This is a genomic window from Actinoplanes aureus (assembly GCF_015704865.1).
Taxonomy (GTDB): Bacteria; Actinomycetota; Actinomycetes; order Mycobacteriales; family Micromonosporaceae; genus Actinoplanes; species Actinoplanes aureus.
Window position 1 is genome coordinate 226,059 of the sequence record NZ_JADQTO010000005.1, and the last position, 57,671, is coordinate 283,729.

The 57,671-nt window shown below is 71.4% G+C and carries 50 protein-coding genes (2 of these 50 cut by a window edge); 26 read left to right on the top strand and 24 right to left on the bottom strand.

Going from position 1 to position 57,671, the window contains the following annotated elements:
- The 8 genes from I4J89_RS12560 to I4J89_RS12595 form a co-directional block, all read left to right on the top strand.
- Positions 1-565, top strand: the 3' portion of a protein-coding gene (locus I4J89_RS12560; protein ID WP_196414090.1) for an efflux RND transporter periplasmic adaptor subunit. 629 nt of this gene lie to the left of the window's left edge; only the last 565 of its 1,194 coding nucleotides appear in the window; its start codon lies off the left edge, out of view; the stop codon is at positions 563-565.
- A gap of 33 nt (positions 566-598) precedes the next feature.
- Positions 599-1,342, top strand: a complete 744-nt coding sequence (locus tag I4J89_RS12565; RefSeq protein ID WP_196414091.1) for a response regulator transcription factor — start codon at positions 599-601, stop codon at positions 1,340-1,342.
- A complete protein-coding gene (locus tag I4J89_RS12570; protein ID WP_196414092.1) occupies positions 1,339-2,817 on the top strand; it encodes a sensor histidine kinase in 1,479 nt (492 codons plus the stop codon). The genes I4J89_RS12565 and I4J89_RS12570 overlap by 4 nt, the downstream gene beginning before the upstream one ends.
- A 65-nt stretch (positions 2,818-2,882) precedes the next feature.
- The gene (locus tag I4J89_RS12575) at positions 2,883-4,058 is read left to right on the top strand and encodes an efflux RND transporter periplasmic adaptor subunit (protein ID WP_196414093.1); all 1,176 of its coding nucleotides are present in this window, start codon (positions 2,883-2,885) and stop codon (positions 4,056-4,058) included.
- Positions 4,055-4,756, top strand: coding sequence for an ABC transporter ATP-binding protein (locus I4J89_RS12580; protein WP_196414094.1), 702 nt, complete (start codon positions 4,055-4,057; stop codon positions 4,754-4,756). The genes I4J89_RS12575 and I4J89_RS12580 overlap by 4 nt, the downstream gene beginning before the upstream one ends.
- Positions 4,753-5,943 (top strand): ABC transporter permease, encoded by a 1,191-nt coding sequence (locus tag I4J89_RS12585; RefSeq protein WP_196414095.1) that lies wholly within the window; start codon positions 4,753-4,755, stop codon positions 5,941-5,943. The genes I4J89_RS12580 and I4J89_RS12585 overlap by 4 nt, the downstream gene beginning before the upstream one ends.
- A gap of 10 nt (positions 5,944-5,953) precedes the next feature.
- Entirely contained in the window at positions 5,954-6,418 is a 465-nt protein-coding gene (locus I4J89_RS12590; protein ID WP_196414096.1) for a hypothetical protein, read from the top strand.
- 194 nt (positions 6,419-6,612) lie between these two features.
- Positions 6,613-6,840 carry a hypothetical protein gene (locus I4J89_RS12595; protein ID WP_196414097.1) on the top strand — a complete coding sequence of 76 codons (228 nt, stop codon included), beginning with the start codon at positions 6,613-6,615 and terminating at the stop codon, positions 6,838-6,840.
- Positions 6,841-6,888: 48 nt separating this feature from the next.
- Here I4J89_RS12595 and I4J89_RS12600 read toward each other — a convergent pair whose 3' ends face one another.
- Together I4J89_RS12600 and I4J89_RS12605 are read right to left on the bottom strand one after the other, a co-directional pair.
- Complete coding sequence (locus I4J89_RS12600; protein WP_196414098.1) at positions 6,889-7,896, bottom strand: TerC family protein; 1,008 nt, start codon at positions 7,894-7,896, stop codon at positions 6,889-6,891.
- Positions 7,897-8,046: 150 nt separating this feature from the next.
- Complete coding sequence (locus I4J89_RS12605) at positions 8,047-8,808, bottom strand: dioxygenase family protein (protein WP_196414359.1); 762 nt, start codon at positions 8,806-8,808, stop codon at positions 8,047-8,049.
- Positions 8,809-9,240: 432 nt separating this feature from the next.
- Here I4J89_RS12605 and I4J89_RS12610 point away from each other — a divergent pair, with 432 nt between their 5' ends.
- The 4 genes from I4J89_RS12610 (at position 9,241) to iolB (ending at position 13,306) form a co-directional block, all read left to right on the top strand.
- On the top strand, positions 9,241-9,891 hold the full coding sequence (locus I4J89_RS12610) for a GOLPH3/VPS74 family protein (RefSeq protein ID WP_196414099.1): 651 nt from the start codon (positions 9,241-9,243) through the stop codon (positions 9,889-9,891).
- Positions 9,892-9,933: 42 nt separating this feature from the next.
- Positions 9,934-11,442 carry an APC family permease gene (locus I4J89_RS12615; RefSeq protein WP_196414100.1) on the top strand — a complete coding sequence of 503 codons (1,509 nt, stop codon included), beginning with the start codon at positions 9,934-9,936 and terminating at the stop codon, positions 11,440-11,442.
- Complete coding sequence (locus I4J89_RS12620) at positions 11,439-12,038, top strand: GNAT family N-acetyltransferase (RefSeq protein WP_196414101.1); 600 nt, start codon at positions 11,439-11,441, stop codon at positions 12,036-12,038. The genes I4J89_RS12615 and I4J89_RS12620 overlap by 4 nt, the downstream gene beginning before the upstream one ends.
- Before the next feature lie 332 nt (positions 12,039-12,370).
- Positions 12,371-13,306 carry a 5-deoxy-glucuronate isomerase gene (gene iolB, locus I4J89_RS12625; RefSeq protein ID WP_230858825.1) on the top strand — a complete coding sequence of 312 codons (936 nt, stop codon included), beginning with the start codon at positions 12,371-12,373 and terminating at the stop codon, positions 13,304-13,306.
- Positions 13,307-13,328: 22 nt separating this feature from the next.
- Here the strand turns inward: iolB and I4J89_RS12630 are convergent, their stop codons facing one another.
- Entirely contained in the window at positions 13,329-13,916 is a 588-nt protein-coding gene (locus I4J89_RS12630) for a TetR/AcrR family transcriptional regulator (RefSeq protein WP_196414102.1), read from the bottom strand.
- Between the two features lie 79 nt (positions 13,917-13,995).
- Here I4J89_RS12630 and paaN point away from each other — a divergent pair, with 79 nt between their 5' ends.
- The 6 genes from paaN (at position 13,996) to paaE (ending at position 19,535) form a co-directional block, all read left to right on the top strand.
- Positions 13,996-15,684 (top strand): phenylacetic acid degradation protein PaaN, encoded by a 1,689-nt coding sequence (gene paaN, locus I4J89_RS12635; RefSeq protein ID WP_196414103.1) that lies wholly within the window; start codon positions 13,996-13,998, stop codon positions 15,682-15,684.
- Entirely contained in the window at positions 15,681-16,610 is a 930-nt protein-coding gene (gene paaA / locus I4J89_RS12640) for a 1,2-phenylacetyl-CoA epoxidase subunit PaaA (RefSeq protein ID WP_196414104.1), read from the top strand. Before paaN ends, paaA begins: the two co-directional genes overlap by 4 nt.
- Positions 16,607-16,903 (top strand): 1,2-phenylacetyl-CoA epoxidase subunit PaaB, encoded by a 297-nt coding sequence (gene paaB / locus I4J89_RS12645; protein WP_196414105.1) that lies wholly within the window; start codon positions 16,607-16,609, stop codon positions 16,901-16,903. Before paaA ends, paaB begins: the two co-directional genes overlap by 4 nt.
- 10 nt (positions 16,904-16,913) lie before the next feature.
- Positions 16,914-17,855 carry a 1,2-phenylacetyl-CoA epoxidase subunit PaaC gene (gene paaC / locus I4J89_RS12650; protein ID WP_196414361.1) on the top strand — a complete coding sequence of 314 codons (942 nt, stop codon included), beginning with the start codon at positions 16,914-16,916 and terminating at the stop codon, positions 17,853-17,855.
- A 128-nt stretch (positions 17,856-17,983) separates the two neighbouring features.
- Complete coding sequence (paaD, locus tag I4J89_RS12655; RefSeq protein ID WP_373688129.1) at positions 17,984-18,475, top strand: 1,2-phenylacetyl-CoA epoxidase subunit PaaD; 492 nt, start codon at positions 17,984-17,986, stop codon at positions 18,473-18,475.
- Position 18,476: 1 nt separating this feature from the next.
- Positions 18,477-19,535, top strand: coding sequence for a 1,2-phenylacetyl-CoA epoxidase subunit PaaE (paaE, locus tag I4J89_RS12660; RefSeq protein ID WP_196414107.1), 1,059 nt, complete (start codon positions 18,477-18,479; stop codon positions 19,533-19,535).
- Here the strand turns inward: paaE and I4J89_RS12665 are convergent.
- From I4J89_RS12665 to I4J89_RS12685, 5 genes are all read right to left on the bottom strand, one after another.
- Positions 19,503-20,465 carry an alpha/beta fold hydrolase gene (locus I4J89_RS12665; RefSeq protein ID WP_196414108.1) on the bottom strand — a complete coding sequence of 321 codons (963 nt, stop codon included), beginning with the start codon at positions 20,463-20,465 and terminating at the stop codon, positions 19,503-19,505. The genes paaE and I4J89_RS12665 overlap by 33 nt on opposite strands.
- Before the next feature lie 54 nt (positions 20,466-20,519).
- The gene (locus tag I4J89_RS12670) at positions 20,520-21,224 is read right to left on the bottom strand and encodes a TIGR03089 family protein (protein WP_196414109.1); all 705 of its coding nucleotides are present in this window, start codon (positions 21,222-21,224) and stop codon (positions 20,520-20,522) included.
- 57 nt (positions 21,225-21,281) lie between these two features.
- Complete coding sequence (locus tag I4J89_RS12675) at positions 21,282-21,563, bottom strand: peptidoglycan-binding protein (protein WP_196414110.1); 282 nt, start codon at positions 21,561-21,563, stop codon at positions 21,282-21,284.
- 345 nt (positions 21,564-21,908) lie between these two features.
- Positions 21,909-22,379, bottom strand: a complete 471-nt coding sequence (locus I4J89_RS12680; RefSeq protein WP_196414111.1) for a DUF732 domain-containing protein — start codon at positions 22,377-22,379, stop codon at positions 21,909-21,911.
- Between the two features lie 5 nt (positions 22,380-22,384).
- Positions 22,385-22,579, bottom strand: a complete 195-nt coding sequence (locus I4J89_RS12685) for a hypothetical protein (RefSeq protein WP_196414112.1) — start codon at positions 22,577-22,579, stop codon at positions 22,385-22,387.
- Between the two features lie 221 nt (positions 22,580-22,800).
- Between I4J89_RS12685 and I4J89_RS12690 the strand changes: the two genes are divergently transcribed.
- Positions 22,801-23,685, top strand: coding sequence for a S1C family serine protease (locus I4J89_RS12690; RefSeq protein WP_230858826.1), 885 nt, complete (start codon positions 22,801-22,803; stop codon positions 23,683-23,685).
- A 52-nt stretch (positions 23,686-23,737) separates the two neighbouring features.
- Here I4J89_RS12690 and I4J89_RS12695 read toward each other — a convergent pair whose 3' ends face one another.
- From I4J89_RS12695 to I4J89_RS12710, 4 genes are all read right to left on the bottom strand, one after another.
- Positions 23,738-27,229: an ABC transporter ATP-binding protein gene (locus I4J89_RS12695; RefSeq protein WP_196414113.1), complete on the bottom strand. Its 3,492-nt coding sequence runs from the start codon at positions 27,227-27,229 to the stop codon at positions 23,738-23,740.
- Between the two features lie 1,364 nt (positions 27,230-28,593).
- The gene (locus I4J89_RS12700) at positions 28,594-29,775 is read right to left on the bottom strand and encodes a metallophosphoesterase (protein ID WP_196414114.1); all 1,182 of its coding nucleotides are present in this window, start codon (positions 29,773-29,775) and stop codon (positions 28,594-28,596) included.
- Positions 29,776-29,822: 47 nt separating this feature from the next.
- Positions 29,823-30,374 (bottom strand): hypothetical protein, encoded by a 552-nt coding sequence (locus I4J89_RS12705; RefSeq protein ID WP_196414115.1) that lies wholly within the window; start codon positions 30,372-30,374, stop codon positions 29,823-29,825.
- A complete protein-coding gene (locus tag I4J89_RS12710; RefSeq protein WP_230858827.1) occupies positions 30,371-31,030 on the bottom strand; it encodes a nucleoside/nucleotide kinase family protein in 660 nt (219 codons plus the stop codon). Before I4J89_RS12710 ends, I4J89_RS12705 begins: the two co-directional genes overlap by 4 nt.
- Positions 31,031-31,163: 133 nt before the next feature.
- Between I4J89_RS12710 and I4J89_RS12715 the strand changes: the two genes are divergently transcribed.
- Positions 31,164-32,192 carry a ScyD/ScyE family protein gene (locus tag I4J89_RS12715; protein ID WP_196414117.1) on the top strand — a complete coding sequence of 343 codons (1,029 nt, stop codon included), beginning with the start codon at positions 31,164-31,166 and terminating at the stop codon, positions 32,190-32,192.
- 1 nt (position 32,193) lies between these two features.
- On the opposite strand, the gene I4J89_RS12720 is transcribed toward I4J89_RS12715, so the two are convergent.
- The gene (locus I4J89_RS12720; RefSeq protein ID WP_196414118.1) at positions 32,194-32,856 is read right to left on the bottom strand and encodes a hypothetical protein; all 663 of its coding nucleotides are present in this window, start codon (positions 32,854-32,856) and stop codon (positions 32,194-32,196) included.
- Positions 32,857-33,126: 270 nt separating this feature from the next.
- Here I4J89_RS12720 and I4J89_RS12725 point away from each other — a divergent pair, with 270 nt between their 5' ends.
- Together I4J89_RS12725 and I4J89_RS12730 are read left to right on the top strand one after the other, a co-directional pair.
- Positions 33,127-33,945, top strand: coding sequence for a polysaccharide deacetylase family protein (locus I4J89_RS12725; protein ID WP_196414119.1), 819 nt, complete (start codon positions 33,127-33,129; stop codon positions 33,943-33,945).
- The gene (locus tag I4J89_RS12730; protein WP_196414120.1) at positions 33,942-35,009 is read left to right on the top strand and encodes a glycoside hydrolase family 26 protein; all 1,068 of its coding nucleotides are present in this window, start codon (positions 33,942-33,944) and stop codon (positions 35,007-35,009) included. Before I4J89_RS12725 ends, I4J89_RS12730 begins: the two co-directional genes overlap by 4 nt.
- A gap of 24 nt (positions 35,010-35,033) precedes the next feature.
- Here the strand turns inward: I4J89_RS12730 and I4J89_RS12735 are convergent, their stop codons facing one another.
- The 6 genes from I4J89_RS12735 to I4J89_RS49475 all read right to left on the bottom strand — a co-directional run bounded on the left by I4J89_RS12735 (position 35,034) and on the right by I4J89_RS49475 (position 45,280).
- Positions 35,034-36,311 (bottom strand): glycoside hydrolase family 26 protein, encoded by a 1,278-nt coding sequence (locus tag I4J89_RS12735; RefSeq protein WP_196414121.1) that lies wholly within the window; start codon positions 36,309-36,311, stop codon positions 35,034-35,036.
- 82 nt (positions 36,312-36,393) lie between these two features.
- Positions 36,394-37,212, bottom strand: coding sequence for a DUF1616 domain-containing protein (locus tag I4J89_RS12740; protein WP_196414122.1), 819 nt, complete (start codon positions 37,210-37,212; stop codon positions 36,394-36,396).
- Positions 37,209-39,521 carry a putative glycosyltransferase family protein gene (locus tag I4J89_RS12745; protein ID WP_196414123.1) on the bottom strand — a complete coding sequence of 771 codons (2,313 nt, stop codon included), beginning with the start codon at positions 39,519-39,521 and terminating at the stop codon, positions 37,209-37,211. The genes I4J89_RS12740 and I4J89_RS12745 overlap by 4 nt, the downstream gene beginning before the upstream one ends.
- 2,145 nt (positions 39,522-41,666) lie before the next feature.
- A complete protein-coding gene (locus tag I4J89_RS12750) occupies positions 41,667-43,010 on the bottom strand; it encodes a glycosyltransferase family 2 protein (RefSeq protein WP_309238285.1) in 1,344 nt (447 codons plus the stop codon).
- Positions 43,007-43,975 (bottom strand): glycosyltransferase family 2 protein, encoded by a 969-nt coding sequence (locus I4J89_RS12755; RefSeq protein WP_196414124.1) that lies wholly within the window; start codon positions 43,973-43,975, stop codon positions 43,007-43,009. The genes I4J89_RS12750 and I4J89_RS12755 overlap by 4 nt, the downstream gene beginning before the upstream one ends.
- A 96-nt stretch (positions 43,976-44,071) precedes the next feature.
- Positions 44,072-45,280 carry a glycosyltransferase family 2 protein gene (locus I4J89_RS49475; protein ID WP_230858828.1) on the bottom strand — a complete coding sequence of 403 codons (1,209 nt, stop codon included), beginning with the start codon at positions 45,278-45,280 and terminating at the stop codon, positions 44,072-44,074.
- Between the two features lie 756 nt (positions 45,281-46,036).
- On the opposite strand from I4J89_RS49475, the gene I4J89_RS12765 reads away from it, so the two are divergent.
- The 3 genes from I4J89_RS12765 to I4J89_RS12775 all read left to right on the top strand — a co-directional run bounded on the left by I4J89_RS12765 (position 46,037) and on the right by I4J89_RS12775 (position 49,578).
- Positions 46,037-46,972, top strand: a complete 936-nt coding sequence (locus I4J89_RS12765; protein ID WP_196414125.1) for a sulfotransferase family protein — start codon at positions 46,037-46,039, stop codon at positions 46,970-46,972.
- A gap of 65 nt (positions 46,973-47,037) precedes the next feature.
- On the top strand, positions 47,038-47,949 hold the full coding sequence (locus I4J89_RS12770; protein WP_196414126.1) for a glycoside hydrolase family protein: 912 nt from the start codon (positions 47,038-47,040) through the stop codon (positions 47,947-47,949).
- 663 nt (positions 47,950-48,612) lie between these two features.
- Complete coding sequence (locus I4J89_RS12775) at positions 48,613-49,578, top strand: serine/threonine-protein kinase (protein WP_196414127.1); 966 nt, start codon at positions 48,613-48,615, stop codon at positions 49,576-49,578.
- 373 nt (positions 49,579-49,951) lie between these two features.
- Here the strand turns inward: I4J89_RS12775 and I4J89_RS12780 are convergent, their stop codons facing one another.
- Together I4J89_RS12780 and I4J89_RS12785 are read right to left on the bottom strand one after the other, a co-directional pair.
- Positions 49,952-50,830, bottom strand: a complete 879-nt coding sequence (locus tag I4J89_RS12780) for a universal stress protein (RefSeq protein WP_196414128.1) — start codon at positions 50,828-50,830, stop codon at positions 49,952-49,954.
- A complete protein-coding gene (locus I4J89_RS12785) occupies positions 50,827-52,422 on the bottom strand; it encodes an amino acid permease (RefSeq protein WP_230858829.1) in 1,596 nt (531 codons plus the stop codon). Before I4J89_RS12785 ends, I4J89_RS12780 begins: the two co-directional genes overlap by 4 nt.
- Before the next feature lie 220 nt (positions 52,423-52,642).
- Between I4J89_RS12785 and I4J89_RS12790 the strand changes: the two genes are divergently transcribed.
- The gene (locus tag I4J89_RS12790; RefSeq protein ID WP_309238286.1) at positions 52,643-53,032 is read left to right on the top strand and encodes an STAS domain-containing protein; all 390 of its coding nucleotides are present in this window, start codon (positions 52,643-52,645) and stop codon (positions 53,030-53,032) included.
- A gap of 25 nt (positions 53,033-53,057) precedes the next feature.
- Here the strand turns inward: I4J89_RS12790 and I4J89_RS12795 are convergent, their stop codons facing one another.
- The 3 genes from I4J89_RS12795 to I4J89_RS12805 all read right to left on the bottom strand — a co-directional run.
- Positions 53,058-54,320 (bottom strand): cytochrome P450, encoded by a 1,263-nt coding sequence (locus I4J89_RS12795; protein ID WP_196414130.1) that lies wholly within the window; start codon positions 54,318-54,320, stop codon positions 53,058-53,060.
- A 19-nt stretch (positions 54,321-54,339) separates the two neighbouring features.
- Positions 54,340-56,517: a glycoside hydrolase family 9 protein gene (locus I4J89_RS12800; protein ID WP_230858830.1), complete on the bottom strand. Its 2,178-nt coding sequence runs from the start codon at positions 56,515-56,517 to the stop codon at positions 54,340-54,342.
- A 65-nt stretch (positions 56,518-56,582) separates the two neighbouring features.
- Positions 56,583-57,671: the 3' portion of an ATP-grasp domain-containing protein gene (locus tag I4J89_RS12805; protein WP_196414132.1), read on the bottom strand. Its footprint extends 150 nt past the window's final position; the window shows 1,089 of its 1,239 coding nt (coding positions 151-1,239); its start codon lies beyond the right edge, outside the window — the gene reads right to left on this strand; its stop codon occupies positions 56,583-56,585.

Genomic DNA, 57,671 nt, shown 5'->3' on the forward strand with positions numbered 1-57,671 from the left:
CCAGGCGCGGCTGACCCTGGAGAAGGCCGAGGAGGCCCTCGACGGCGCCACCATCACCGCGCCGATCGCCGGGAAGATCCTCACCGTCGGTGGCAAGGTCGGCAGCAAGGTGAGCTCCGGGGCGGCGTTCATCACCGTGGCCGACGTGTACGACATGCAGATCAGCGCCGACTTCCCGGAGGCCGACGCCGACCACCTCGCGGTGAGCCAGCCGGCCGTGGTCACGCTTGCCGACCGGCCGGGGGAGACGTTCCTCGCCACCGTGGTGCAGGTCGACCCGGTCGGCACCAGCGACGGCACGCTCACCCGGTTCGGTGTGGTGCTCGCGTTCGACGAGGCGCCCGCGGAGCTGCTGGTCGGGCAGAGCGCGTCGGTCCGGGTCACCACCGGGAGCAAGGACGACGTGGTACGCGTACCGAGCACCGCCGTACACGACCTCTCCGGCGCCACCGGGACCGTGCGGAAAGGCGGTACGCCCACCGAGGTGCGGATCGGCCTCCGCGGCGACCAGTACACCGAGATCACGTCCGGGCTGACCGAGGGAGACGTCGTGTCCCGTTCATAGGTTCTTCAAAGGTCGGCTTGGTAAGTCTTTGCGGTGCTCACCGAAAACCGTGGTTCTGTAGCCGTCACCGACCCCGCGGCGCGTCCCACCCGCGTCCTCGTCGTCGACGACGAGCCGAACATCTCCGCGCTGCTCAGCGCGACGCTCCGGCTGGTCGCCTTCGACGTGCGGGTCGCCGAGTCCGGCCACGCCGCCCTCGTAGCGGTGCGGGACTTCGAGCCGGACCTGATCGTCCTGGACGTGATGCTGCCGGACGTGGACGGTTTCGAGGTGGCCCGGCGGCTGCGTACCGCCGGGCACCGGGTTCCGGTCCTGTTCCTCACCGCTCGCGACGCGGTGCGGGACCGGATCTGCGGGCTGTCGGCCGGCGGCGACGACTACGTCACCAAGCCGTTCAGTCTCGAGGAGGTGGTGTTACGGATCCGCGCGATCCTGCGGCGCAGCCAGCCGGACGAGCCGCAACCGGAGACCGGCGTGCTGCGCTACGCGGACCTGGAGCTGAACGAGCACGCCCACGAGGTGCGGCGGGCGGGCCGGCTGATCGAGCTGTCCCCGACGGAATTCAACCTGCTCCGCTACCTGATGATCAACGCGGGCCGGGTGGTCAGCAAGGCGCAGATCCTGGACCGGGTGTGGAAGTACGACTTCGGCGGGGACGGACGGATCGTCGAGTCGTACGTCTACTACCTGCGCCGCAAGATCGATCGATCCGAGCCGCCGCTGATCCACACCGTGCGCGGCGTCGGGTACGCCCTGAGACTCCCACGCGAAGAATGACGCCGCGCTGGCGGCACTGGACGCTGCGTTCCCGGCTGGTCCTGGTCGTCGGCGTCCTCACCGCGGTCGCCCTGGTGGTGGCGAACGTGGCCGGACTCGTGCTGATCCGCACCTACCTGCAGGACCGGATCGACGAGCAGCTGATCGGGATCAGCCGGCCGATGGCGGACCTGAACCCGCCGCAGAGCGGCTTCATCCCGCGTGGCGGCCGCTTCCGGATCGGCCCCGACCAGGTCATGTACGTCTACCTGCCGGACGGCTCGCTGGATCCGGTGCGCAGTTCCTCGGCGGACGCGACCCGCCCGGCGGTGACCCCGTTCGCCGAGGTGGTGGAGCGCGCGGCCACCCCGCGGCCGTTCACGGTCTCCAGCACGGACGGCTCCGACTGGCGGATGATCGCGGTGCCGTTCGGCCTGACCGGGGGATACGCGCTGATCGGCTCCTCACTGGACGAGGTGGAACAGACCACCGAACGTCTGCTGCTGATCGACGCCGGCGTGCTGGTGCTGATCCTGGGCCTGCTCGGAGTGGGCGCGGCGTTCGTGGTCCGGCTCGGGTTGCGCCCGCTCACCGAGATGGAGCACGTGGCCGCCGACATCTCGGCCGGCAACCTCTCCGGCCGGGTCCCGGAACCCGATCCGCACACCGAACCGGGCCGGCTGGGCCTGGCCCTGAACGCCATGCTGTCGCGCATCGAGAACGAGGTCGACGCGCGTACCGCCTCGGAGCAGCGGCTGCGCCAGTTCGTCGCGGACGCCTCGCACGAGCTGCGCACCCCGCTCACCTCGATCCGCGGGTTCGCCGAGCTGTATCGCCGCGGCGGGACGCCGCCCGGCCCGGCCCTCGACGAGACGATGGCCCGGATCGAGGGCGAGGCCGGCCGGATGGGCGTGCTGGTCGAGGACCTGCTCATGCTGGCCCGGCTGGACCGGCAGCGCGCCCTCGACCTGCGCCCGGTCGACCTGCTGGAGATCGCCGCGGACACCATCCGGGACGCGCACGCCCGCGCGCCGGGCCGGACGGTACGCCTCTCCGACGACTTCGAGCCGGCCACCGTCCTCGGTGACGACCACGGTCTGCGGCAGGTCGCCACGAACCTGGTGGCCAACGCGCAGAACCACACCCCGCCGGGGACGGTCGTGACCGTACGGGTCGGTCACGCTGACCACGCCCCACCGGACGAGACGGCCACCTGTTCCGGCCCGGTGACCCTGAGCGCCGGGCGGCGGGTGGTGATCCTGGAGGTCAGCGACGACGGCCCGGGCGTGCCGGCCGAGCACGCGGCCCGGATCTTCGAGCGGCTCTACCGCGCCGATTCCAGTCGTTCCCGCCTGACGGGCGGTGGTTCCGGGCTGGGGCTGGCGATCGTGGCGGCCATCGTGCACGGGCACGGCGGCTGGGTCGAGTTGCACTCATCGCCCGGCGGCGGCGCGACGTTCCGGGTCGTGCTCCCGGCCGTCCGTGACGGCGCGTAGTTTTCCGAGGTTGTTCCCAGCTTTCCCCGAAGCTCCTCATAGCCCGCGGCTCCAGAGTGTCCGGCATGAAGTTGCTGAGCCTCCCGAGCCGCCACCCGTCGCTGGTGGTGAACGCCGTGATAGGCGTCGCGCTCCTCGCCGGTGCCTTCACCGTGTACCGGACGTTCGCCGGTTCCGAGGACGGGACCGCCGCCGTGGCCTCCGAACGTACGGTCACGGTCCAGCAGGGGACGGTCACCAGGACCGCCACCGCGGACGGGACCCTGGAGAGCGCGAGCACCGCCAGCGCCAGCTTCGAGACCAGCGGCACGGTCACCGAGATCAAGGTGACGGTCGGCGACAAGGTCAAGAAGGGTCAGGTCCTGGCCAAGGTGGACCCGGCCGCCGCGAACCGCGATCTCGGCGCGGCCGAGGCCGACCTGGACGCCGCGCGGGACGCCCTGGACCGGGCCGAGGACGCCGGCTCGGACACCTCGGACGCGGAGAACCAGGTGACCGAGGCCGAGCTCAAGGTCGACGAAGCCGAGGCGGCGGTCGACGGCACGGTCCTCAAGGCCCCGATGACCGGCACGGTGACCGCGGTCAACGGCACGCTCGGCAGCTCGTCGGGTTCCTCCGGCTCGTCCGGTGGGTCGTCCCAGGGCGGCCAGGAGGGCACCACCGGCACGAGCACCGGCTTCGTGGAGATCGCCGACCTGACCAGGATGCAGGTCGCCGCTGCCTTTGCCGAGGCCGACGCGACAAGCCTCAAGGAGAAGCAGGCCGCCACCGTGACGTGGAACGCGCTCGGCGGTGTCCAGCAGAGCGCCCGGGTGGCCGCCGTCGACCCGTCGGCGACCACCACCAACAGCGTGGTCACGTACGGTGTGACGCTGACCCTGGACAAGGTGCCCACCGGTGCCAAGGTGGGCCAGACCGTCTCGGTGTCGGTCACCACCGGCTCGGTGCCGGACGTCGTCCTGGTGAACGCGGCCGCCCTCACCACGGTCGGCAACCGGCACACCGTCACGGTGATCACGAACGGCGTGCCGGAGACCCGCTCGGTGGAGATCGGGCTGGAGGGCGACTCGGCCACCGAGATCAAATCCGGTCTGACCGTGGGCGAGCAGGTCGTCGTGAAGACCACCTCGATCAGCGGCGGCTCTCAGCAGGGCGGGTTCCCGGCCGGTGGCGGCGGTTTCCCCGGCGGCGGGATGCCGGCCGGCGGGGGCATGCCCGGCGGCGGCAGGGGCGGCCAGTGAGCCGGCCGGTCCTGGAGGTCCGTGACCTCAAGAAGATCTACGGCACCGGCGAGACGACCGTGCACGCGCTGCGCGGGGTGTCCCTGACCGTCGAGCGTGGCGACTACGCGGCGATCATGGGCTCGTCCGGCTCCGGCAAGTCGACCCTGATGAACATCCTGGGCGCGCTGGACGTCCCGAGCTCCGGAAGCTATTTGCTGGACGGGGTGGACGTGAGCCGGCTCTCGGACGGTCAGCTGGCACTGGCCCGGAACCGGTTGATCGGCTTCATCTTCCAGGCGTTCAACCTGATTCCGCGTACCACCGCGGTGGCGAACGTCGAGCTGCCGCTGGCGTACGCCGGAGTGAAGCCGAAGGAGCGCCGCCGGCGCGCCATGCAGGCCCTGGACGTCGTCGGCCTCGCGGATCGGGCCGGCCACGAGCCGAACCAGCTCTCCGGCGGTCAGCAGCAGCGGGTCGCGGTGGCCCGCGCGCTGGTCACCGAGCCGTCGTTGCTGCTCGCCGACGAGCCGACCGGCAACCTGGACAGCAAGTCCACCGCCGACGTGCTCCAGGTCTTCGACGACCTGAGCGCGGCCGGCCGGACGATCGTGATCATCACGCACGAGGACGAGGTGAGTGCCCGGGCCAAGCGGCTGATCCGTCTGGTCGACGGCGCGATCGTGACCGACGTACGGCAGAAGCGGCGCCACGCATGAGCCTTCTCGAAGTCGTCCGGTTCGCCCTGCGCGGCCTGAGCGCCAACAAGCTGCGCTCGTCACTGACCATGCTCGGCATCCTGATCGGTGTCGCGGCGGTGATCCTGCTGGTCGCGGTCGGCAACGGCTCGGCCAAGGCGGTGAGCGACCGGATCGAGGCACTCGGCACCAACACCATCACCGTGATGAGCACCGGCCGGAGCAGCGCCGGCCTCACCACCGGGATCGCGAAGGCCCTTGACGACCCAGTGCTCGCCCCCGACATCAGGTCGATCTCGCCGGTGGTCAGTGCCTCCACGACTCTCACCTATGAGGGCGCGGAGCACGAGGTGAGTACGTTCGTCGGCACCACCCCGGCCTGGTTCAACGCTTCCAGCACCCCGGTCGGCGCGGGTTCCGCGTTCACCCAGGACGACGTGGACCAGGGCCGGCGGGTGGTGGTGATCGGGCAGACCGTCGCCGAGGAACTGTTCCCCGGGACCGACCCGATCGACGAGCAGGTCACCGTCGGCGGGGCGCTGTTCACCATCATCGGCGTCCTGGACCAGAAGAGCTCCACCGGCTTCCAGGACTCGAACGACACCGCGGTCGCCCCGCTCACCGCGGTCCAGCAGGTACTCACCGGGTACGGAGCACTCACCTCGATCATCGTGGAGGCGGCCGCACCGGACCGGGTCGACGCGGTGCAGGGCCAGGTGTCGACGATCCTCGACCAGAAGCTGGACGTGAGCTCGTCGTCGAGCAGCACGCCGTACCGGATCCAGAACGCGTCGTCGCTGCTGGAGACGCAGACCGAGACCGCCGAGACGTTCACCACGCTGCTCGGCGCGGTGGCCGCGATCAGCCTGCTCGTCGGCGGCATCGGGATCACCAACATCATGCTGGTGACGGTCACCGAGCGGACCCGGGAGATCGGCATCCGCAAGGCCCTGGGCGCGCCGCGCCGGGTCGTCCTGACCCAGTTCCTGATCGAGGCCACGCTGCTCAGCGTGATCGGCGGGGCCTTGGGGGTGGCCGCCGCGCTGATCGGCAGCCGGTTCGAGATCGTCGGGGTGAAGCCGGTGATCATGCCCAGCTCCATTGGGCTCGCCGTGGGCGTCTCGATCGCCATCGGCCTGTTCTTCGGCGGGTTGCCCGCCGCCCGCGCCGCCCGGTTGCGGCCCATCGACGCGCTGCGCTACGAGTGAGGACTTCGCTGTGAACGACGAAACCGGTCTCTCCGCGGAACTGGCCGCCGCGGCGCCGAAGCGCTGGTGGAACAAGGGCACCGTCGCTCTGGGCGTGGCCGCCCTGCTGATGGGTGGTTTCCTCGGCGGCGTGCAGGCGCAGAAGCAGTGGGGCACGCCGGAGACCAACGCCGTGAGCGGCTTCCCCGGCGGCGGGATGCGAGGGAGCGGCGGCTTCCCCGGGCCGGCTCAGACCACGACGACGGCGGCGGCCGGTCCGACCACCGGCAAGGTCAAGCTCGTCAACGGCAAGACCATCTACGTGGAGACCGGGGACGGCACCGTCGTCACCATCAAGACCGGCAGCGACACCACGGTGGCGACCGCCGAGAAGGGCAAGCTGAGCGACGTGAAGGCCGGCGACTCGGTCACCGTCCAGGGCACGGCCGGCGACGACGGCACGGTGACCGCGACCTTGGTCACGACCACGAAATGAGTTCGGCGTCACGCTGTGACGCTGACCTGCTACTACACCACGGAGAGTGATCTGGGTTACGGCAAAGCGGTGGCGCCGGTCACCCTCGTAGCGAGAGTTTTACCTGGTTGACTTGGGGATGAGAGACGAACGGTGGATTGTTGCAGAAGGAAGCGACGAAGCTTTCTCCGTCACTATCCGTCAAGGAGTGCGCAATGCAGATCATCCGTAACGTCCGTGCCGCTCTGGCCGACCGCCGGGCCGCGCATAACGCCCACCGCCGTCTGAGCGAGGAGCTCGCCGCGTTCCGTACCGCGGCCGAGCGCACCGAGCTCGACCTGATGATCGGCCGTCACAGCGCCGACGAGACCCACGAGATCCAGGCGATCCTGAACCGGCAGGACGCTGAGCGCCGTTACCAGCACGCCATGCACATGAGCTGACACCTCGGTCCGCTCCCGGCGCCCGCGGGGCGCCGGGAGCGGGACGTGTCAGTGCTCGGGCTGCTGCTGCTTCTCCTTGCGGGCGTGCAGGCTGCCGGCGTGCGCCTTGAGCGACGGGTCCTTGCCCGACTTGATCAGGCTGGCCACCGTGGTGATCACCAGGATGCCGATGATCACGCCGAGTGAGACCGGTGTGCTGACCTCGGGCACGCTCTCGCTGATGTCCTTGTGCGCCCAGTGCAGCACCAGCTTGATCCCGATGAAGGCCAGGATGATCGCCAAGCCGGTGGAGAGGTAGACCAGGCGGTCCAGCAGGCCCTTCACCAGGAAGAACAGGGCGCGCAGGCCGAGCAGGGCGAAGGCGTTGGCGACGAAGACGATGTACGCCTCCTCGGTCACGCCGAACACCGCCGGGATGGAGTCGAGCGCGAACAGCAGGTCGGTCCCGCCGATCGCCAGCAGCACCAGGAACAACGGCGTGAACATCTTCCGCCCGTCGACCCGGGTGATCATCTTGCCCTCGACGTAGTCGTCGGTCACCGGCAGGAACCGCCGCCCGGCCCTGACCAGGGCGTTGTCCTGCACGTCCGGATCCTCGTCCCGGTGCCGGAACAGCTGCACCGCGGTGTAGAGCAGGATCAGGCCGAAGATCAGGAACATGAACGAGAACATGTTGAGCAGCGCGGCACCGAGCGCGATGAAGATCACCCGCAGCACCAGCGCGATGATGATGCCGAAGGTCAGCACCTCCTGCTGATACCGCTCCGGCACCGCGAAGGTGCTCATGATGATCACGAAGACGAAGAGGTTGTCGACCGACAAGCTCTTCTCGACGATGTAGCCGGCGAAGTACTCGGTGCCGTACCCCCAGCCGGAGATGCTCGCGAAGACTATGCCGAACGCGATCGCGACGGCGATGTAGAAGATTGACCAGGCGGCGGCCTCGCGGAAGCCGACGACATGCGGACGGAGCACCCCGAGAGTCAAATCGAGGGCGAGCAGGGCGACGATGACACCGATGGTCACGGTCCACCCGAGCGCGGAGACCTCAAGCATGCTTCACAGGATCTCGGAAGAAGCTGCAAGCCTGCTGAGTAACCCCGGTTTCCGCACACCCTTTTCCGGTACGCGCGACGAACGGTCCCACCCGTCGCGGCGGGCCGGCCGGGTGCCACTCCAGGCCGCACCCGGCCGCCGGCTCATGCGTCAGGCGGTCTGGAAGGAACGCTTGGCCAGGCCCATCCAGAAGCCGTCGATCGGCTGCTCGGGTGCCGCCTCCGGGTCGCCGGAGGCGCCGAGGGTGAGAAACATCGGGGCGAAGTGCTCGATCGTCGGATGCGCGTACGGCATGCCGGGCGCGCGGTCGCGGAAGTCGGCGAGCTCGTCGATCGCGCCACGGGCCAGCGCCTCGGCGGTCCAGGCGTCGAACTCGCTGGACCAGCCCGGAGCGGCCGCCTCCGGCCGCCAGTCGCGCAGGAACGGCAGCCCGTGTGTGGTGAAGCCGGACCCGATGATCAGCACGCCCTCGTCCCGCAGCGGGGCGAGCCGGGCGCCGAGATCGAGCAGCCGGTCCGGCTCCAGAGTCGGCAGCGACATCTGCAGGACCGGGATGTCGGCCTCCGGGAACATCACGGTGAGTGGCACGTACGCACCGTGATCGAGACCGCGGCTGGTGCGGGCGACGGCCTGGCCGTCCGGCATCAGCGCCGCCACCCGGTCGGCCAGCTCAGGTGCGCCGGGCGCACGGTACTGCACCTGGTAGTAGTGCGGCGCGAAGCCGCCGAAGTCGTAGACCAGCGGGACCGTCTCGGTGGCACCGAGCATGAGCGGCGCCGACTCCCAGTGCGCTGAGGCGACCAGGATCGCCCGCGGCCGGGGGAGTGGGGCGGCGAGATCGCGCAGCTGGGCGACCCAGGTGGGGTCGTCGACCAGCGGCGGGGCGCCGTGGCTGAGAAAGAGAGCGGGCATCCGCACGATGGCCTCCGTTGAAACTTCAACTTTCATGGACGACGCTACGCGGATTTGCTTGATTACGCAACTATCCTCACGCGTAATTACTAAGCGTATAAGATCGTCCAAATTAGTGACGCTCCGCGATCGGCAGTGGATCAAGCGAAACGAACCGTCGATGATTCGAGATCATTAAATATTGACGAAATAGCATGAGCTTGGTCGTTTTATTGATCGACGCTCAAATTTCCTGATGGGTTCTGTGATCAACAACGCCTACTGTGGAATCAACTTTTGTCGCACTTGGACGTTGCGCCGGGCGTCGGGACCTGGCAGGCTACTGCCGGTCGCGCTGGGGGGAGCGCAACGTAATTGCTTCGTGGAACCTCACCATAACTACGTTCGGTGAACTCGCGGGCAACTTCCCCGGCGTCGAGAGGAGAACCTGCAGTGGCGTCGCCGCCGCAGCTACCGCCCGCGGACGATCTGTACCTCACTGCTCACGACACGATCCGCGGCAAATCGCTGCTGTCACCGGCCACCCTCGGTCTCGGTCTCGGCGCGGCACTCCTCGGTGAGCTCGTGTTGTGGCGGCGCGTCGACCTCGTCGAGAACCAGCTCGTGATCATCGACGAACGGCCGACCGGCGACGCCGCGACCACGGCTGTCCTGGAGCAGCTGCGACGCGAGGCCGGTCAGCACGGCGTGCGTAACTGGCTCGCGTACCTCTCCACCGGCATTGCCACCGACCTGGTCGAGCGCCGCCTCGCCCGGGCCGGGCTGATCAAGCGGGTGGAGAAGCGCGGACTGCTCGGCACGAAGGTCTCCTTCGTGCCGGCCGACTCGATGACGGCCGGCTGGCCGGCCACCCGTATCCGTACCCGGGTCTCCCGCGACGAACCCCTCGACGTGGCCGACCTGCTGCTCGCCGGTCTGATCCTCGCGACGGGGCTGGACCAGCACGTGCTGGCCACCCTCAACGCCCGCGACCGGGCCGGCATGTTCGACCAGTTCCGCAGGCTCTTCCCAGCCATGTTGCAGCAGCTCGTGGCGCAGGCCGAGGCCTCTGTCGGTGACGCCGTCATGGCCCGGCGCGCCTGAGCTGACAAATACCCACCCCCCTTGAATACGCCTGGAGTCCGCGTGTCCTCGACCGCAACCAAACCCCCCGGAAGTCAGCTCTCCGACGCGTTGGCCCGTGACCGGCTCGGTGTGGCCTCGATCGTCTTCTTCATGATGTCGGCGGCCGCCCCGCTGACCGTGGTCGCCGGCGTCGTCCCGACCGGCCTCGCGGTGACCGGCCTGACCGGCATCGCGATCGCCTTCCTCGCGGTCGCCCTGGTGCTGGCGATCTTCTCGGTCGGCTACGTCGCGATGGCCCGGCACATCGCCAACGCCGGCGCCTTCTACGCGTACGTCTCGCAGGGCCTCGGCCGGCCGGTCGGCGTCGGCGCGTCCTGGGTGGCGCTGCTGTCCTACAACATGTTCCAGGTCGCCTCGTACGGCGGCCTCGGCGCGATCGCGCAGCCACTGTTCGCGGACTGGTTCGGGGTGGACGCGCCGTGGTGGGCGTTCGCGCTGGCCGCCTGGGCGCTGGTCGCCGTCCTCGGCGTCCGTGACGTGGCGGTCAACGGCAAGGTCCTCGCCACCCTGCTGGTCGCCGAGATCGCACTGACCATGATCTTCAGCTTCGCCGAGATCGGCGCGGACACCTTCACCGCCTCGACCGCGGCTCTCGACCCGGGCAACCTGGTCGGGGCCGGTGCCGGCGCGCTGCTGGTCATGGCGGTCACCGGCTTCGTCGGGTTCGAACAGTCGGTGGTGTTCAGCGAGGAGTCCCGCGAGCCGCGCCGGACCGTGCCGCGGGCCACCTACATCGCCATCGCGCTGATCGCCGTGGTGTACGCCTTCGCGTCCTGGGCGATGATCTCCGCCGCCGGTCCCACCGTGGTGGAGCGCGCCGGCGCCGAGGGCCCGGAGCTCTTCTTCAACCTCGCCTCCGACCAGCTGGGCAGCACCGCCCTGCACCTCGGGCACATCCTGTTCCTGACGTCGCTGATCGCCGCGGCGATTTCGTTCCACAACATCATCGCCCGGTACATGTTCTCGCTCGGCCGCGAAGGCGTGCTGCCCCGCACGTTCGGGCGCACCGTGCCGGGCACCGGCGCGCCGAAGAACGGTTCGCTCGCCCAGTCCGCGCTCGCCCTGATCGTGATCGTGGCCTACGCGGTCTTCGACTGGGACCCGCTGGTGCAGCTCTTCTTCTGGGGCGGCAGCGGTGGCGGCCTCGGCGTGCTGCTGCTGGTCACGATCACCTCGTTCGCGGTGATCGGCTACTTCGCCCGGCACCCCGAGGGCGAGGACGTGATGCACCGGGTGATCGCCCCGGTGATCGGCTCGGTGCTGCTGCTCGTCATGACGTACCTGGCGATCGACAACATCGCCGGCCTGCTCGGTGTCGAGCCGGGCAGCACACCCGCGCTGGTCGTACCGCTCTCCTTCGCCGTACTCGCGGTGGCCGGCATCCTCTGGGGCCTGATCCTGCGCAGCACCCGGCCGCAGACCTACGCCGGTATCGGCCTCGGCGCCCGCAGCGCCACCACGACCGGCGGATTCGCCGCCGCGCTGAACGAGACGGAGTACCCCCGATGACCGCTTCCGTGATCCGTGCCGCGCGCGAGGACGAGATCCCCGCGATCGGCGCTCACATCTCGCACGCCTTCGACGACCTGGCCGCGGACGCCTACCTGGTGCCGGTGCCGGCGGACCGGGAGCGGGTGATGGCCGACTTCTTCACCCTGGAGACGGAGAACGCCTTCCGGCACGGCAAGGTCGAGGTCATCGACCACCCGGACGGTGGCTACGCGGCCGTCGCGGTGTGGTTCGACCGGGTCAACGACCTGCCCGAACCGGCGGACTACATGGACCGGCTCACCGCGCTGGCCGGTCCGCACCTGGAGCGGTTCGGTGCGCTGGGTGAGCTCTTCGAGAAGAACCACCCCGCCGAGCCGCACTGGCACCTGGCGTTTCTCGCGGTCCGCCCGTCCGAGCAGGGTCACGGCCTGGGTGGCGCGCTGATGAAGCGGACCCACGACGAGCTCACCGCGGCCGGCGTGGCGGCCTACCTCGAGGCCACGAACGAGAACAACGTGCGGCTCTACCGCCGGTACGGCTACGAGCCGATGGACCCGTTCGAGATCTACCTGCCGGACGGAACGCCCTTCTACCGCATGTGGCGGGCCGTCTGAGCTGGACCGTTTAAGCCGGGGTGCGGGCGGGTGCCCGTACCCCGGCTTTCTTTTCCGCCGCGCCGGGCGGGTATTGACGCGGCGGCGAGTCCCGTAATTACATCGGAACCAGGTCCGAACCCAGCGTCGCCGGTTTGTTACCGCTGGGTGACAACGGCGGAGGGAGCGGATCGGTGTGAACCTCCACCCCGGACGAATCAGGCGCGAAAGCGCCGCCGCTCCGCACAGCCCGCCCGCCGGATGGACCCTCGGGGCGGCGATGAGCTTCGTCAACGGCGCCGAAGCCGTCGCCGCCTCGCGGCAGCCCGCCGGCCGGCGGGCGGAGGCGGCAGATGCGTAAGCGGACTCAGTGGCCGACCCGTGACCAGCCGCGGATGAACACTCCGCGGGTCAACCCGCTGGTGCGCCGCGGCAGCTCCGCCGAGCGGCCCTACGACGTGATGGTCTCCCCGGAGAACGCCGGCTGGGAGTTCAGCGGCCTGCGGGTGGTGCACCTGCCGGTCGGCGGGCGGGTCCGGTTCGTCACCGGCGGTGACGAGATGCTGGTCCTGCCGCTCTCCGGCGGCTGTGACGTGGCGTGCGACGACGAGCGCCTCACGCTGACGGGCCGGCGGTCGGTCTTCTCCCGGGTGACCGATTTCGCCTATCTGCCCCGGGACACCGCGGTGACCCTGCGCGCGCCGAACGGCGGACGGTTCGCGCTGCCCGCCGCCCGCGCCAGCCGGAAGCTGCCGTTCCGGTACGGGCCGGCCGAGGACGTGCCGGTGGAGCTGCGCGGCGCCGGGCAGGCCAGCCGGCAGGTGAACAATTTCTGTACGCCGGAGAGCTTCGAGGCCGACCGGCTGATCGCCTGCGAGGTGCTGACCCCGGGCGGGAACTGGTCGTCCTACCCGCCGCACAAGCACGACGAGGAGGGCGTGGGGGAGAGCAACCTCGAGGAGATTTACTACTACGAGGTGTCGACCTCGCCCGGCGGTGGACCGGGCTGCGGCTTCCAGCGGGTGTACGGGCACCCCGACCGGCCGATCGACGTCTGCACCGAGGTCCGCAGCGGTGACGTCGTGCTGATCCCGTACGGCTGGCACGGCCCGTCAATGGCCGCACCCGGCTACGACCTCTACTACCTGAACGTGATGGCCGGTCCCGGCGACCGGCAATGGCTGGTCCAGGACGACCCGGCACACGGCTGGGTCCGCGGCCGCTGGGTGGGCCAGGAGATCGACTCGCGGCTGCCGCTCACGTCGACCCGGGAGAAGCGCCGGGCGTGAGCGGTCGGACTTTCGGCGTGTTTCAGCGGGTGCGCAAACCTTCGAACGCCAGTGTCGCCACGGTGGTCGCGATCGCCTCCGGGTCGCCGCGGTCCGGCCGGTACCACTCGACGAGCGAGTTGACCATGCCGAAGAGCAGGCGGGCGGCGGTCGCCGGGTCGACGTCGGCGCGGATACCGCCCTCGGTCTGAGCCTGCTTCACCAGGTCGGTGACGATCCGGTCGAAGTCGCGGCGGCGGGCCAGGGCGTGCAGCTCCACCTCGGTGTTGCCGTGTACGCGCAGCAGCAGGGTGACGAACTCGAGGCGTTCGGCGAGGACCAGGACGCTGCGGCGGATCAGCTGCTCGAGGCGGTCGGTGGCGGGGGCGGTGGTGGCGCGTACCTCCTCGGCGGCCTCCTCCAGCCCGCCGAGTGCCCGGTCCACCGCCATCTCCAGCAGCTGCTCCTTGCTGCTGACGTGGTGGTAGAGGGTCGACTTGGTGATGCTGAGCGACTCGGCGACGTCGAACATGCTGGTGGCGTCGTAGCCGTGCGCGTTGAACAGGCGCACCGCGGCGGCGAGGACCGCGTCCTGGTCGTGGCCGGGACGCCCGCGGCGGCGTGGCTGCATGGTCACCGAATCTACTGCCTCATGCCATCCTCCCCGCCGGGGGTTGATTTACCGACCGCTCGGACGGTAAATAAGAAGCATGACTCAGCCTGCCGAGCTCTACCAGACCCATCGCGAGCTGCTCGCGCGTGCGATCGAGGCGGCCGCCGCCCGGGACTACTGGTCGGCGTTCCCCGAGTCGCCCAGCAAGTCGGTCTACGGAGAGGATGCCGCGCCCGCCGGTGAACGTGCTTTCACCGCCCTGCTCGGCAAGCCCTTCCCGATCGAGGTGCCGGGCGCCGTGGGCACGGTCTCCACCGAGCGCTCGCCGTACGGTCTGGAGTTGGGCGTCAGCTATCCCAAGGCCGACGCCCTCGCCCTGATCGCCGCCGCCCGGGCGGCCACCCCCGCCTGGCGCGCCGCCGGCCCGGAGGGCCGCGCCGGCGTCGCCGCCGAGATCCTGCGCCGGATCAACGCGCACAGCTTCGAGATGGCGCACGCCGTGCAGCACACCACCGGCCAGGCCTTCGTGATGGCCTTCCAGGCCGGGGGTGCGCATGCGCAGGACCGCGGCCTCGAGGCGGTGGCGTGCGCGCTGGCCGCGTCCACGCGGACTCCCGCCACCGCGACCTGGGCCAAGCCGCAACGCGGTGCCGACCCGCTGCACCTGGAGAAGACCGCGACCGTCGTCGGCCGGGGCGTCTCCGTGGTGATCGGCTGCACCACCTTCCCCACCTGGAACAGCTATCCCGGCCTGTTCGCCAGCCTGGTCGCCGGCAACCCGGTGATCGTCAAGCCGCACCCGGGCGCCGTGCTGCCGCTGGCCATCACCGTCCGGATCTGCCGGGAGGTGCTCGCCGAGGCGGGGCTGAACCCCGACGTGGTCACCCTCGCCGCCGAGGAGCCGGGCGACGGCATCGCGGCCACCCTGGCCACCCATCCCGACGTGCGCGTCGTCGACTTCACCGGCTCCAGCGACTTCGGTGACTGGCTCGAGGCCAACGCCCGCCAGGCCGTCGTCTACACCGAGAAGTCCGGCCTCAACACCGTGATCGTCGACTCCACCGACGACTACAAGGGCCTGCTGCGCAACCTGGCGTTCTCGCTGTCGCTCTACAGCGGACAGATGTGCACCACCCCGCAGAACATCCTGGTGCCCCGGGACGGCCTCGACACCGACGCCGGGCACCGCAGCCCCGACGAGTTCGGCGCCGACCTCGCCGCCGCCCTGGACAAGCTGCTCGGCGACCCGCGCCGGGCCGCCGGCACGCTCGGCGCGATCGTCAACGACGGCGTGCTGGGCCGGCTCACCGAGGCCGCCGCCGCTCCCGGCGTGATCCACCCGTCCACCGAGGTCGCCGACGAGCAGTACCCGGGGGCCGTCATGCGGACCCCGCTGGTGACCCGGCTCGACGCCGCCGACGAGAAGGTCTACACCCGCGAGTGGTTCGGCCCGGTCTCGTTCCTGATCACCACCGACTCGACCGAGCACAGCCTGCGAGTCTTCACCGAGACGGTCCGCGCCCACGGCGCCCTCAGCGCCCTGGTGCACTCCACGTCGCCGCAGGTGCTGGCGGCGGCCCGGGAGGCCGCCCTGGACGCCGGCATCCACCTGTCGGAAAACCTCACCGGCGGCGTCTTCGTCAACCAGACCGCGGCCTTCAGCGACCTGCACGGCACCGGTGCCAACCCGGCCGCCACCGCCGCGCTCACCGACGACTGGTTCGTCACCGGCCGCTTCTTCACCCTGCAGTCGCGCCGCCACATCCCCGTCCCGGAGCAGTCGTGACCACCGGTGAGGCCGTCTTCACGGAGACCATTGAGCGCGATCAGCGGGTCGAGCCGGCGGACTGGATGCCGGACGGCTACCGGCGCACGATGATCCGCCAGATCGCGCAGCACGCCCACTCGGAGATCATCGGCATGCAGCCGGAAGGCGAGTGGATCACCCGGGCGCCGACGCTGCGCCGCAAGGCCATCCTGCTCGCCAAGGTGCAGGACGAGGCCGGCCACGGTCTCTACCTTTATTCGGCCGCCGAGACCCTCGGTGCCGACCGGGGCGACCTGACCCGGCGGCTCATCGAGGGCCGGCAGAAGTATTCGTCGATCTTCAACTACCCGACCCACTCGTTCGCCGACGTCGGCGTGATCGGCTGGCTGGTCGACGGCGCCGCGATCTGCAACCAGGTTCCGCTCTGCCGCAGCTCCTTCGGGCCCTACGCGCGGGCGATGATCCGCATCTGCAAGGAGGAGTCGTTCCACCAGCGGCAGGGCTACGAGCTGTTGCTCAACATGATGAGCGGCACCCCGGCCCAGCGCGACATGGTGCAGGACTCGGTGAACCGGTGGTGGTGGCCGTCGCTGATGATGTTCGGCCCGCCGGACGCCGACTCGCCGAACACGGCGCAGTCGATGGCCTGGAAGATCAAGCGCCACACCAACGACGAGCTGCGCCAGCGCTTCGTCGACATGACCGTGCCGCAGGCCGAGGCGCTCGGCGTCACCCTGCCCGATCCGGCGCTGCGGTGGAACGCCGAGCGCGAGCACTACGACTTCGGCCAGCCGGACTGGGACGAGCTGCGCCGGGTCATCTCCGGCGACGGGCCGCTCAACCGGCAGCGGCTGGCCCGGCGCCGGCAGGCGGACGAGGACGGCGCCTGGGTACGGGAAGCGGCCGCCGCGCACGCGGCCAGACGATCGGGGGTCCCGGCATGAGCGGCGAGATCAGGCACGAGTGGCCGCTGTTCGAGGTGTTCGTGCGGGCCAAGCGCGGCCTCAACCACGTGCACGTCGGGTCGCTGCGCGCGGCCGATCACGAGATGGCCGTGCACCACGCCCGCGATCTGTACACCCGGCGCAACGAGGGCGTCAGCATCTGGGTGGTGCGGTCGGACCACATCGCCGCGAGCGATCCGGGGGAGAAGGCGGCGTTCTTCGAGCCGAGCGGCGACAAGGTGTACAGGCATCCCACGCACTACACGATCCCCGACTCGATTCCGCACATCTGAGGCCGTGACGATGGCATTCGACGACGCCTACCGGGCGCTCACCGACCACGACGACGATGCCCGCTGGGCGTACGGGACGGGTTTCGCCGATCCGTTCGCCGGGGTGCCGACCGAGCTACCCGCCGGTGTGGATCCGGCCGACCTGGCCGCGTACTGCTTGATGCTCGGCGACGACGCGCTGATCATGTCGCATCGGTTGCAGGAGTGGGTCACCCGCGCGCCCGAGCTCGAGGACGAGCTGGCCCTGGCCAACATCGCGCTCGACCTGCTCGGACAGGCCCGGTTGCTGCTCACCCGGGCCGGCCAGGCCGAGGGTTCCGGCCGTGACGAGGACACCATGGCGTTCCGCCGGGAGGCGGCCGAGTTCCGCCACGTGTGCCTGGCCGAGCGGGCCGACGCGGACTTCGCGCATCTGGTGGCCCGGTTGCTGGTCCTCTCGACGTGGCGGCTCGCGGCGTTCGACCGGCTCACCGCCTCGCGTGATCCCATGCTGGCCGCGGTCGCCGCGAAGGGCATCAAGGAGATCACCTACCACCGCGACTACGCGGCTCAGTGGGTGGTGCGCCTGGGCGACGGCACCGAGCTGTCGCACGCCAGGATGGCCGCCGCGGCCGAGGCGATCGCCGCGCCGGCCGGCGAGCTGTTCCGCCCGCACGAGGTGGAGATCCGCCTGGCCGCGGCCGGGGTGGCCGTTGACCCGAGCACGCTGCGGGCTGAGTTCGACGCGGTGCTCGGCCAGGTGCTAACCGCCGCCACCCTGGACCCGCACATCTTCGACACGGAGATGTACGCCCCGGCCGACTGCGGCGCGGCCGCCACCATGCCACCCGGTCCCGGAGCGCCGGGAGGCCGCCCGCCATCCGGCCGCGACGGCGAACACACCGCGGCGCTGCACGACATCCTCACCGAGATGCAGAGCCTGGCCCGAGCCGTCCCAGGCGGTGCCTGGTGAACGCCGCCCTGCGTAATTCGTCTCCGGGCGCGCCCGCAGACTCGGCCCCGGCTGTGCCTGCGGCCATGCTGCGTAGCTCTTCTCCCGGCGCGGCTGCGGACCCCACCGCGGCCACGCCGGGCGGTGTTCTGCCGGACGCGGCGGGCGTGGTGGGGGCGGTGGTCGATCCGGAACTGCCGATGCTCACCTTGACCGAGCTCGGCGTGGTGCGCGACGTGCGGCAGGACGGCGACGAGGTCGTGGTGACCATCACCCCGACCTACTCGGGCTGTCCGGCCATGGACAGCATCCGTGCTGACATCCGGGCCGCTCTGCTCCAGGCCGGGTATGAGCAGGTGGACGTGCGTACCGTGCTGGCACCGGCCTGGACCACCGACTGGATCAGCGAATCCGGCAAGCGCAAGCTTGCCGCCGCGGGCATCGTCCCACCGGGTCCCGCGCCGCGCCGGGCCGCCGGGCCGGTGCCGCTGACCCTCACCGCCCGGGCGACGCCGGCCGACTGTCCCCGGTGCGGGCACGCCGACACTGAGGTGCTGGCCGCGTTCGGGGCCACCGCCTGCCGGGAGTTGCGCCGCTGCCGGGCCTGCCGGGAGCCGTTCGAACGGGTGAAGGAGATCTGAGGTGGTGGTCCGCGAATTCCACCCGTTGCGAGTCGCGGCGGTCGACCGGCTGTGCGCCGACGCCGTCGCCGTCACGTTCGCCGTGCCGCCCGAGTTGGCCGGGCAGTATGCCTTCCGGCCCGGGCAGTCACTGACCGTCCGCCGTCTCACCGACGGCACGGACGAGCGCCGTACCTATTCGATCTGCGCGCCCGCCGGGTCGGCACCGCGCATCGGCGTCCGTGAGGTCCCGGGCGGGCACATCTCCGGATGGCTTGTCCGGGATCTGCGTCCCGGTGACACCGTCGAGGTCGCACCGCCCTCGGGCACGTTCACCCCCGAGCTGGCGGCCGGCGGCCGGCATGTGCTGATCGCCGCCGGCTCGGGCATCACGCCGGTGCTCTCCATCGCCGCATCACTGCTGGCCGGTTCCGGTGCTCAGGTCAGCCTGCTCTACGGCAACCGGCGCGCTGACACGGTGATGTTCGCCGAGGAACTGGCGGACCTCAAGGACATGTACCCCGACCGGCTCGAACTGGTGCACGTGCTGTCCCGGGAAGCGCGCGAGACGGAACTGTTCAGCGGGCGCCTCGACGCTGAGCGCCTGCGCACGCTGCTGCCGCTGCTGATCGACGTGCCGGCCGTGGACCACTGGTGGCTGTGCGGCCCGTTCGGGATGGTCACCGCCGCGACCGACGTGCTCGCCGTGGCCGGTGTCGCGCCCGAGCGGATTCACCGCGAACTGTTCTGGGTGGACGAGGCGCCTCCCGAGCCGGTCCGCCCGGAGCCCGGGCCGCGCGGCCCGAGCAGCGAGGTCACCGTGGTTCTGGACGGGCGTTCCACCACGGTGACCGTCGAGGAGGGTACGGCGTTGCTCGACGGCGCGCAGCGCTCCCGTCCCGATCTGCCGTTCGCCTGCAAGGGCGGCGTGTGCGGCACCTGTCGGGCACGGCTGGTCGACGGCGAGGCGACGATGCGCCGCAACTTCGCACTGGAACCGGCGGAGCTGGCCGCCGGGTTCATCCTGACCTGCCAGGCCACCGCCACCTCACCGAAGGTGGTGATCGATTTCGACCAGTAAGCCGTCGACGGCCCGCCGGAACTCCGTCGGCTGCTCCACCCACGGGTAGTGGCCACAACGCTCGATGATCTCGACACGGCCGGCCGGGAAGATGTCGGCGAGCGCGACGACCGGTGCGAGCCCGGTGAGGCAGTCCACCTCGCCCGCGACGACCAGCACGGGAGCGGTGACCCGGGCGAGCCGGGCGGCGAAGTCGCCCGGCGGTTCGACACTGAAGTACGCGCGAACCGCCGGCAACGACCACCGGCCGGCGGCCGCGTGCGCCTGCTCCACTGTGCCCCAGCGGGCGTAACCGAGAGGAGCGCACCGCCGGGCCCAGTCGTTGAATCGCTCCTCGTCGCTCAGGTCGGGGCCGCTCTTCGCGGCGGCTGCGGCGGCCGCGAAGACCGGATCGGTGAGCCGGCGGGCGATCAGTTCGTCGGCGTCCGGCGGGGTCGCCACCAGGTGGGTAGCGGGCGGCGTGATCAGAATCAGGCAGGCGAGCCGTTCCGGAAAGCGTGCGACGTAGGCGGTGGCGAGGCGGGTGCCGGCGGAGTGCCCGGCCAGCGCGATCCGTTCGAGGCCGAGGTGTTCCCGCAGCCGCTCGATGTCCTCGGTCTGCCGCCAGTACGAGCCGATGCCGTCACCTGGCGATGCTTCCTGCCGCGACGCTTCCTCCTGCGGCGCTTCGCCCGGCGGCGCTTCGCCCGGCGGCGCTTCGCCCGGCGGCGCTTCGTCCACCTGTGGGACCGGCGCGGCGGACGACTTGCCGACGCCCCGCAGATGGGGGATGACCAGCCGATACCGGCTGCTGAGCCCGGCCAGGTCGCCCAGATAGTCCGGGTGCCGGGCCGCGCCGCCGGCAAGCACGATCAAGGGTGGAACGCCACCACCGGGCCGGGTGTCGTCGTAGTGAAGTGGCGTCCCGTCGGAGCCAATGTAGATCGGCACGCGCCAACCCTAAGCGACCACCAGCCCGCGACCGGCGACCACCATGGGCCGCCGTCACCAGACATGGGTGACGGCCTCCGCCGAGATCCGCTGGTCGAGCCGGGATCGGTCCAGGTTCGCGCACAGCACGATCGAAGCGCCGGCCGTCAGGGGCGCCATCAGCCAGAGCAGCGGCTCCTCGTACGCAGCGGTGTCGATCAGCACCCGGTCACCAGCGGCGAGCCCACGGGAACGGCCCACCTCGGCGGCCACCGCGCCGTACTCGCCGAAGGTCGTGCCATCCACAGTGGCCGCCTCACCAACCCCGACTCCGCCGACCGGTGGCGCCGCGCCCAGGTGCGGCCGCGCGGCCTGCGGGAAATCGCGATAGCCGTCCGGAACGTCGGGTGTCGGTGCACCCGCCGGGGCGAGACCGAGCACGAACTGGTGCCGGGCCGCCGGCACGTCCTCCAGCCAGCTGCCCACCCGGCGCCGCTCCACGAACGTGGCGTCCAGAGCGGGACCGGTGTCCGGCCCGAGACCGGCGCTGGACCAGCCGCGGAACGACACCTCGATCCCGGCCGCCCACGCCCCGAGCAGCACTGCCGCGGTCTGCCAGTGCGGCGGCAGCAGCACACCCGCCCGGCTGCCGCGCGGCAGGCCGCACTCGGCGGACAGCAGCTGGGCCGTGGCCGCCGCCCAGACACCGAGGTCGGTCGCGGTGAGCCTGACCCGCTCACCGGTGGCGTCGTCGTAGAAGGTGACCAGTTCAGCACTCATCGCGACACCACGATAACGGCGGCCCGACTGGGCGGGGAATCACCCGACAGGCGACGCTCAGGCCGCTTCGAACCGGGTCAATTCGCGCGCTTCGGACGCGTACCGGGCAAGGAGATGGACCGTCTGTGGCCCCGCCTGCCCATCGGCCGTCAGGCCGGTCCGGCGCTGGAAGTAACGCACCGCCTCCGCCAGTTCGGCCTCGCCCGGCCCGACCCGGACACCCAGATCGGCGAAGAGCGCGCGCAGCACCGCAGGCTCGGCCGGCGGCGCCGGCTCCGACCACCCGATCAGGCCACCGACCGCGGAGCCGACCACGCTGAGCATTCCTCGTGCGGACATCGAGACCTCCCGTTGCGAGCTGATGAATCCAGCATCGCGAGCGGCGTTGTGCACGACATCTGACGGAGGTCTCCACCTGCTGTGCCTCCCTGCGACTTTCGGCCGACCCCGGCAGGCACCGAGCTCCGACTCGACGCGCAGGCCCGGCATCGCAGCCGGGCAACACGCAGCGGGGCCGCACCCCGCCGGGCCGCACGCCGGCGCATCTACTGCGCCGGTGCGCCGAGCCGCGACGCGGGCCTCGCAGCAGCGGCGTTGGGCCGCCGGCAGCGCGCCGGCCTGGCACCAGACCGATGCGCCGCCCCTTCGCCCGAGGCGGCTGGTCAGCAGCCCGGCAACGCGGAATCAGGTCCGGCAGAGGAAGGCACGCGCAAGAATCACCAGCTCACGCGCGTCAGCGTTGCTCACGCCGTACCCGATGAGGTCTGCCGCCGCAGAGGCGCGGCGCTGGCCGGCGGCCAGGGACGTGCAGGCCGCGTCGCCGATCTCGGTGATCTCCTCAGGCCGCCGATCCACCGCGACCTCCGGCAGCTGCCCGCGCACCGCGGCAAGAAAGCGCTCACCCGAAACCGCTTCCCCGGGGGCGCTGCTCGCAACGGTGGCGGCCACGTCCGGCTCCGGCGTCGCGGCCGGCGCCTCGGCCGGGCTCGGTGCCGCGGCGCCGGCCTGCCGGTTCGGCGCCGGCACGCTGCCGGTCGCGCTGGGTGCCGCCGGCGCCGGCTGACCTTGCTTCCATTCCGGTACGCCCGCAGGCGCGCCGCACGCAGCGATCATCGGTACGGTCGCCGCCGCCACCAGCAGCCCGAACCGCCTCATGCCGTTCAACCTTCGGATGCTCCGTCCTGTCCGGGCTCGGGCACAGCCGGCCGGAGCACGACGGGCTCGATCGGTCCGAGGCCCGCCGAGGTACGCAGCGCGTCGGCCGGTTCGGCGATGGTCGGGCCGAACGGGCGGCGTTCGACCGAGGTTTGCGGACGGCCGATGCCGTCGCGCGGTGTGACATTGGTGGGGGACACGCGGCAGACCCTAAACGCCGCCGTCCGCCTTTCCCGTTGCCGCGCCGGACCCACCCGGAAGGGGGACCGGCAGGGCAGTTCGGTCCAGCCGATCGGCTGGACCGGGCGGACCGGGTGAACGCGCCACCACCCGGATCGGGCGATCCGCCGGCGGAGTGCACACAGCGAAGTCACAGAGCGCTCACCGCTCCGGAACAATCTCCGGGGGCACTGTCGATGACATGACCGATCTGATGACCCGCCCCGCCCTGGACGACCGGACCGCCGACGCCGGCGGTGAGCGCGTCGCCGCCGACCTGCCGCCGGTCCCGCCGACCCACATCGCGCTGGAGATGGTGCAGCCGCCCCGGGATCCGCGCTGGAAGCGCCGGGTGGCCGGCGGCGCCGCGGTCCTCGTACTGATCGCCGGCGGCGGCAGTACCGGCGCCTACCTCACCGACCAGTACCTGGAGAGCCGCCCCGCGGCGGCCTCGGCCGGCGTGACCACGCTGACCGAGGGCAGCGACCTCGCCCCGATCGTGGCCAGGGTGCAGCCGAGCATCGTCACCGTGCTGGTGGACAGCGCCCGCTCGTCGTCGCTCGGTTCGGGTGTGGTGCTGACCTCGGACGGGCTGATCCTCACCAACAACCACGTGGTCGCGGCGGACGGCACGGTGAGCGTACGGCTGTCGACGGGTCAGACGGCCCCGGCCCGGGTGGTCGCCACCGACGCCTCTCACGACCTCGCGCTGGTGCAGGCCAGCGGGCTGTCCGGGCTGACTCCGGTCACGTTCGCCGGCGACGACAGCGTCGCGGTCGGTGACACCGTCCTGGCGTTCGGCGCGCCGCTCGGCCTGGAGGGCACCGTCACCTCGGGCATCGTCTCCGCCCTCGACCGCAGCCTGGACACCGGCGATGAGAAGCTCACCGGCCTGCTCCAGACCGATGCCGCGATCAACCAGGGCAACTCCGGCGGCGCACTGGTCGACATGTCCGGCCGGGTGATCGGCATCAACGTCGCGATCGCCACCGCCGGCGACAGCACCGGCAGCGTCGGTCTCGGCTTCGCGATCCCCGCCGGCACCGTGACAAGCGTCGTCAGCCAGCTACAAGCGAAGGTCCGCTGACGGCTGTCCGGTGTTCCGGGTGGCCGCGCCCGGTGAGGCGCGGCCACCCGGATCAACCGGCCAGGTGTCCCCAGCGGTCCGCGAGTTCGTCCCAGGTGCCCTGGTCCTCGGCCTGGCCGCCGATCAGCACGACCACCTTGTCGGCCTGTGCCAGGGCGGCCCGCTTCGAGGTCGAACCGACCACGGTCACCCCGTGCGACCGCAGCGCCCGCCACAGCTCCAGTTCCGTGGTCACGTCCAGCGCGGACGAGACGTCGTCGGCGATCAGCAACTCGGTACGCGGAGCCAGCGCCCGGGCCAGCGCCAGCCGCTGCAGCTGACCACCGGAGAGCCGGGTGCCCTTGTGCCCGATGAGCAGCTGCAGCCCACCGCCGGACGCCGCCAGGTCGTGCTCCAGCTGGGCGACCGACACCGCGTCCTCCGCGTCCACCTCGTGCCCGAGCTGGATGTTGTCGGCCACCGTCCCGGACAGCACCCGGGGCAGCTGTGCCACGTACCCCACCTGATTGGGCCGCAGGAACATCTCCGGCTCGCGGACCGGCTCGTCGTTCCACCGCAGCTCACCGGTGTGGTGCACGATGCCGGCCAGGGCGCGCAGCAGCGACGACTTGCCCGACCCGACCGGGCCGACCACGAGGACCAGCTGTCCACGGTCGACGGTGAGGTCGATGTCGCGTACCCCCACGGCCCCGTTCTCGTGCACCGCGCTGAAACCGTCCAGTTCCAGCCGGCGCAGCGACTTGCGCGGCGCCGTAGGCGGCGCCGGCGCGGTGCCGGCGGCCAGGTCCACGCCCGGAACCTCCGCCGAGTACTCGGAGACGCCGGTCATGGCGGCGGTCCGCTTGGTCCACACCCGGGCCGACGGGAAGTGCGACACCAGTGACGCGGTGGTCCACGCGAACCAGCGGGCCGACCCGAGCGTGGCCACCGCGATCAGCGTCGCCGCCGCGGTGAGCTGCCCGGACAGGTACATCCCCCAGGCCGCGATCGGCAGCAGGCCACTCGCGATCGACGGGGTGGAACGGGCCCACACCTGGATGGCGATCTCCCGCCACTGCAGCTCGCTGCGCTTCGCGTCGAGCGCGGCCAGGTGCGCGAGCACCGGCTCGGTCGCGCCGGCCAGCTTGACCGTGCGCGCCGCCGAGAGCGACGAGACGAGCGAGGTCGCGAACGCCGCACGGGAAGCGACGGTACGACGGGCCGCCTGCTCCAGCCGCGGCCCGAACATGGTCGCCGCCAGACCCGAGATCAGCATCGTGCCGACGAAGAACAGTGCCGGCACCACCGACTGCGAGGCGAGCGTCATGGCCACCACGGTGAACACGGCGACACAGTTGTCGATCAGGTTGTCGGCGAGCATGACCACCCGCTCGGTGTCGCCGCCCTGGGCCACCACCTCGGCCGGGGTGTGCTTGCTGACCCGGCGCGGGCCTACCTGGCCGTGCACCAGCCGCAGGCTGATCCGTAGCATCTGCCGCACCCACCACTCCGGGAACCAGGCGCCGGTGTAGTACAGCGTCGGGATCAGCAGCAGCAGTGCGGCCGCGATGCCGGCCGCCGGGTAGAGCGGGTTGCCCATGCCGTCGACCACGTTCGCCCAGAGCAGCGGCAGGATCGCCCCGTCCAGCCCGAACAGCACCAGCAGCAGGAAGAGCGAGACCGCGCCCAGGCCGTACCGGGCGTCGTTGGTGGCCAGCCGGGTGATCTCCCGCATGGTGTGCGCCCGCGGCGGCTCCGGAAGCGGCGGCGGCTCCACTGTGGGCAGCGGGTTCGTCAGCGCGTCCGGGCCGAGCTCGACCTGTACCGCGGTGTCCCAGTCCCGGTCCGCCGGATCGGCGAGCAGCACACCGCCGCTTGCCGTCTGCGCGGCCGGCACGGTCAGGTTGCTGCTGGCCATCAGCTCGGCGAAGCGCTGCGACGAGCGCAGCGGCCCGGCTTCCAGGACCTCGCCGTCGGCGAGCACGACCACCTCGTCGCAGCGCTGCACCGAGGAGAGCCGGTGCGCCACGATCACACCGATCCGGCCTTGCAGCAGCCGGTCGGTGGCCCGCTGCACCCATGACTCGGTCACCGGGTCCATCCGGGCGGTGGCCTCGTCGAGGATCACCACCTGCGGGTCGCGGACCAGGATGCGGGCGAACGCCACCAGCTGCTCTTGCCCGGCGGAGAGCTTGTAGCCGCCCTCGCCGAGCTTGGTGTCGATGCCGTCGGGCAGGCCCGCGACCCAGGACGACAGGCCCAGCTCCTCGACGGCCGTGGCGGCCCGGGGAAGCAGCTCCTCGTCGAACAGCGCGATGTTCTCGGCCAGGGTGCCGGCCAGGATCTCGGTGCGCTGGGGGACGATCGCGGTCCACCGGCGCAGCCCCTCCACGCTGAGGTCGTTGAGGTCGGTCCCGCCGAGGAACACTGTGCCGCCGGGCACGTCAACGGCCCGGGTGAGGATCTTGGCCAGGGTGGACTTGCCGGAACCGGTACGCCCGATCAACGCGTACGACCGGCCGCGCGCGAAGGTCAGGCTGACGTCGCGCAGGGCCGGGGGACGGTTGCTGTCACTCTCGCCGTAGCGGAAGGTCAGGTTGCGCACGACCAGGTCGCCGTCGGCCGGTGGCAAGCCGTCGGTCGGCTCCTGCGGGACGCTGCTGAGCATCTGCACCCGGCTCCACGCGCCGAGTGCGTTCTGCAGCTCGGGCACCATGCGGGTGACATGCTCCAGGGTGCCGCCGAAGCCGAGCGCGAGCAGCCACACGGCGGTCAGCCGCGCGCTGTCGATGTGCCCGGCGACCAGGGCCCAGGCGCCGGCCACGACCAGCGCCGCGATCAGCGACCGGGTGATCGCCCCGGCGCTCATGGTGATCCGCGCGGAGGCGCGCCAGACCCGGCGGCCCCGGGTCAGCACCTCACGGGCGCGCAACGCGTACAGCCGCAACACGTACGGCGCGGCGAGGTTGGTGCGCACGTCGTCCTGCCCGTGCACGGCCTCCTCCATCACCGCGGCCAGGTCGGACCAGGCCTCCTCCTCGGCGATCCGGATCGGGCCGATCCGCTGGACCGGCTTGTTCATCGTGACGAAGAGCAGCATCGAGACGATGATCATCGCGATCGCAGCCGGCCACCACACGAAGAACGCGGTGAAGATCGAGAGCGTCGCCAGGGCCATCGACTGGGCGAGCCGCACACCGGAACCGCGCAGCTCCGCCCCGACCTGGTAGACGTCCGAGTCGATCCGGTCGAGCAGCTCGCCGACCGGCGTGTTCTCCAGAGCCGGCAGAGGCTGCCCGAAGGCCACCCGGTTGAGGCCGCGCCGGACCCGCGCCGCCCAGTCCGCGGTCAGCCGGGCCGCGATCAGCCCGACCGAGACGTCGGTGAGCACCGCGGCCACCAGGGCGGCGGCCAGCAGCACGAAGAGCGAGAAGGACCGGTCGACGAGCACCGGCCCGGCCAGCGCGAGGGCGCCCGCCGAGCCCGCGGCTCCGAGAACGATCAGGAACGCGACCAGAGCGGTGCGACTTCGGCTGGTGGCCCAAAGGTCGCGAAGCAGACGCATGAAGAGTCCTCGGGCGGTAGGGGAAGGCGGTGTCCTCATCCTGCGCGGATTCCGGAGGGCTCCTCAACCGGTTTATTCCCGGCATTTCACCGAAAGGCGCAGGCCGCGCCGTCGCCCGCGTCCCTCTGACGAGAGCCGGCCCGGTGATCGGGCCGCTGGAGATCACCACGTCGCGGATGCCGAGAGCACCGCAAGCTCACCCTTCCGCACAACCCGCCCCGCCGCCGCGGTCCGAAAGCGATGCGCCGACGAGCCATCCAGATTCCGCGGTCAAGGTCTGCTGTGGTCATCCACCATCATCGGTACGGGCAACCGCCCGTCCCGCCGAACCGTCCCCGTCCCCACCTCCCAGCGCAAGCCAGCCGCCTCCCACGGCCCCAACGCGACCGCCGGGAAACAGCACCGGCTCGTGCCCGGGCGCCGGGCCCGGCCGCGCGTGAACAAGGCGGGCTGAGTTCAGCTGGCGGCGAGGCACCTGATAGGGCCGTCGTTCGGTGGCTGGGCGCAGCCCGACAGGCGGCCTGCGGGGCCGGGCGCGGTGACGTCACGGTTGCGCTCCAGCGCCCGAGGGTGCCGGCGTCCGGCTGGCAGGGCCCAGGCGGTGATCTTGCTTGGCCCACGCTCAATGCTGTCTCAACGGCCGTCAGACAGCACCCACGTTGGGCCGGACAAGACCCTGACCACGAAGGCTTTCTAGCCGCCGTCGCGTGGTGGGTTGGGGAATGCGGTGGATCGGGTGCGCTCGCACGCACCGGATCCACCACGATCCGCGCGACCGGCGGCAACCCCGCCAACGCCGGCTACCCGACGTCGCCGGCTACCCGACGTCACTTCAGCCGTGCGCCAACCCCGCGTGATGACTGCAGCACCTACCCCAGGCAGCGGGCAGCGGGCCGCGGGTCGTGGGCGGCGTGCCGCGTGCGCCGTGCGGGCGGGCGGCCTGCGACGTGCGCTTGCGGCGTGCGGCCTGCGACGTGCGCTTGCGGCGTGCGGCCTGCGACGTGCGCTTGCGGCCTGCGACGTGCGGCCTGCGACGTGCGCCTGCGGCGTGGGGCGTGCGGTGTGCGGTGGGCGGTGGGCTGCACGCGGCGGGCCGCAGGCGGGCCGTGGTTGCTCGCGTTCGTCGCCGTGACCGGCAGGTGATGGTGTTTCCCGGGGGTCGCGCTGGGGCGGTGCGGGAAGGCCGGGCTCGCGCCGGGAGAGCGAGGACGGGCCGGCTCCGGCGGGACGGCCGGTCACGCGTACCCCGCAGGGGTGTGACCCGGCCGGTAGCGAACCGCGAGCGATCGGAGCGCCGGCATGGGCGCCCGTCAGGGCGCCGGCGAGCAGGACGGCCTGGGCTGGTCAGCGCGAGCGCGGCGGGGTCAGGGGGCCGGGCTGCGGAGGGTGAGCAGGGTGATCTCGCTGGGGGCGAAGATGCGGAACGGCGGGCCCCAGAAGCCGGTGCCGCGGCTCGTGTACAGCTGGGTGCGTTCGGAATGGCGGGACAGGCCCTGCAGCACCGGCTGGTCGGTACGGACCAGGTAGTGGAACGGCCAGATCTGGCCGCCGTGGGTGTGGCCGGAGAGCTGGAGGTCGACCCCGTGGGCGACCGCGCCGGTGATCTGCTGTGGCTGGTGGGCTAGCAGCAGGATCGGCAGCTCGGGGTCGGTGCCGGCCAGAGCGGCGACGTGGTCGGCGTGGTGGCCGGGCAGGCCGGAGCCGGCGGCGGTCCGGTCGTCGACGCCGGCGACGATCAGGGAGTCGCCGCCTCGGGTGACCACCAGGTGCCGGTTGTGCAGGGCGTCCCAGCCGAGCGAGGTCATGTGCTCGACCCAGCCGAGGGCGCCGCTGTAGTACTCGTGGTTGCCGGTCACGTAGACCCGTGCGTAGCGGGCGCGCACGTCACCGAGCGGTGAGGACTGGCTCAGACGCTGCTCGACCTGGCCGTCGGCGATGTCGCCGGTGTGCGCCACGATGTCCGGCTCGAGCGAGTTGATCACGTCGACCACGGCGCGGGACCAGCGGGACCGGTCGATCGGGCCGTAGTGGGTGTCGGTGATCAGCACGACGCGCAGCCCGTCGAGCCCGGGACCGAGCCGGGGCAGCACCACGTCGACCCGCCGGACCCGGGAGACGCGCATCGCCTCCGCGTACCCCCAGAGCAGCAGGGCCAGGGAGATCAGCAGGACCACCGCGGTGACCACCCGCGAGCGCACCGGATCGGCGACGCCGGCCAGCGCCAGGACCAGGCCGAAGGCCTGGCCGATGATCGACCAGGTGAAGAGCACCCAGATCACGCCGAGCATGGTGTCGGCGACGCGCGAAGCGGCGTCGCTGTGCCCGCCGTGTCCCCGGAACATGAGCACCGGGAAAGCCCCGGCCGCCAGCACGAACACCACGGTGCCGGCGGCGAGGACCGGCGCCGGCCAGGCATTGCCGGACCACACCAGCGTCGCCCAGGGCACGCCGAACAGCAGCAGCAGAATCACCGCGACCAGCGAACCGAACCGTGCGCGCGGCGCGCGCCGTTTCGGCTCCGCCTCGACCGCCTCACCTACCGACATGCCCGCAAGCATGCCACCCGGGTGCGACAAAAACGCCGGGGCGAGCTCTACCGTCCGGCACCCGGACCGTTCGACGCACGCGCGGGATGCGACCCACGGCCCGTCGTCCGGCACAGATCCTGCTCCGTCTCCGCCTGAAAGACCCTGACCAGGAGGTCTCGGAACCCCGGCGGCGGCGTGTTGTCGAAGCCCACCGCGTCATCGGTCGTGACCGTCAGATAGCGATGTACGTCACCGGCAGTCGACCGGTAACAGAACATGGCGCCGCCCCATTCCGGCGGGACTCGCCCGATCTCCGCCCAGTCGGCCGGCTCGGCGATCATCCCGGCCAGCTCCGCGATCTCGTCAAAGGAGACCGGTTCCGGCAGCTCGTAGTGCCGGCTGGCGCTGACCGTGAAGCCGTCCTGATCCCGGCACGGGAAGTTCCGCTCGATCGCGCCCGCCCGGGCGGACGCCGGTGCCCGTTCCAACGCGGCGTCCCCGGCCAGCGTGCGCGCCAGCGCCGACTGCTCCCCGCAGTCCAGCGACGACCCGGATCCACAGCCGGCCAGGACCCCGGCGAGCAGCACGGCCGCAACGGCACCGGCCATCCGCGTCATGCCGCCGGCTCCCCGAGATCCAGGCCGGACACCACCAGGTCGGCCCGGTCCCGGCCGGCCGCGACAAGTGACGCGTTGCGCTCATCGGTCCCGGTCGCCCAGGACACGGCCGCCTCCCGGCTCTTGCCGAACCGGACGTGCCGCTCGATCAGCCGGCGGAGCCGTTCCTCCTGTTCCAGGTCGGTGTACCAGACCTCGTCCAGCAGCTCCCGGACCGGCCGCCAGGGAGCCGAGTCGAGGAGCAGGTAGTTCCCCTCGGTCACGATCAGCCGGGCGGTCCGGGGCACCCCGATGACACCGGCGATCGGTTGTTCCAGGACGCGCTCGAAACCCGGCGCGTAGATCATCTCGTCCCGGTCCTCGTGCAGCCGGCGCAGCAGCGCGGCGTAGCCGTACGCGTCGAAGGTGTCCGGCGCGCCCTTGCGCGCCCGCCGGCCGAGCCGGTCCAGTTCGGCGTCGGCGAGATGGAAGCCGTCCATCGGCACGTGCGCCACCCAGCCGGCGTCGTGTCCGGGCGGCGGTGCGGCCGCGAGGGCCGCGACTAGGTGTCCGGCGAGGGTGGTCTTGCCCGCTCCGGGCGGTCCGGTGATGCCGAGCACGGCCCGTGATCCGCCGGTGTACAGCCCCGCGGCCCGCTTCACCAGTTCGGAGATCATGCGCGTGACCGTACCGGTCATCCGCCCGTGGTCGGATCGAGGACTCCCGCGGCCGCCGGACCGTTCGGGCGATGTGCGGTGCCGGTGGCCCGGCGGAACCTGGCCGGGAGCATCCGATACACGGGGGATTCAGATGATCACACGCAGTCTGCTGTGCGCTGCGGTGGCCGGCCTGGCCGTTCTGGTGGGGCCGGCGCCCGCGGCGGCCCGGCCACCACTGCGGACGGTCGCCACCGGCCTGGACAGTCCGCGCGGGCTGGCCTTCGGCCCGCACGGCGAGCTCTACGTCGCCGAGTCCGGGCGAGGCGGTGTGGGGCCATGCCCGGCAGAGCTCGAGGGAGGCCTGGCCTGTCTCGGCCGCACCGGGGCGATAACCCGGATTGCGTACGGGTCACAGCAGCGAATCCTGTCGCACCTGCCATCGGTCGCCGCACCGGGCGGCGCCGGAGCGGCCGGCCCCTCGGACGTCTCGGTCGACTCCGGCGGCCACGTCTACTTCACGGTCGGCCTCGGCGGCGGCCCCCGGCGCAGGGGACCGCTGATCGCCGGGGCCACCGGCCTGTACCGGGCCGGGCCGGACACCGCCGTGCCGGCCGGCCTGGGTGCCGCCGGGGCCGGGTCGAACCCGAACGCTGTACTCGTGACGGGCCGGGACCGGCTGGTGGTCGACGCCGGCCGCAACGCGCTGCTGCGGGTCGGCCCCCGCGGCCGGATCCTCACCGTCGCCACGTTCCCGCGCCGTACGGTCGCGGCGCCCGCCGGGCTCCCGGGCGGCCCGCCGGCCGGTACGCCGATCCTGATGGCGCCGACGCCTACCTCGGTGGTCCGCGGTCCGGACGGCGCGCTCTACGTGGGTGAGCTGACCGGGTTCCCGTTCCGGCCCGGGCAGGCGCGGATCTGGCGGGTGGAGCCGGGACGCCCGCCGCAGGTGTACGCGACCGGCTTCACCGGCGTCGTCGACCTGGCCTGGGCGCCGGACGGCCACCTGTACGTCCTGGAGGCCGGCACCCTGCTACGGGTGGCACGCCGCGGCCCGCACCAGGTCGTGTCGGCCGGTCTGACCGCCCCGGGCGGTCTCGCCGTTCGCGGCCGGCACGCCTACGTGACCGACTGCGGTGTCTGCCGTGGCACCGGTTCGGTGGTACGGATCGACCTCGGGTAGGTCAGGAGCGGAAGTCCAGCCCGAGGCGCAGCCCGGCCACCCCGGCGGGGGAGAGCGGGCGGGCGGTGGCCCGGGACAGGTCGGCGCGGACCGCGGCGGGCAGTTCGTCGCCGAGCGCGCAGAGCACCGGGTAGAGGTCGAGCACCTGCCGGTGGCTGAGCGCACCGGTGCCGATGAGCAGGCCGTTCAGTGCGGCCGGGCTCTCCGCCAGCTCGGTGCAGAGTCCCTGCCGCCAGTGCGGGTCGTGCACGTGGTCGGCGAACTCGCGGGCGATCCGGTTACCGGCCGGCGCGCGCAGGCCGCTGAGGGTGGTCTGCCGGAAGCGGGCGACCGAGGGGGCGAGCCGGCAGGCGATCCCGAGCCGGCGGGCGAGCTGCGGCACGGTGAGTACGTCCAGACCGTTCGCGCACCTCTCGCAGAGGCGCTCGTAGGTCTTGGCGTGTACCACCGACGCCGGTCGCTGGCAGGCGCCGTCCAGGCCGCAGATCGGGTCCAGGATCACCTCGGTGAGGGTGCCCTCGTGGTCGAAACGGCCGACGGCGAAGTAGGTAGTCGGGGCGGTGCGGTATTGGGCCAGGGCGGCGCGGGCGCTGACGTAACCGTCTGGGTCGACGCCGATGCGGGGCACACCGTCCTCGGTGTGCAGCTGGATGAGCCGGAACATGGTGCGCGCTCCCGGGGTAGAGCGATTCGGTGTCGTCCTTCGGTACGTCTCCGATGCGACAAAGGTTCAGAAGTCACTCTGAGTCACTGACTCGTGACTGCATTTGCGCTGGTAGGAGAGTTGAAGGTAGGCGAAGATTACTCGTTGTAGTTTGTCTTCGCCAGAGGCGCTCGCCACGCCGGAAACCGGTCGAACGGTCGAGTCGGCAAGAGTGCCGTGATTGGTACGCTTCCCGGCCAGTAGAACGGTGTAAGTGACTAGGGGGACTTGGTGACCGACTCGGCGACGCCGGCTTGGACCACTCTGCCGGCGCTGATGTATCACTCGGTCTCCACCGTCGGTGGACCCCTGGGTGATCTGGCGGTGCCGCCGGAGCGGCTGGCCGAGCAGCTGCATGCTCTGACCGCGGCCGGTTACCGGCTGGTCGGTCTCACCGAGGCGCTGGACCGGCTCAGCATGGGCAGCACCGAGAAGATGGTCGCGGTGACCTTCGACGACGGCTACCGGGACTTCGTGACCGCCGGTGTGCCGGTGCTCCAGGCCGCCGGAGCCGGCGCCACCCTGTACGCGTCGGTCGGCCACCTCGGCGGCGGGCACGCGAACTGGCTGGGCGAGTGGGCTCCGGCGTTCGGGCCGATGATGTCCTGGGAGGAACTGGCCGAGGTCGCCACCGTTCCGGGCCTCGAGATCGGCAACCACAGCCTGATCCACCACCCGCTCGACGTGCTGGCTCCGGGCGAGCTGCGCGACCAGGTGGTGAGCAGCCACGATCAGCTGGAGCAGCGGCTGCAGCTGAAGGTCCGCTCGTTCGCGTATCCGCACGGGTACAACAGCCGCCTGGTGCGGGACGCGGTCGCGGCCTCCGGGCACGACAACGCCACCGAGGTGGGCTACCGCGTGCACACGCCGAGCGAGCACCGGTTCGCCGTACCCCGCTTCCAGCCGACGCCGGACCACTCCGGCGCCGACCTGGTCGCCCTCGTCGAGGGCGCCGGTTCCCAGCTGGTGCCGCAGCTGAAGCGCCTGGCGCAGCCGGGCTGGCGGATGGTGCGCAAGATGGCACGCAAAGCGGGCCGGAACCTCACATGAGCCGTTCGCACCGCCGGGACACCCCGGTAAGCCGTCGCGGCCTGCTCGGGCTCGCCGCGCTCGCCGTGCTGCCGGTCGCCGGCTTCGGCTACAGCCAGCTGAAGTCGGACGGCACCGCGTCCGGAGCCAGCCCGTCCGCCTCCGGGCGGGTTCCGGTCTCCGAGCCGTCGGCCCGCCCGACTCCGGAGCCGTTCGCGAGCGCCGACCCGAAGGTGAAGCTGGGCGGGACGGTCCCGTTCGTGCCCGGCAAGGCGCTGTTCGGCTCCTACCTGGGACTGGACGGCCTGGAGTACGCGGAGGCGCTCGCGCTGCGTAAGAAGCAGCTCGGCCGTGGCCAGCGGATCGTGCACCTGTTCTACGCGTGGGAGGACGACCTGCCGTCGTCCATCCCGTACCTGCCCAAGGGCTCGATCCCGATGGTGTCCTGGCGCGGCCCGAAGCACGAGACGATCCTCAGCGGCGACGCCGACGACTACATCAAGGCGTCCGCCCGGCGCCTGCGCGACCTGGACCGGCCGGTTCTGCTGCGCTGGGGCTGGGAGATGAACGGCGACTGGTACGCGTGGAGCGGCTTCAAGAACAACAAGAACGCGCAGGGGTACGTGGACTGCTACCACCACCTCTGGAAGATCTTCGAGAAGGAGGGGGCCGACCAGGTCTCCTGGGTGTGGAGCCCGAACTGGAACAACAGCCCCAACGAGGCGTGGAACCGGATGGAGGCGTACTACCCCGGTGACGAGTACGTCGACTGGGTGGGCGTCTCCGGCTACAACCTCCACGACGAGGAGCCGGCCACCCTGTTCGATCCGGTCTACCAGAAGTATTCGCCGCACAAGCCGCTCATGATCACGGAGATCGGGTCGGTGGACCGCGGCGGCACCAGCAAGGCCGACTGGATCAAGGACTTCGCGGCGTACGTCGTGCAGCGCCCGGCCATCGGCGGCGTGGTCTGGTTCGACACCGACACGCACCCGAGCTGGCCGGAGCGCTGGCGCATCGACACCGATGCGACGTCGACGGCGGCGTACAAGGCGATGGTGCAGAACCCCCGGTTCAGCGGCTGACCGCCGAACCGGGGATTCCCGGCGTCAGGACTTGTAGAGCGAGCGGTACACGTCCGACGACCCGCTGGTGTCGGCCATGCACTTCGGGTCGTCCGGGCGCAGGATGCTGGACTGGTTGGTCTTCCCGTCGCACCGCTGGAAGTACGCCTCGTACGCCAGGTACGGCGCGTGCTCGGCGAACCAGCCGTGCATCCAGCGGATGAACTCCGGGTTGTCCTTCTTGGCGTCGCTGAACGGCATCACGCCCCACTCGCCCACCGAGAACAGCTTCCCGTGCTGCTGGGCGAAGACGAACAGCCAGTTCAGGCCGTCCTCCCGGTCGGCGGTCGCGTCGAACTCCGCCTTCGTCGGCGACCACGGCCAATGGTCGTAGTTGTCGATGCCGATGATGTCGACGTACTCGTCACCGGGATAGCAGTTCGTGGTCAGCCCGCCGCACAGCTCGTCCGGGGTGTTGTGCGCGTTGATCGACCAGTCCAGGACGACCTTCGGATTCGTCGACCGGATGGCGTCGGCCGCGCGCCGGTAGCAGGCGATGTAGTCCTCGGTGTCGAGGGCGCGCCAGCCCATCGACTCCTCGTTCATCTCCCAGCCCAGCCGGACCACCGAGTCACCGCGGCCGTGCCGGACCATCAGCGAGCCGAAGTCCCGCCAGTGCTGGTCGTAGTCGCCGGCGGCGCAGTCGTCCACGAGTTCCTCGCGCTTGTTCGGCACCAGGCCCTGGGAGACGACCAGGACCCCGTCGAAGTTGTCGAAGAACTCGAACGTCCAGCCGGTGCCCCGGGTCATCGACTCGTAGCTGGTGCGGTCGGTGTAGGTCTGCGTCACGTTGCAGGGGCGGCCGCGGGCGGTGCAGAAGGTCCGCACCGATGCGGTGTTCAGGAGCGGGAAGCCGTTGACGCCGGACAGCCCGTACTCGCCGGGCCAGCTTCCGGCCGCCCGGGGCAGCGAGAACTGGGTGCGGGCCGAGCGTTTCCCGGCCTTCGTCGACGCGGCGGCGACCGCCGCCGCGGTGGGCATCAGGGTCGGCACGGGCGCGGGCGCGGCGGACGACGGCGCGGCGGAGACCACCGCGGACGCCGAGGGTGCCGGGGCGGTCGCGCTGGCCGCGACGGCGGACGGCTGCGTGGCGGCTGTCTCGGTGCCCGAGTCACCGCCCAGGCGGCTCGCCAGGCCGATCCCGGCGGCGAGCAGGACCGCTCCGGCGGCGGCAAGCAGGATCCGGCCGCGCCGGGACCGGGCCGCGGGTTTGGGCTCGGGCGGACCCGAGGGATTGTCGGCGGATGGTGGCGCGTCGGCCATTCGAGGTTCTCCGAAACGGTCGGCGGTCAACGGAAAGGACCGGCCACCGGGCGGCGGCCGGGAACGAGAAGGAGACCGCGGCCTACTGCGCGGCCGCGATGATGACGGTACGGAAAGCGGCCGTCTCGCCGTCCCGGAAGAGGTCCATGGTGACCCGCTCGGTGCCGGGCACACTGACCCGGCCGCTCCATTCACCGGCGGTGTCCGGGGTGAGGCGGTGTTCGCTGAGCTCGGCGCCCGCGGTGCCGCTAAGCACCAGCCGGTACGGTCCACGCCCGGCGTCCAGCCCGGTGGCGGTGACCTGCACCGATCGGTTGCCGTCGGCGTCCACCGCCCCCGGCGGGGTGGCCGACAGGGTGACGACCGCGGTGTCGTAGGTCCGCTCCGAGTCGGTGAACGACCACCAGCCGATCCCGCTGATCAGCGCCAGCGCCAGGGTCAGCGGCAGCACGTCGCGGAACAGCCGGCGGCGGGAGAGCCGCCACTTCGAGCCCGGCCGCGGAGTCGCACCGGCGGCCGTGGAGATCCGGGTCGCCGACTCCGCCGCTCCGGCGGCCGGCGCGATCCGCGGCCGGGCCACCGCGACACCGGTCGCGATCAGTGCGACCGCGGCGGCGATCGACAGCCAGCCGGCCTGATTCAGTGAGCCGCCGACCGCCCACAGGCCGAGACCGCCGAGCACGAGGACGGCCAGGCTCAGCGCCGGGATCAGCACCAGCCGTTCCACCACGCCGATGTCCAGCCGGCCGGGCCGGAACATCGCCTCGGTGATCGCGAGCCCCGGAAGGACGAACGCCAGCAGCAGGCCGCCCGGCACCGAGGCCGCCAGCGGTCCGGCCAGCACCGCGGCGCCGGAGGCGACCGTCACGCCGGCGAGGGCACCGGCACGGGCGGCGTTCACGAGACCCCCATCTGATAGATCCGGACGTGGCCGTTGTCGTAGAGCCGCGAGATCCCGTTGATCCGGTCGAACTTGGTCAGGTCCGAGGCCGGGATCGGCTCGGTGAGCCGGCCCGCCATCGGGTCGTTCTGGAAGTACGCGTCGTTCGGCGGCAGGTCGTCGCTGAGCCGCTCGTCGACGACCAGGTACGCCAGGCCGAGGCCCCTGGCCCGGTCGTCCTGCTCGGCGGTCCACTGGTCGGCGTAGAAGAGCTCACCCACCTCACGAACCGGGTCCATCCGCCCGTACGTCGAGGAGAGCGCCACGGCGGTGATGTCGCCGCCGACCCGGGTGCCGTGCGGCAGCGTCGCCGCCTGCCAGTAGGCCGCGTCGACCCCGAAGGCGTCCACCGAGCGCTCGTACGCGGCCGGCAGGTACGGACCGGGCAGCAGGGCCGAGACCGGCGGCCAGCCACCGGTCCGGGCGCCGATCATCAGCACGGTGATGAGCGCGGTACCCAGGTACACCTGGCCGGCGAGCCGGCGGCCGGTGGTGACCGACAGGCCGGGCGGCGGTGCCGATAGCCAGCGGCGGCCGCTCTCGTCCTTCGGGGGGATGAGCTGGACGGCGTACACGATCGCGATCGCCGCGATGATCGACATCGGGACGTAGGTGAAGGTGGAGAGCCGGCCGGCGATCTCCGGGCCGCCCGAACCGAGGAACCGCGCGCCGTTGCCGGCGAAGAACACGCCGCCGCCGACCAGGGCGGCCCAGCGCCAGGCGTCGCGGTCCTTACGCAGCAGCATGTCGCGGGCCACGGCCAGGAAGAGGATGAGCAGGCCGAGCAGGCCGGCGCCCTGCACCGCGAGCTGCACCACCGGCACCGGCGGGGTGACGGTGGCCGGCTCGCTGGAGTCGCCGAACATCTGGTTCAGCGAGGCCCGCAGGCTGTCGATCGGCGCCTCGAGGTACGCGACGACGTCCTGTGCCACGAACCCGATCCAGCAGGCCACCAAGGTGGCCGCCACGGCCGGAAGGGCCAGCGTGACCCACGGCCGCGGCTTCTCCAGTACGACCTCGGTCAGCGCCAGCAGACCCAGCGTCGCCACCAGGGCGAAAGCGGTCACGTGGTGGCTGACCGTGGTCATCGCTATGCCGGCGATGGCGATCGCGACGAACTTCCGGCCGCCACCGGTACGCCAGCGACGGTGTGCCCAGACGGTCAGCATGAAGAACGGGAGCGCGGCCGTCTGGTACAGGAACATCGAGTTGAAGAACAGGTAGTGCATTGCCGTCGCGTAGGTCACACAGGCCACACCGGCCATCGCCGGGGAGTTGCTGCCGCGCAGCACGGCGGCGAAGAGCATGCCCACGAAGATCAGGTGAGCGACGCCGGCCACGATCGTCCCCGACGCGGTCACCGACAGCCCGGTCAGCCCGGACACCGCCGCACCCATCTCGGCCAGGCCGGGGAAGTGCACAGCAGGGGGGAGCGCCTGGTTCGGCCGGAACAGCTGGCCGGACTCGGTGATCAGCGTGGTGGCCATCCAGTGCTGGAGCTCGTCGGGGAACCGGAACTGGTCCGGGCTGTACATCCACTTGAGCATGTACTGGTTGGTGGCCAGGCCGATCACCAGCAGGAACGACTCGGCGACCCCGGCGAGGCGGCTGAGCAGCCGGAACACCACCGGGGTGAAGACGATGATCTGACCGATCCAGTACGCGGTCATCGCCCAGGTGGACTCGTGGCGGCCGCCGCCGTAGGACAGCGCGACGAGCACCACACCGAGGCTGGAGAGGGCGAGCACCCAGGGCGCGTAGCCGAGGTCGACCGGCCCGGTGGGCTTCGGCTCCGGCTTCGGCGTGCTGGGCAGCCGGATGACGACGGTCTCATCGCCGACCGAGCGCCGGTCGACGGTGGCCCGCCCGGCGATGACCGGAGTCTTCTTCGGCGTCTGCGGCAGCCGGATGATGACGGTGTCGTCGGTCACCGGGCGCTTGCGCGGCGTACTCCCGGGGGTTTTCGGTTTGCCCGTCCCGGGCAACCGGATGATCACCGTGTCGTCGCCGACGGACCGCTTGCGGCCGGTGTCCTTGTTGTTGCCGGGCAGCCGGATGATCACCGTGTCGTCGCCGACGGGCCGCTTGCGGCCGGCCTTCTCGGTCGGCTTCAGGTCGCCGGGGACCTTGCTGATCACGACCGTGTCGTCGGCGGCCGGAGGCTTCTTGGGGCCCGTCTCCGGAAGCCGCATCATGACGGTGTCGTCCGGGCCCGGAGTCCGCTTCACGGTCTCGGCGGGCAGCCGGATGACGACGGTCTCCTCACCCACCGGGCGGGCCGGCTCGGGCTTGGCGGGCGGCTTCGTCCCGGCGGCCGGTCCCGGTTTCGCCGAGGGCTCCGGCCTGGCGGGCGGCGCGGCCTTGGGCGGCGTGGCGGGTCCGGCGGCCGGTGGCGCGACCTTGGCCGAGGCGGCGGCCTTGGCGGGCGGCGCGGGCGGACTCGGCGGCGTGGCGGCCTTGCCAGGCGGCGTGGCGGGCGCGGCGGGCCTCGCGGGCCCCGGCTGCGATGCGGGGGGCGCGCTCGGCCTGGCGGTTCCTGCCTGCGGTGCGGAAGGCGGGACAGGCTTGGCGGTTCCCGCTTGTGGTGCGGGCGGTGAGGTAGGCCTGGCGGTTCCTGCCTGCGGTGCGGGCGGCGAGGTAGGCCTCGCGGCTCCTGCCTGCGGCGTGGAGGGCGGGCTAGGCCTGGCGCTTCCTGCCTGCGGTGCGGAAGGCGGGACAGGCTTGGCGGTTCCTGCCTGTGGTGCGGGCGGTGCGCTGGGCCTCGCGGTTCCTGCCTGCGGTGCGGAAGGCGAGACAGGCCTCGCGGTTCCCGCCTGCGGCGTGGAGGGCGGGTTAGGCCTAGCGGTTCCTGCCTGGGGGGCGGGCGGCGCGCTGGGCTTTGCGGTTCCCGCCTGCGGTGCGGGGGGCGCGCTGGGATTCGCGGATCCCGCCTGCGGCGTGGCAGGCATGGCGGGCCTTGCTGGCCCCGGCTGTGGTCCCGAAGGGGCAGGCGGTGCCGGGGGAGCAGTAGGCCTGGCCGGCGGCGCGGGGGATGCCGGAGGCGCCGGCGGCGCGGCGGGTGCGGTGGCCTTGGACGCGGGCGGCGGTGCCACCTTGGCCGTAGCGGACGCCTTGGCAGCCGGCGCAGGCGGCGCGCTGGCGGGCGCCGGGCTCTTCGCGGGCGGCGTCGGGCCATGGGCGGGTGGCGCGCTGCTGGGCGCAGGGCCCTCAGCGGGCGGCTTGTGGCCCGGGACGACCGGGGGTGCGGGCGGGGCGTTCCCAGGGCCCTGCGGGGGCGGCGCGGGGCGCGGAGGCGTCTGCGCCGGCGGCGCACTGGCGGGGGAGGCCGGCGCTGAGGGCGGGGCGTTCTTCACCGGCGGGTTAGCACTCCCGGCGGGCGGGGCGTTGCCTGCCGGCGGCGGCGCGACCTTGGCCGTAGCCCTCGCGGCTGGCGCGGTTGCGGAAGATGGCGTGCCGTTCGCCGGCGACGTAGTACCGGCGGCGGGCGAAGCGGAGCCTGCGGCCGGCGGTGCAGGCCGCGCGCTTCCACCGGCCGGCGGTGCCGATGGCGCGGTGCCGTTCGCGGGCGGGTTTGTGCCCGGAGCACTCGGCGGAGCGCTGCTGGCCGGCGGTGCCGGTCGCGCGCTTCCGGTGGCGGGCGGTGCCGAGGGCGGGGTGCCGTTCGCGGGCGCGGGCGCGGGCGCGTTCGCGCGCGGAGCGTCGGGCGGAGTGCTGCCGGCGGGCGGTGCTGGTTGCATGCTTCCGGCGGCAGGCCGCGCGCTCCCGGTGGCCGGCGCCCTCGACGATGGGGTGCCGTTCGCGGGCGGGTTCGCGCCCGGCCCACCGGGCGAAGTGCTGCGGGCCGGCGGTGCGGGTCGCGCGCTTCCGGCGGCAGGCCGCGCGCTCCCGGTAACCGGCGGAGCCGACGGCGCGGCCCCGTTCGCGGGCGGCATCGGCCTCGGAGCCCTCGGCGGAGTGCTTTCAGCCAGCGATGTGGGCCGCGGCTTCCCACCGGGCGGCGCGGTGCCGTTAGCCGGCGGCCTCGGGCCCGCACCGGCCGGCGCAGGCGGTGCGGTAGGCACCTTGGCGGCGCCCTTGGCGGTTGGCGCGGACGGCACGGCAGACCCCGGCTTCCCAGCCTGCTCAGTGCCTGATTTGTCGCGAGCTGTATCGGCCTCGTCGCTCTTGTCCGGTCCCATCCGGGTAAGTACGACGATCTCGTCGGGTCGCGGCTCCGCGGGCTTCGCGGTCGCTTCCTCCGGCGTCCGTTTCCGGTCGGACGTCGGCTGGTCCCCCATGAAAACAGCCTCCACAGCTACTTCGGGTCGAAAGGTGACGAGGCGGGCGCCACCCACCGAGTGCCCGCCTCCCTCACCCCCGAAGCCGAGGGCGCCGGTTGGCGGGCGTTTTACCCGGTGAATGGTACGCCGTCATGATCAGCGGGCGGTTCCCCGGACCTTCGCCCGGGCGGCACGGCGTCCCCGCAGGTACGCACGTGGTCCGGCAATCATCCCTCGCCGGTTCGCCGAAAGAAGCTCGCGGGGGAAGTCGTCCTGAAGTGTGGAGACCCGCAGGCTGTCGGAGCCGGTCAGATCGCGCAGCGCGGTGGGTGCCAGCTTCATCAGTTTGAAGATCAGGCCCGGCTGGGCGAGAAGCAGGCTGGTGTACGCGGCGGTCAGCCCCGTCCCGTACCCGACCATCTGCTTGTGCAGGCCCTCGAAGTCGGGCCGGTGGTAGTGGTGGGTCACCGCGGTCGGCTGGTACACGATCGTCCCGCCGGTGAGCAGCACCTGCGTGAAGGCGAGCGTATCCTCCGAGCCCATGGCCGGCGTGCCGGCGCCGAGCGCGTTGTCCCAGCCGCCGATCCGCTCGATCACGCCGGGCCGGAACGTCATGTTCGCGCCGGTGCCGAACGGCGGCAGCGGGTAGAGCGGGCTCTGGATGTGCGCGGTGTGCGGGCCGAACGTGTCCGGCTTGAAACCGCGGCCCTTGCTGTGCCCGCCGAACTGCTCGAACCACAGCTGCGCCTTGGTCTCCAGCTCGGCCGGGACGATCACGCCGGAGACCACGTCGGCCTCGGGGTGCGCGGCCAGCGCCCGGGCCACCTCGGCCAGCCAGTGCGGGTCGGCCGTCTCGTCGTCGTCGATCCACGCCAGGATCTGCCCGGGTGCCGCGGCGACCGCCGCGTTGCGGGCGAACGACAGGCCGGCCTTCGGCTCACGCAGGTATTCGACCGGGCCCCGGCGGGCCGCCGCGCGGACCACCTCGGCGGTGGCGTCGGTCACCGGTGCGTTGTCGACCACCAGGATCCGGAAGACCGGGTACTGCATGGCGAAGAGGCTGTCCAGGCAGCGGGCCAGCGCGCCGGGCCGCTCCCGGGTGCAGACCACCACGGTGATCTCCGGGGCGGAGGCGAGGACCGCGCGGCGGCTGGCGAGGAACTCCGGCTCGACGTGCGGGACGTATCCGTGCACCGGGACGGGTGCGCCGCGCAGCCGCGAGCTGACCGCCTCGCCCAGCTCGGTGTCGATCGCCGCGGCCAGCGCATACGGGGCGAGGCCCTGCTCGGGCACATCGACCAGCACGGTGCCGAGCGGCTCGGTGAAGAGCCGGACCAGGACGTGGGCCTGCAGCACGCGACGGCCGTCCGGGGCGATCCCGGCGACCGGGGGCAGCGGCTGGGACAGGTCGAGGTCGAGCACGACCGCAGGGCGGATCTTGCTCTCGTCGTCCAGGTTCGGGGCGCCGGGGAGACCGGCACCGTTCACACCGGTGGTCACTGAGCGGCCTCCGACTCGTTGCGCCGGCCGGCGCGCTTCTTGCTGACGGTTTCGACGACGCCACCCACACCGGCGGCGGCGGCACCGGCGATGACGCCGCCCGCACGCAGCAGGTGGTCGGCGCCCTTGCCGGTGGCGGCCGCGCCGACGTGGCGGACCACGGCCTTCGGCAGCGACCAGATGTAGCTCTTCTCGGCGCCCAGGGCGTCGTTGCTGTTCTCCTCGTGCAGGCTGCCCATCTGGACCTTGCCCCGGCCCTCGGCGTAGCAGCGCTTCACGAAGAACTTGAAGCTGGCCCGCTCGGCGGGCACCTCGTGCTGGATGACCGCGCCCGGCACGTACACCCAGTGGCCGTTGTCGGAGACCTCACTCATGCGCAGGCACAGATCGGTGTCCTCGGGCCGGTTGCGGTCGCCGAGCTTGCCGAAGCCGACCCGGAATCCGCCCGCGGCCACGAACACGTCGCGGCGCACGATCATGTTCGCCGACCAGACGTTGCGGATCGGCGCGGTCTCGGTGGGCATGCCGGTGTACGAGCCACCGACCGCCCAGAGGAACTCACCCGGCATCCAGCGTGGTGCTTCGCCCTCCCAGGCCGGCTGGATGAACCCACCGGTGCCGATCACTTCCGGGTCGGCGAACGGCTCGATCTGCCGCTCGAGCCAGTCGGGCTCGGCGATGATGTCGTCGTCCAGGAAGGCGATCAGCGGCGTCTGCGCGTAGAAGGCGCCGGTGTTGCGGTTGCCCGAGACGCCCTGGGCGTACTCGTTCTGGAGCACCGTGATGCCCGGCAGCTCACGCTTGATCCGGTCGAACATCGCCGGGTTGTGGTCCACGACCACGACGATCTCTTCAGGGGTGTGCGTCTGGGCGTGGGCGCACTCGAGGGTACGGGTGAGGTAGTCCCAGCGCACTTCCGAGTACGTGGGAATGACGATCGTCGTGGGCAGAGCGGTGTGGTTCACGAGGGGAGTGCTCCTGTGGGGCGGTAAGGGGCGCGCTCAGTGAACCTCTGTCAACCTGGCGCCGGGCGCTGAGGCGCTGGCCGTGCTGAGAAAGGTTCAGTCGTCGAGCGACGCGCGGCTGCGCAGCTTGCTGATGTCCTGGGTGGTGCCGCTGCCGATGTCGTCGAGCGCGCGGGCACGCAGGGCTCGCAGATCCCGGGTCGCGGTGCCGAGGTCGTCCAGGCGAGCGCTGCGCACCTTGTTGATGTCGTCGGTACGCCGAACGCCGACCTCGTGCGGCCGGTTCGCCCGGTTGAGCTGGCCGGTGTCGCGGCGCGGGTCGGCGGGGTGCCGGACCCCGACCGGGTGGGCGGCGACGACGACCGGCGCCGGCGCGTTCACGACCGGGACCGGAGCGTGCACCTGCTCGAGGCCGCGCGGCTCGGCGAACTGGGGCACGACCGGGGCGACCGGGGCGGCGACGGTCGGCAGCACCGGAGCGGTCTGCGTGGTGGGCAGCTGCAGGCCGTCGACGAACGGCGCGATGCCGGCGCCACGGCGCTTACGCATCCGGCCGTACTCACTGAAGATCGTGCGGAGCACCCGGAAGCCGTCACGGAAGGTGTTCAGGTTGCTCTCGCCGAAGATCCGCTCGTGCTCGGTGCTGCCGACCTCGCCGACCTTCAGCTTCTCCGCGACCGCCCGGATGTTGATCATCGTCTCGATCTCGAAGCCGTCGCCCCACAGCTTGCTGCCGTCCGACGGCTGGGGCAGCTTGACGTCCGGCAGGGCCAGCGCCGGCACGACGTTGCGCCAGAAGGCGTTGTAGCCGTAGCAGAGGTCGGTGAAGTGCGTCCGGAACAGGACGTTGACCACCAGGTTGAGGCCGTCGTTGCCGAGCTTGCGCAGCGCGGTGATGTCGTGGCTGTGCCCGCCGTGGCTGAACCGGGAGCCCTTCACGAAGTGGTCACCGTTGATCAGCTTGTCGACGAAGAGTGGGATCTCGGCCGGGTCGGTCGAGCCGTCGGCGTCGATCATCACGATGATGTCGCCGGTGCAGGCGGCGAAGCCGCAGGCGAGCGCGTTGCCCTTGCCCTTACGCGTCTGCTGCACGATCACGGCGTCCGGCCGCAGCTCACGGGCCACTTCGACGGTGCGGTCGGTGGAGCCGCCATCGACCACGATCACCTCGGTGATCAGGGACGGGAGCTTCGCGAACACGTGCGGCAGGTTCCGCTCTTCGTTCAGCGTGGGAATCACGACGCTCACGGTCGGTGATTGCGGGCGGTTACTGTCGGTGTGCGTATTCAAGTGCGAAAGCTCCATGTCGGTCCCTTCCGGGGGGCGGCAATGCGACTTGTCGCGCGATTTCCCGAAGGTGGGACCGCACAGCCGCTCGCTTCAGGAAAACAACCTAGCAAACGATTACGTAGCGTCAACAGGTCGTGAGAACGACTCAGGTCACAGCTGCCATAAAGCTGACAGTTCCCGTATGGGGAAGCAAGTACTTCCAGGTAGCCGGGTGGCGGCCTAGGCCGCATCGTTACCTTGCGTAACGGACATTGGCCATACCAGTGGATCTCTCGGGAGAGTCTCCGACGAATATGTAAATGAGTAGTGGATCACCGTAAATCCGGACAAGATCCGCAAAGCGCGGCCACCACTTTACGAACTCACTTGTTTACGGAACGTTAATTCTGGGTGTCCTCAAGTGATCACCCTGTTGCTGGGCGTGAGGTCGACCGCCTGGCTACGGTTGATAGGTGGGAAGAGTTCGCCGAACGTCCGTAGCCTCCTCAGCCGTTCGCCGTTGGTGAAGCGATGACGACCGAGGCCGGGCTGTGCGTTTGTGGACATTCGCATCAGGCACACGAGCATTACCGCTCGGGTAGCGACTGCGCGCTGTGCGAGCCGGGGCGGTGCGCCCGGTTCCGGAGGGCGGGCCGATGGTGGCGCCGCCTGCTGAGCCGGCGCTGACCAGCCCGCGGGCAAGAGAGATGTCCATCACTTGGGCCGCCGGGCTGCGAAATCCTAGTGAATCTGTAGGCTAACTCTCAATTCGAGCGAACCTAGGGGGCACCGATGGCTCTTCCCGACTTCCTCATCGCCGGCGTCCCCAAAGCCGGCACCACGGCACTGCACGCCGCGCTGGTGGGCCACCCGGAGCTCTTCCTCCCGCCGGTCAAGGAGCCGAAGTTCTTCCTCTCCGACGGGCCGCCGCCGGCCGTCGGCGGCCCCGGTGACGTGCAGACCTACCAGGAACACGTCTGGCGCCGCGACGAATACGAGGCCCTCTTCGACCCCGCGCCGCCGGGCGCGCTGCGGGGCGAGGCCACACCCTTCTACCTGTACGACCTGGCCGCCCACGACCGCATGAAGGCGCTGGTCCCGAACGCCAAACTGGTCATCCTGCTGCGTGACCCGGTGGACCGGGCGCACTCCAACTGGACCCACCTCTGGGTGGCCGGTCTGGAGGAGGAGGCCGACTTCCTGGCCGCCTGCCGGGCCGAGGAACAGCGCAGGGCCGCGCACTGGGCCGACTTCTGGCACTACATCGGGCTCGGTCTCTACGGCCGCCAGCTCGAGCACCTCTATCGACGCTTCCCCCGCGAGCAGGTGCTTCTGCTACGCTACCGCGACCTCAAGGACAGTCCAGGTCAGACACTCGACCGGGTCTGCTCCTTCCTGGGCGTACGGACCGGTGTGCTCACCTCGATCCCGAGGGAGAACGTGAACCGGCACTACGTCGAGGACACTCGCGTCAACCGGATGTTGCGCGGCCTGCTCCGGGCCGGCGGCAACGTCGGGCACCGGTTCCCGGTTCCGCTGCGGCTGGCCGCGCGTGGGCCGCTGCTCACGCTGCTGCACCGCAAGCAGGGCAACCGTCCGGTGACCACGCCGGAGGAACGGGCCGCGCTGCTGCCGTACTTCGCCGAGGACATCGCCCTGCTGGGCGAGGTGACCGGGGAGAACTACGACGACTGGCTCAGCCTGGACCGACACGCCCGCGCCCGGTAAAGCCCACATTCCCGATAGATGATGCAAACTTGACGGGTCCGTCGCCGCAACCCCCGGGAGCTGCTTTGACCACTGGAACCACGGCCTTGCCCCTGCCGCGCTGGGAAGACTCCACCGTGGTGGTCGAACCGCCGGGGTCGGAGCCCGGGGCGTGGTCCGGTGCGCCCAGCACGATCCTCGCGGACGGCCACATCTATCTCGCGTACCGCCTGCGTCTGCCGATCGGGGCCGGTCGCGGCATCGCCAACGTGGTGGCCCGCTCCGCCGACGGACTCACCTTCACGGTGGTCGCCGAGGTGGGCAAGGACGCCTTCGGCGCCGAGTCGCTGGAGCGGCCCGCGCTGGTGCGTACGCCGGAGGGCACCTGGCGGCTGTACGTCAGCGCGGCCACCCCCGGCACCAAGCACTGGCGGGTCGACCTGCTCGAGGCGGACACCCCGGAAGGCCTGGCCACCGCCGCCGCCCGCACGGTGCTTGCCGGTGACGAGTCGGCCGGCGTCAAGGACCCGGTGCTGCACCACGACGAGCACGGCTGGCACCTGTGGGCCTCGGTGCACCCGCTGGAGTCCTGGGACGACGCCGACCGGATGACCACCGAGTACGCGACCAGCCCGGACGGCGTGCACTGGACCTGGCGGCGTACCGCGCTGGCCGGCCGACCGGGCCGCTGGGACGCTCGCGGCGTGCGGGTCTCCTCGGTCCGGGTGGACGGGGACGAGATCACCGTCTCGTACGACGGCCGGGCCACGGCGGGGGAGAACTGGGAGGAGCGCACCGGGGTGGCCCGGGGCGTACGCCTGCCGGACGGCTCCTTCGGCGAGCTGACCGCGGAGGACCGCGAGCCGATCGGCAGCCCGCACCCGCCCAGCGGCCTGCGCTACCTGAGCCTGGTCGAGCTGCCGGACGGCCGGCAGCGCCTGTACTACGAGTCGACCCGGGCCGACGGGGCCCACGACCTGCGTACCGAGCTGGCCTGATTGCCTGAGAGCGTGATCACCCGGTGCGGGGCCGCCCGCCCGGGGTTGATCCGGATGCCCTAACGTCGTCGCTGACGTCAGGTGCGCGCGGAAACCGACCGCACTGCCCGATGGCGGGGCCGGCCCCACAAGGAGCGGCTCCGCCATCTTGTCAGGCGAAAGCCTTCGCAAGTCCGGCGAAACGGCTCAAGGCAGGCGGCCCGCATCGGAGTTCTGTCACTCTCTGTGACCTTTTAGTGGATCTTAAGTTGCGCCGGCCCAGTATGATCACGTTTCCGGCGTGCATTTACACGCAGAGTGAGCGCCGTGTCCGTTTCGCCGTCACCGGCGCTTTTCCTTGGCGTCATCGGACGGCCGTTTCCGCTTCGAAACGAAAAGGCGTTTGGGAGCGTTCCCGAAAACGGTTGAATCCAACAGCGAGCGCTCTGAGTGTTTGCGGCCGGTTAAATCGTCGCGGGAATTGACGCCCACCTCATCCGTTCGGCCGATGTGAATGCCTATTCGGTGTCGTGTTCTCACCCGGACATCCCGTCCCTCCGGGCCGTCCGGTCTCCACCTCTACGGGTCACCACCGGCACGCGGTCGCGTTTGTGCCCCGATGGCCTGGGTAACGGCAGGTCGGGGGGTCCGCGGGCGGCCTACCGGGTACGCGGAGGAGGCGAGATGCGGACGCTGGGCGGGCGTTATCAACTGGTGAACCGCATCGGACTGGGCGGCATGTCCGAGGTATGGCGCGGACACGACCAGGTGCTGGACCGGCCGGTGGCCGTGAAGATCATGGCGCCGGCGGTGGAGGGCACCCTCGGCGAGGTCGGGGTGGAACTGGTCCGGGCCGAGGCTCGCTCGGCCGCCCGGCTGGCGCATCCCAACGTGGCCGGGGTGCACGACTTCGGCACCTCGCCGGCGCCGGGACGCGACGTCCCGTACATCGTGATGGAGCTGGTCGAGGGCCAGACCCTCAGCCGGCACCTCGCCGCCGGCCGGCTGGACTGGCGCATCGGCGTACGCATCTGCGCCGAGGTCGCGGCCGCGCTCGCCGCGGCCCACGCCGAGCAGGTGGTGCATCGCGACATCAAACCGGCGAACATCATGCTTACCCCGGCCGGCGCCAAGGTCCTCGACTTCGGCATCGCCGCCGCCGTCGGCTCGCCCGACCCGGACCCGGACGGCCCGGTGATGGGCACCCCCGCCTACATCGCCCCGGAACGCTTCGAAGGCATGCCGGCCACCCCGGCGACCGACATGTTCGCCCTCGGCACGCTCATCTATCACTGCATCTCCGGCCGGCTGCCGTGGAGCGCCCGCACCAACACCGAACTCGTCGTCGCCGAGCGCTTCGAAGACCCGGAACCCCTCCCGCACATCGACGGCCTGCCACCCGAGGTGCTCGACCTCTGCTCCCGCTGCCTCGCGAAGGACCCGGCCGACCGGCCGACCGCCCTGGTAGCCGCGCTGCTGCTGGCCGAAGCGGTCGACGCCCGCGTCTACGTCCCGCTCGCCGACCTCGAACCCGATCTGCAGCGCGCACCGGCGATCTCCCCATGGGATGAGGCCGCGGCCTCCGCGCCCACCTCGGCGGCACCGCGCGCTGCGGCCCCTTCCCGGGGAGGCCGGCACCGGGCAGGCTGAGCATTTCGCTCATTCTCTTTCGGGGTACGGGTAGCCGGCCGTCCCGCCGATCAACGGCCGTTCCCGCCCTCCCGCGCGATCACCGCACGGCGAGACGCCCCACCGCGCCCGCCGGGCCCATGCAGCCACGCGGGCTTACTTCGGCGATGTTCCCACCTGCTGGGAGCGACCCGATGCGTCCGTGAGCGGCCGGGGTGAGGGCGCTGCGGTTGGGCGGTCGAGGGCGCTGCGGTGGGCCGACTCAGCGCGCCGCGGTGGGTCGTGCTCAGCCCGGCGGGCGCGCTGGGGCCTCTCCCCGTGCGGTGATCGCGCGGGAGGGCGGGGACGGCCATTGATCGGCGGGACGGCCGGCTACCCGTACCCCGATTGGGTTTCAAGAAGCCCGTGGGACTACGACCAGGGGCCGGCAGGCTCGGCGCAGCAGGCGGGTGGAGACGCCGCCGAGCAGTACCCGGCAGGCCGGGCCGTAGCCGCGCGAGCCGCAGAACAGGATGTCGACCTCGCCGAGGTCGGCCAGGGCCTCGACCACGTCGCCGGAGCGGATCTCCCAGTCGGCCTGGACGTCCGGGACGGAGGCGGCGGCCTTGCGCAGGGCCTCTTCGTAGATCTCCCGGCTGGTGTCCAGGAAGGCCCGCTCGGCGTCCTCGCCCAGCAGGAACGGCATCGCGGCGTCGCCGTGCGCGACGACGGTGACCAGCAGCAGCGGGCTCCCGGTACGCCGGGCTAGCCGGGCCGCCTCGGTGAGCGCGGCCCGGCCGTCGGGCGTGTCCACGTAGGCGACGCCGATCCGGCCGATCGTGCCGGGTTCGTGCGGCATCCCGGCCGGGGCCACCGCGACCGGGCAGACACTGCCGGCGAGCAGGCGTTCTGCGGTCTTGCCGGCGAACAGCCGGGCGGCGGGACCGGCCGAACCGGAGCCGACCACGAGCAGCGAGGCGTGCGTCTGCTCGGCCAGGTCGTGCAGCCCGTGCGCGGCCGACGTGGAGGCGACCGTGCGGTACTCCACGCCGGGCGGGTCGCCGAGCGTGCCGCGGGCCTCGGCGAGCACCTCCTCGGCCGCCCGCTGCCGGTCGGCGACCCACTCCGCGTCGACGCGGCCGGAGCCGAGCGCCGACGCGGCCGGACGGACCACCGTGACGATCAACGGGACGTCGAGGAGCCGCGCCGCCCAGCGGCCCAGGGCGAGCGCGTCGGCGGCGGCCGCGCCCCGGTCGACGCCGACCAGGACCGGGCCGGTGGCCGGGGCGGTCATGAGACGTCCCCGTCCCGGCGCGGCCCGTCGTCACCCGGGCGCGTGCCGCCGGGCGGGACGTCGCCGGGCCGGCCGTCGCCAGGTCGTGCGTCGCCGGGCTGGGGCTCCTCCGGCCGGCTCTCCGGCCGGGTGAAGGCGGCGCGGGAGCCGCCGCTGGGACCGCCGGCCGGGACCGGGTCGGAGTCCTGGCGCAGGCGGGAGTGGCGGTAACCGTAGGCCGCGTAGATCAGCATGCCGAGCGCGAGCCATCCGATGAACCGGATCCAGGTGTCCATCGGCAGGTCGGTCATCAGGTAGACGGCGAAGATGATCCCGATGATCGGGAGTACCGGCGACCACGGCACCCGGTAGGGGCGCGGCATGTCCGGCCGGGTCCGGCGGAGCACGATGACGCCCACGTTCACCAGCACGAAGGCGAACAGGGTGCCGATGTTGACGAGTTCCACGATGGTGCCGAGGGGAACCAGCGCGGCCAGCACCGAGATCAGCAGGCCGAGGATGATGGTGAGCCGGGCCGGTGTGCCGTAGCGCTGGTTGACCGTGGCCAGGCGGCGCGGCATCAGGCCGTCGCGGCACATGGCGAAGAAGATCCGAGTCTGACCGTAGAAGATCACCAGAACCACGCTGGTGATCGCGACCACCGCGCCGAGGGCCAGGATCGCCGCGGCCCAGTTCAGCCCGGCGCCCTCGTCGAGGGCGGCGGCGAGCGGCGCGTCGCTGGCCGACATCTGCTCCGGGGTCGCGATGCCGATCGCGCCGACCACCGTCAGCACGTAGAACACCGTGCAGATCGCCAGCGAGCCGAGAATGGCCAGGGGCAGGTCCTTGGCCGGGTTGCGGGCCTCCTCGCTGCCGGTGGAGACGGCGTCGAACCCGATGTAGGCGAAGAAGATGATCGCCGCCGCCGCGGTCACCCCGTCCACCCCCTCCGGGGCGAACGGGGTGAAGTTGCCGGTGCCGAAGTTCGCGAACGCCACCACGATGAAGAAGACCAGCACGGCGAGCTTGACGACCACCATGACCAGGTTGACCCGGGCGCTCTCGGTCACCCCGCGGACCAGCAGAAACGTGATCGCCAGCACGACGATGACGGCCGGCAGGTTGAAGACGCCGCCGTCCTCCGGGGACGTCGCGATCGCGTCCGGCAGCGCGACGCCGAACGCCGAGTCCAGGAACGCGTTGAGGTTGCCGCCCCAGCCGACCGCGATCGCGGCGACCGAGACCCCGTACTCCAGGATCAGGTCCCAGCCGATGATCCAGGCGACCAGTTCGCCGAGGGTGGCGTACGTGTACGTATACGCGCTGCCGGAGACCGGGATCGACGACGCCAGCTCGGCGTAGGAGAGCGCGGAGAACGCACACGCCACGGCCGCGAGCACGAACGACAGGATGACCGCGGGCCCGGCGATGGCCGATCCCTCGCCGATCACCACGAAGATCCCGGTGCCGATGATCGCGCCGACACCCATCGCGGTGAGCTGGGTGGCGCTGACCGCCCGCTTGAGCTCGGTGCCCTGCTCGTGCGTCTCGGTGATCAGCGATCCGACGTCGCGGATCGCGAAGATCCCGGCCCGCTGTCCTGATCCGGCCATGGCCCGCCTCCCCCCGGGGCGGCCGCTTCGCCGCCGTCCTGACACCGTGGCCGAGGCGCGCGGCGGGACGCAAGATGATCGGCGCGATGCGCCGATTCCGATCGCCCGACTTGCCGTCGCGGCCGATCGGTGGGCCGTTTTACCCGTTCGGCGTACGCCCTGTGCGGCGCGATCACCGAACCGCGCGGCAGCCTGCGGTGGCCGAGCCGACAGTTGTACGGTGAGTCGAACGGGCAGGTCGCCCGGCTCGGAGGGCGTGATGGGCGAGGCCGTGATGACCACACGGCAGCAGGCGGACGGCACGATCGTCGTCGAGGTGCGCGGCAGTCTGGACGCGGCCACGGTCGACGCGATGCGGGCGGCGCTGCTGGACACGCTGCATCGGGACCGGCCGGGCCTGCTGATCGTGGACCTGACGTTCGTGACCTTCATGGACTCGATGGGGATCGGCACGCTGGTCGCCGGCTACGAGGCGGCCCGCGACATCGGCGCCCGGTTCGTGCTGCGCAACCCGAGCGAGTTCGTCCACCGGCAGCTGCGGATCACCGGCCTCACCGAGTTGTTCGGTCTGCCGCAGGGCTCGTCGTCGACGCGCACCTACACGGTCTGACAGCCGACCGTCGAGCCCGCTGGGGTCAGCGGACGACCGGCACCCGCCCGGCGGCCTGGACCGGGAAGTGGAACGGGCCCCGGATGACTCCGGAGTTGCGGCGCCGGACCGCGCCCGCCCGGCGCAGCCCCGGCATCCGCTCGGCCAGCTGCCGCACCGCGATCACCGCCTCCAGCCGGGCCAGCGGGGCGCCCACGCAGTAGTGGATGCCGCTGGAGAAGGCGAGATGGTCCGCCTCCGGGGTGCGGTGGATGTCGAACCGCTCCGGGTGCGAGTAGACCGCCGGGTCCCGGTTGGCGGCCGCGAGCATCGTCATCACGAACTGGCCGCGCCGCACCGTACGCCCGGCGAGCTCGAGCTCCTCGGTGGCGCACCGCGCCGTGCGCTGCACCGGCGGATCCCAGCGCAGCGTCTCCTCGACCGCCGCCTCGGCCAGGCCGGCCGGGTCGGCACAGAGGGCCTCCCACTGCTCCGGGTGGTCGAGGAGCGCGTTGACCGCGTTGCCGATCAGGTTGACCGTGGTCTCGAAGCCGGCCACCAGCAGCAACCGGCACATCGGCAGCAGCTCGTGCGACCGGATCTGCTCGCCCTCGGCGGCCAGGATGCGGCTGACCAGGTCGTCGGCCGGCTCGCTGCGGCGCAGCACGAAAAGCTTGGCGAAGATGTCGTCGAGCTCGTCACTGGCACCCTTGACCCGGATGCCGTGGCGCAGGGACCGGATCCCGTCCAGGGCGCTGCTGATGACCGCGCCCTGCCGGGCGAACCGGGCCGCGTCCGCGTCCGGCACACCGAGCAGGTCGGTGATCACCGCGATCGGCAGCGGTGCGGCGAAGTCGCTCACCACGTCGAAGCCGCCCCTGGCCGCGGCCGCGTCGAGCAGCTCGCCGACGCGCTGCTCGATCCGCTCGCGGTAACCGGCCATCTGGCGCGGGCTGAACGCCGGCTGGGCGAGGCGGCGCAGCCGGGTGTGATCGGGCGGGTCCTTGTCCAGGAAGGACATGTCGACCTGCTGGTCCGGGACGGCACGGCCGGTCAGCTCCGCCGCGCGTACGCCGAACCGGCGATCCCGCAGCACCGCGTTGCAGACCGCGTGGCTCGCCGTGGCGTAGTTGCCCAGGCGGGTGGGGACCAGGTCACCACCCGCCCGGATCCGCTCATAGATCAGGTACGGATCGTCGCGTCCGGGGCCCAGTCGCAGCAGCGACATCGGGTCACGCCGGACGTAACCGTGGTACGCGGTGTCCAGCTGCCGGGCGTACAGCGTCGCGGCGAATCGCAGAGCCTGCACACCCGGCAGCTTAGGACGATCAGTCGACTTCGGCTACATAGGAGCTCAGCCAGGCGAGCGCCGCGTTCCAGTTGATGGTCAGTTCGTTGGTGGACCAGGACTGGATGTCGTCGATGTAGCAGAACTGGCCGACGCAGCCGGTCAGGTACTGCTGGGCGACCGGGTCCTGGATGGACGAGTTGGGACCGCCGGACAGCGTGCCGGCCGGCGGGTGCGGCAGCGCCGGGTCGAGCTGCGCGGCGTACCAGCGGCTGTGCTGGTTCTGCGAGCTGACCTCGCCGTACCCGGTGACGTAGGAGATGTTCAGCGCGTTGCGGCCGAACAGGTAGTCCAGGCCGGTCAGCACGCCGTTGCGGTAGCGGTCCAGACCGGTCAGCTTGTGCGCCGACGCGATCACCACGAGGTTGTTGGCGATGATGCTGCTCGAGCCCCAGTCCCACTTGTTGTCGGTCGGGGCGTAGGCGACGCCGTAGCCGTGTCCGCGCTGGACCGCCAGGTACTCCTCGGCGCCCTTGACCACCTGGGCCTGCACGAGCGCCCGGCCGGGGAGCTTGTTCGGCAGCAGGGCCAGATCGATCTTGGCGGCCGCGGCGGTGGCCGCCCAGTCGAAGGCGACCGGTCCGAACACGTCGGCGGTGTGCTCGGGCGAGGTGAGCACGTCGGTGGCGTACTGCTTCTCGCCGGTGGTCAGGAACAGCTCGGCGGCCGCCCAGTAGAACTCGTCGGTCACCTTGTCGTCGTTGTAGGGACCGCCGCCGGTGCCGTCGGACGCCGGGGCGTACAGCGCCGGGTTGGCCTTTGCGGCCAGGTAGGCGGTGCGCGCGGCGGCCAGCGCACGCGTCGCGAAGGCCGCGTCGAACGGCTTGTAGAGCCGCGCCGCCTGCGCCGCTGTCGCGGCGAGGTTCAGCGTCGCGGCGGTGGAGACCGGGTGCAGCTCGCGCGGCTGCGGGTCCAGGTGGGGCAGCAGCGGCAGTCCGGTCCAGGCCGCATCGTGCATCTTGTGATGCGCCATGCCGGCGTACGGCTTACCGGCCGGAACCTGCATCTTCAGGAGGAACTCCAGCTCCCACCGGGCCTCGTCGAGCAGGTCCGGCGTGCTGTTCCCGCTCTCCGGGATGGTCAGGTTCACCTTGCGGGAGCCGCGGTTGTGCTCGTACTCGCTGAGCAGCTCCCAGACCGAGATGCCGCCGTTCACGACGTACTTGCCGTGGTCGCCGGCGTCGTACCAGCCGCCGCGCACGTCCAGCGTGTAGTCGCAGACGCCGGGCTGGCACGGCACGTCGCCGTCACCCTGGTTCGGCGGCACGTCGACGTGGCCGGCCGGGCGGGCGTATCCGGGACGCAGGTCGTCGCGGATCTCGATGCCGGAGCGCTGGGTGTAGTAGAGCTTGAGCGCGTCGGTGCGCAACCGGTCGTAGGCGTCTCCGCCGATGTCGAACGGCCGGGACGTCTCGCCGTCGGCGGTGAGGGTGAGGCCGGTGGCGGCCCGCCGGTACCGGCCGAAGTCGATGGTGTGCACGTTCTGGCCCGACGAGGGGTCGACGCCGTGCGGCCGCGTGGTCCCTCTCGCCAGGACCTTGCCCGAGCCGTCCTTGAGCTCCCACGGCACAGCGGTGGTCTTCTCGGTGACCAGCGTGGCGCCCTTCGGGCCGTCCTTGACGTACGCGACCTGGTTGACTCTCACCCTGGGGCCGGTGTCAGGCTCGTATTCCTCGGGCGGGACGCCGCCGACGAGGGAGACGTTGTCGACGCAGAAGCGCCACGGGTCGGGGCTGCCGCCGATCTGGAAGGCGACCTGCCCCTGCGCGGTGGAGGTGTTCGCGGTGAACGTGTATTCGTAGTGGGTCAGGCCCTCGGTCAGCACCGGCGACTGCTCGAAGTAGGTGTCGTACGGCGCGACCGCGAGGCCGGTGATCGCTCGGACCACCTTCCCGGCCGTGCCGCCCGCGTCGAAGCTGAACCGGTAGGTCTCGCCGGCGACCAGGTCGATGTCGTTCTGGCCGACGGCGGCGTCCCAGCGGTTGGTGGTGCCGCCGGGCACGTCCACGCAGGCGACGCCGTCGGTGAGGGCGATCGGCATGCCGGCGGTGGACCAGAACGGGTCGGCGGTCCCGTCGAAGCCGCCGTTGACGACCTGCTCGACCTCGTCGGCCTGAGCGGGCGCGGCGACGCCGACGGTGAGGAGGAGGGTGGTCATTCCTATTTTGAGGGAGCGCTCCCATAGAGGCATGCAGACATATTGATTGCGAGTGCGTTACCGAGTCAACGCCCTTGGTCACGGATCCAGGCGTCGATCAACCCGCCGAAGTGGGAGAGGAACTTCTCGTGCTCGTGCACCGGGTACGTCGCACGTACCGTTTCCCGCAGCAGCGACCGGAACTCCTCGGAGGTCACCCAGTCGTAGACCATCTCGTCCACGTTCGCCAGATGCTTCGCGCAGAACTCCTGGTACCGGTCCACCTCGAAGTAGTCGTCGGCGAGCTTGCGGTACCCGGCGAGCTTCTCGGCGTACGAGATGCCCGGGGTGTCGGCGATCGTGAAGTACTCCGAGGTGTCGGTGTCCAGTTGCGGCTTGCGGCCGGTGACGACGCAGAACACGGTCCAGCGCAGCAGCGCGGTCATCGCCCACGGGAAGTAGTAGTGCAGCGAGGTCAGCGCCACGTCGGGGCAGGCATTGGCGTAATCGATGGGGTGCACGTCGTCGCCGCGTACCAGGGATTCGCAGGAGTTGAACTCCCACCGGAAGAAGGCGTTGACCAGCCGGGAGATGGTCACCACCTCGTCGCCCGCGGACGGCGACAGGAAGTTGTGGTCCACCTCGTAACGGGCGTGCATCGGCTGGTCGGGGCGGAACTTCATCACCATCGTCTCCGGCCCGATGCTCAGGCTCCGGGCGAAGATGTCGTAGTCCTCCACCGACGCCTGGAGGTGCATCAGCCGCTCACCCGACGCGTCGTACGCCGCGTGCAGCTCGTCGGTGTTGCGGATACGCGAGACGCCGACCCAGGCCCCGCCGTCGTACGGCTTCATGTAAAGCGGGTAACCGACCGACCCGGCCGTCGCCTCCAGGTCGAACGGCCGGTTGTAGCGGGCCGCTGTGTACGCCCACCGCGAGTTCTCCAGGGGGTTCTTGAAGGGCACCAGCACCGTCTCCGGCACCTTCAGCCCGAGCCGCATCATCGCGCAGTACGCGGCGTGCTTCTCCATCGACTGAAACGTGAACGGGCTGTTCAGCAGGTAGACGTCGTCCATCAGCGCGATCTTCTTGAGCCACTCGCGAGGGTGGTAATACCAGTGCGCCAGCCGGTCGATCACCAGGTCGTGGCGGGGCTTGTCGCGCAGGTTGAACGG

Coding starts and splice junctions, on each gene's coding strand:
- I4J89_RS12570 (WP_196414092.1), top strand. CDS start 1,339: ATGACGCCGCGCTGGCGGCACTGGACGCTGCGTTCCCGGCTGGTCCTG.
- I4J89_RS12575 (WP_196414093.1), top strand. CDS start 2,883: ATGAAGTTGCTGAGCCTCCCGAGCCGCCACCCGTCGCTGGTGGTGAAC.
- I4J89_RS12585 (WP_196414095.1), top strand. CDS start 4,753: ATGAGCCTTCTCGAAGTCGTCCGGTTCGCCCTGCGCGGCCTGAGCGCC.
- I4J89_RS12595 (WP_196414097.1), top strand. CDS start 6,613: ATGCAGATCATCCGTAACGTCCGTGCCGCTCTGGCCGACCGCCGGGCC.
- I4J89_RS12600 (WP_196414098.1), bottom strand. CDS start 7,896: ATGCTTGAGGTCTCCGCGCTCGGGTGGACCGTGACCATCGGTGTCATC.
- I4J89_RS12605 (WP_196414359.1), bottom strand. CDS start 8,808: ATGCCCGCTCTCTTTCTCAGCCACGGCGCCCCGCCGCTGGTCGACGAC.
- I4J89_RS12620 (WP_196414101.1), top strand. CDS start 11,439: ATGACCGCTTCCGTGATCCGTGCCGCGCGCGAGGACGAGATCCCCGCG.
- iolB (WP_230858825.1), top strand. CDS start 12,371: ATGCGTAAGCGGACTCAGTGGCCGACCCGTGACCAGCCGCGGATGAAC.
- I4J89_RS12630 (WP_196414102.1), bottom strand. CDS start 13,916: ATGCAGCCACGCCGCCGCGGGCGTCCCGGCCACGACCAGGACGCGGTC.
- paaN (WP_196414103.1), top strand. CDS start 13,996: ATGACTCAGCCTGCCGAGCTCTACCAGACCCATCGCGAGCTGCTCGCG.
- paaB (WP_196414105.1), top strand. CDS start 16,607: ATGAGCGGCGAGATCAGGCACGAGTGGCCGCTGTTCGAGGTGTTCGTG.
- paaC (WP_196414361.1), top strand. CDS start 16,914: ATGGCATTCGACGACGCCTACCGGGCGCTCACCGACCACGACGACGAT.
- I4J89_RS12670 (WP_196414109.1), bottom strand. CDS start 21,224: ATGAGTGCTGAACTGGTCACCTTCTACGACGACGCCACCGGTGAGCGG.
- I4J89_RS12675 (WP_196414110.1), bottom strand. CDS start 21,563: ATGTCCGCACGAGGAATGCTCAGCGTGGTCGGCTCCGCGGTCGGTGGC.
- I4J89_RS12680 (WP_196414111.1), bottom strand. CDS start 22,379: ATGAGGCGGTTCGGGCTGCTGGTGGCGGCGGCGACCGTACCGATGATC.
- I4J89_RS12690 (WP_230858826.1), top strand. CDS start 22,801: ATGACCGATCTGATGACCCGCCCCGCCCTGGACGACCGGACCGCCGAC.
- I4J89_RS12695 (WP_196414113.1), bottom strand. CDS start 27,229: ATGCGTCTGCTTCGCGACCTTTGGGCCACCAGCCGAAGTCGCACCGCT.
- I4J89_RS12700 (WP_196414114.1), bottom strand. CDS start 29,775: ATGTCGGTAGGTGAGGCGGTCGAGGCGGAGCCGAAACGGCGCGCGCCG.
- I4J89_RS12705 (WP_196414115.1), bottom strand. CDS start 30,374: ATGACGCGGATGGCCGGTGCCGTTGCGGCCGTGCTGCTCGCCGGGGTC.
- I4J89_RS12710 (WP_230858827.1), bottom strand. CDS start 31,030: ATGATCTCCGAACTGGTGAAGCGGGCCGCGGGGCTGTACACCGGCGGA.
- I4J89_RS12715 (WP_196414117.1), top strand. CDS start 31,164: ATGATCACACGCAGTCTGCTGTGCGCTGCGGTGGCCGGCCTGGCCGTT.
- I4J89_RS12720 (WP_196414118.1), bottom strand. CDS start 32,856: ATGTTCCGGCTCATCCAGCTGCACACCGAGGACGGTGTGCCCCGCATC.
- I4J89_RS12730 (WP_196414120.1), top strand. CDS start 33,942: ATGAGCCGTTCGCACCGCCGGGACACCCCGGTAAGCCGTCGCGGCCTG.
- I4J89_RS12735 (WP_196414121.1), bottom strand. CDS start 36,311: ATGGCCGACGCGCCACCATCCGCCGACAATCCCTCGGGTCCGCCCGAG.
- I4J89_RS49475 (WP_230858828.1), bottom strand. CDS start 45,280: ATGGAGCTTTCGCACTTGAATACGCACACCGACAGTAACCGCCCGCAA.
- I4J89_RS12765 (WP_196414125.1), top strand. CDS start 46,037: ATGGCTCTTCCCGACTTCCTCATCGCCGGCGTCCCCAAAGCCGGCACC.
- I4J89_RS12775 (WP_196414127.1), top strand. CDS start 48,613: ATGCGGACGCTGGGCGGGCGTTATCAACTGGTGAACCGCATCGGACTG.
- I4J89_RS12780 (WP_196414128.1), bottom strand. CDS start 50,830: ATGACCGCCCCGGCCACCGGCCCGGTCCTGGTCGGCGTCGACCGGGGC.
- I4J89_RS12785 (WP_230858829.1), bottom strand. CDS start 52,422: ATGGCCGGATCAGGACAGCGGGCCGGGATCTTCGCGATCCGCGACGTC.
- I4J89_RS12800 (WP_230858830.1), bottom strand. CDS start 56,517: ATGACCACCCTCCTCCTCACCGTCGGCGTCGCCGCGCCCGCTCAGGCC.